The organism is uncultured Halorubrum sp., from assembly GCF_937146585.1.
In the GTDB taxonomy this organism is placed as follows: Archaea; Halobacteriota; Halobacteria; order Halobacteriales; family Haloferacaceae; genus Halorubrum; species Halorubrum miltondacostae.
Map to the genome: position 1 here is coordinate 1 of NZ_CAKZRO010000052.1, position 56,090 is coordinate 56,090.

54 protein-coding genes and 1 tRNA gene (1 of these 55 running past the window's edge) are annotated in these 56,090 nt (G+C 71.7%); 28 read left to right on the forward strand and 27 right to left on the reverse strand.

Going from position 1 to position 56,090, the window contains the following annotated elements; translation table 11 throughout:
* Positions 1–842: ornithine carbamoyltransferase (gene argF, locus Q0116_RS04615; protein WP_297885958.1), on the forward strand; the 842-nt coding region annotated here is incomplete at its 5' end.
* A gap of 88 nt (positions 843–930) precedes the next feature.
* Here the strand turns inward: argF and Q0116_RS04620 are convergent.
* Both Q0116_RS04620 and Q0116_RS04625 read right to left on the reverse strand, forming a co-directional pair.
* Entirely contained in the window at positions 931–1,839 is a 909-nt protein-coding gene (locus Q0116_RS04620) for an EamA family transporter (RefSeq protein WP_297885960.1), read from the reverse strand.
* Between the two features lie 200 nt (positions 1,840–2,039).
* Positions 2,040–3,209 carry a twin-arginine translocase subunit TatC gene (locus Q0116_RS04625; protein ID WP_297885962.1) on the reverse strand — a complete coding sequence of 390 codons (1,170 nt, stop codon included), beginning with the start codon at positions 3,207–3,209 and terminating at the stop codon, positions 2,040–2,042.
* 157 nt (positions 3,210–3,366) lie between these two features.
* Here Q0116_RS04625 and Q0116_RS04630 point away from each other — a divergent pair, with 157 nt between their 5' ends.
* From Q0116_RS04630 to Q0116_RS04645, 4 genes are all read left to right on the forward strand, one after another.
* Positions 3,367–5,580 (forward strand): twin-arginine translocase subunit TatC, encoded by a 2,214-nt coding sequence (locus Q0116_RS04630; RefSeq protein WP_297885964.1) that lies wholly within the window; start codon positions 3,367–3,369, stop codon positions 5,578–5,580.
* 94 nt (positions 5,581–5,674) lie between these two features.
* Positions 5,675–8,626: an excinuclease ABC subunit UvrA gene (uvrA, locus tag Q0116_RS04635; protein WP_297885966.1), complete on the forward strand. Its 2,952-nt coding sequence runs from the start codon at positions 5,675–5,677 to the stop codon at positions 8,624–8,626.
* 75 nt (positions 8,627–8,701) lie between these two features.
* Positions 8,702–9,082 (forward strand): RidA family protein, encoded by a 381-nt coding sequence (locus tag Q0116_RS04640; protein ID WP_297885967.1) that lies wholly within the window; start codon positions 8,702–8,704, stop codon positions 9,080–9,082.
* Between the two features lie 72 nt (positions 9,083–9,154).
* Positions 9,155–10,012, forward strand: coding sequence for a hypothetical protein (locus Q0116_RS04645; RefSeq protein WP_297885969.1), 858 nt, complete (start codon positions 9,155–9,157; stop codon positions 10,010–10,012).
* 24 nt (positions 10,013–10,036) lie between these two features.
* On the opposite strand, the gene Q0116_RS04650 is transcribed toward Q0116_RS04645, so the two are convergent.
* Positions 10,037–12,046, reverse strand: a complete 2,010-nt coding sequence (locus tag Q0116_RS04650) for a helix-hairpin-helix domain-containing protein (protein ID WP_297885971.1) — start codon at positions 12,044–12,046, stop codon at positions 10,037–10,039.
* 131 nt (positions 12,047–12,177) lie between these two features.
* On the opposite strand from Q0116_RS04650, the gene larE reads away from it, so the two are divergent.
* The 7 genes from larE to Q0116_RS04685 all read left to right on the forward strand — a co-directional run bounded on the left by larE (position 12,178) and on the right by Q0116_RS04685 (position 17,286).
* Positions 12,178–13,161, forward strand: a complete 984-nt coding sequence (gene larE / locus Q0116_RS04655) for an ATP-dependent sacrificial sulfur transferase LarE (protein WP_297885972.1) — start codon at positions 12,178–12,180, stop codon at positions 13,159–13,161.
* A 110-nt stretch (positions 13,162–13,271) separates the two neighbouring features.
* Positions 13,272–13,475: a hypothetical protein gene (locus Q0116_RS04660; RefSeq protein WP_297885974.1), complete on the forward strand. Its 204-nt coding sequence runs from the start codon at positions 13,272–13,274 to the stop codon at positions 13,473–13,475.
* Between the two features lie 46 nt (positions 13,476–13,521).
* On the forward strand, positions 13,522–14,172 hold the full coding sequence (serB, locus tag Q0116_RS04665; RefSeq protein ID WP_297885975.1) for a phosphoserine phosphatase SerB: 651 nt from the start codon (positions 13,522–13,524) through the stop codon (positions 14,170–14,172).
* Between the two features lie 136 nt (positions 14,173–14,308).
* On the forward strand, positions 14,309–15,139 hold the full coding sequence (locus tag Q0116_RS04670; protein WP_297885976.1) for a lycopene cyclase domain-containing protein: 831 nt from the start codon (positions 14,309–14,311) through the stop codon (positions 15,137–15,139).
* A complete protein-coding gene (locus Q0116_RS04675; protein WP_297885978.1) occupies positions 15,132–16,295 on the forward strand; it encodes a Brp/Blh family beta-carotene 15,15'-dioxygenase in 1,164 nt (387 codons plus the stop codon). The genes Q0116_RS04670 and Q0116_RS04675 overlap by 8 nt, the downstream gene beginning before the upstream one ends.
* Positions 16,296–16,360: 65 nt before the next feature.
* Positions 16,361–16,999, forward strand: a complete 639-nt coding sequence (locus tag Q0116_RS04680) for a GNAT family N-acetyltransferase (RefSeq protein WP_297885980.1) — start codon at positions 16,361–16,363, stop codon at positions 16,997–16,999.
* Complete coding sequence (locus Q0116_RS04685) at positions 16,996–17,286, forward strand: hypothetical protein (RefSeq protein WP_297885982.1); 291 nt, start codon at positions 16,996–16,998, stop codon at positions 17,284–17,286. Before Q0116_RS04680 ends, Q0116_RS04685 begins: the two co-directional genes overlap by 4 nt.
* Before the next feature lie 52 nt (positions 17,287–17,338).
* On the opposite strand, the gene Q0116_RS04690 is transcribed toward Q0116_RS04685, so the two are convergent.
* The 3 genes from Q0116_RS04690 to hisB form a co-directional block, all read right to left on the reverse strand.
* Positions 17,339–19,126, reverse strand: coding sequence for an L-aspartate oxidase (locus Q0116_RS04690; protein ID WP_297885983.1), 1,788 nt, complete (start codon positions 19,124–19,126; stop codon positions 17,339–17,341).
* Between the two features lie 124 nt (positions 19,127–19,250).
* The gene (locus Q0116_RS04695; protein ID WP_297885985.1) at positions 19,251–20,138 is read right to left on the reverse strand and encodes a YkgJ family cysteine cluster protein; all 888 of its coding nucleotides are present in this window, start codon (positions 20,136–20,138) and stop codon (positions 19,251–19,253) included.
* 89 nt (positions 20,139–20,227) lie between these two features.
* Positions 20,228–20,824, reverse strand: coding sequence for an imidazoleglycerol-phosphate dehydratase HisB (gene hisB / locus Q0116_RS04700; protein WP_297885986.1), 597 nt, complete (start codon positions 20,822–20,824; stop codon positions 20,228–20,230).
* 115 nt (positions 20,825–20,939) lie between these two features.
* Here hisB and Q0116_RS04705 point away from each other — a divergent pair, with 115 nt between their 5' ends.
* The gene (locus tag Q0116_RS04705; protein ID WP_297885987.1) at positions 20,940–22,409 is read left to right on the forward strand and encodes an amino acid permease; all 1,470 of its coding nucleotides are present in this window, start codon (positions 20,940–20,942) and stop codon (positions 22,407–22,409) included.
* Positions 22,410–22,575: 166 nt separating this feature from the next.
* Positions 22,576–23,280 (forward strand): universal stress protein, encoded by a 705-nt coding sequence (locus Q0116_RS04710; RefSeq protein WP_297885988.1) that lies wholly within the window; start codon positions 22,576–22,578, stop codon positions 23,278–23,280.
* A 38-nt stretch (positions 23,281–23,318) separates the two neighbouring features.
* Here the strand turns inward: Q0116_RS04710 and hisA are convergent, their stop codons facing one another.
* The 3 genes from hisA to Q0116_RS04725 form a co-directional block, all read right to left on the reverse strand.
* A complete protein-coding gene (gene hisA, locus Q0116_RS04715; RefSeq protein WP_297885989.1) occupies positions 23,319–24,071 on the reverse strand; it encodes a 1-(5-phosphoribosyl)-5-[(5-phosphoribosylamino)methylideneamino]imidazole-4-carboxamide isomerase in 753 nt (250 codons plus the stop codon).
* A gap of 69 nt (positions 24,072–24,140) precedes the next feature.
* On the reverse strand, positions 24,141–24,419 hold the full coding sequence (locus Q0116_RS04720) for a hypothetical protein (RefSeq protein ID WP_297885991.1): 279 nt from the start codon (positions 24,417–24,419) through the stop codon (positions 24,141–24,143).
* Between the two features lie 56 nt (positions 24,420–24,475).
* Complete coding sequence (locus Q0116_RS04725; protein WP_297885993.1) at positions 24,476–25,294, reverse strand: hypothetical protein; 819 nt, start codon at positions 25,292–25,294, stop codon at positions 24,476–24,478.
* A 135-nt stretch (positions 25,295–25,429) separates the two neighbouring features.
* Here Q0116_RS04725 and Q0116_RS04730 point away from each other — a divergent pair, with 135 nt between their 5' ends.
* The 4 genes from Q0116_RS04730 (at position 25,430) to Q0116_RS04745 (ending at position 30,356) form a co-directional block, all read left to right on the forward strand.
* Positions 25,430–26,677 (forward strand): thiamine ABC transporter substrate binding subunit, encoded by a 1,248-nt coding sequence (locus Q0116_RS04730; protein ID WP_297885994.1) that lies wholly within the window; start codon positions 25,430–25,432, stop codon positions 26,675–26,677.
* 27 nt (positions 26,678–26,704) lie between these two features.
* Complete coding sequence (locus Q0116_RS04735; protein ID WP_297885996.1) at positions 26,705–28,531, forward strand: iron ABC transporter permease; 1,827 nt, start codon at positions 26,705–26,707, stop codon at positions 28,529–28,531.
* Entirely contained in the window at positions 28,521–29,651 is a 1,131-nt protein-coding gene (locus Q0116_RS04740) for an ABC transporter ATP-binding protein (RefSeq protein WP_297885998.1), read from the forward strand. The genes Q0116_RS04735 and Q0116_RS04740 overlap by 11 nt, the downstream gene beginning before the upstream one ends.
* A 447-nt stretch (positions 29,652–30,098) precedes the next feature.
* Positions 30,099–30,356, forward strand: coding sequence for a hypothetical protein (locus tag Q0116_RS04745; protein ID WP_121597133.1), 258 nt, complete (start codon positions 30,099–30,101; stop codon positions 30,354–30,356).
* 47 nt (positions 30,357–30,403) lie between these two features.
* Here the strand turns inward: Q0116_RS04745 and Q0116_RS04750 are convergent, their stop codons facing one another.
* Positions 30,404–32,800 (reverse strand): amino acid permease, encoded by a 2,397-nt coding sequence (locus tag Q0116_RS04750; RefSeq protein ID WP_297886002.1) that lies wholly within the window; start codon positions 32,798–32,800, stop codon positions 30,404–30,406.
* Between the two features lie 213 nt (positions 32,801–33,013).
* Between Q0116_RS04750 and Q0116_RS04755 the strand changes: the two genes are divergently transcribed.
* On the forward strand, positions 33,014–34,123 hold the full coding sequence (locus Q0116_RS04755; protein ID WP_297886004.1) for an alanine--glyoxylate aminotransferase family protein: 1,110 nt from the start codon (positions 33,014–33,016) through the stop codon (positions 34,121–34,123).
* Positions 34,124–34,162: 39 nt separating this feature from the next.
* Here Q0116_RS04755 and Q0116_RS04760 read toward each other — a convergent pair whose 3' ends face one another.
* The 3 genes from Q0116_RS04760 to Q0116_RS04770 form a co-directional block, all read right to left on the reverse strand.
* A complete protein-coding gene (locus tag Q0116_RS04760) occupies positions 34,163–34,450 on the reverse strand; it encodes a hypothetical protein (protein ID WP_297886005.1) in 288 nt (95 codons plus the stop codon).
* A gap of 68 nt (positions 34,451–34,518) precedes the next feature.
* Positions 34,519–34,818: a DUF424 domain-containing protein gene (locus Q0116_RS04765; protein WP_006114638.1), complete on the reverse strand. Its 300-nt coding sequence runs from the start codon at positions 34,816–34,818 to the stop codon at positions 34,519–34,521.
* The gene (locus tag Q0116_RS04770; protein WP_297886008.1) at positions 34,819–35,691 is read right to left on the reverse strand and encodes a tetratricopeptide repeat protein; all 873 of its coding nucleotides are present in this window, start codon (positions 35,689–35,691) and stop codon (positions 34,819–34,821) included.
* 159 nt (positions 35,692–35,850) lie between these two features.
* Between Q0116_RS04770 and Q0116_RS04775 the strand changes: the two genes are divergently transcribed.
* Both Q0116_RS04775 and Q0116_RS04780 read left to right on the forward strand, forming a co-directional pair.
* Positions 35,851–36,546 carry an SdpI family protein gene (locus tag Q0116_RS04775; protein WP_297886010.1) on the forward strand — a complete coding sequence of 232 codons (696 nt, stop codon included), beginning with the start codon at positions 35,851–35,853 and terminating at the stop codon, positions 36,544–36,546.
* 146 nt (positions 36,547–36,692) lie between these two features.
* Positions 36,693–37,355 carry a hypothetical protein gene (locus tag Q0116_RS04780; protein ID WP_297886012.1) on the forward strand — a complete coding sequence of 221 codons (663 nt, stop codon included), beginning with the start codon at positions 36,693–36,695 and terminating at the stop codon, positions 37,353–37,355.
* 55 nt (positions 37,356–37,410) lie between these two features.
* Here the strand turns inward: Q0116_RS04780 and Q0116_RS04785 are convergent, their stop codons facing one another.
* The gene (locus Q0116_RS04785; protein WP_297886014.1) at positions 37,411–38,793 is read right to left on the reverse strand and encodes a M20/M25/M40 family metallo-hydrolase; all 1,383 of its coding nucleotides are present in this window, start codon (positions 38,791–38,793) and stop codon (positions 37,411–37,413) included.
* A gap of 105 nt (positions 38,794–38,898) precedes the next feature.
* On the opposite strand from Q0116_RS04785, the gene Q0116_RS04790 reads away from it, so the two are divergent.
* Positions 38,899–38,972 (forward strand) — tRNA-Lys (locus Q0116_RS04790).
* A gap of 250 nt (positions 38,973–39,222) precedes the next feature.
* Here the strand turns inward: Q0116_RS04790 and Q0116_RS04795 are convergent.
* The 7 genes from Q0116_RS04795 to Q0116_RS04825 all read right to left on the reverse strand — a co-directional run bounded on the left by Q0116_RS04795 (position 39,223) and on the right by Q0116_RS04825 (position 45,734).
* Entirely contained in the window at positions 39,223–39,879 is a 657-nt protein-coding gene (locus Q0116_RS04795; RefSeq protein WP_297886016.1) for a lactate utilization protein, read from the reverse strand.
* Between the two features lie 354 nt (positions 39,880–40,233).
* Complete coding sequence (thsA, locus tag Q0116_RS04800; protein ID WP_297886091.1) at positions 40,234–41,886, reverse strand: thermosome subunit alpha; 1,653 nt, start codon at positions 41,884–41,886, stop codon at positions 40,234–40,236.
* 587 nt (positions 41,887–42,473) lie between these two features.
* Positions 42,474–43,016, reverse strand: a complete 543-nt coding sequence (locus Q0116_RS04805) for a KH domain-containing protein (RefSeq protein ID WP_006114650.1) — start codon at positions 43,014–43,016, stop codon at positions 42,474–42,476.
* Positions 43,017–43,110: 94 nt separating this feature from the next.
* On the reverse strand, positions 43,111–44,079 hold the full coding sequence (gene rio1 / locus Q0116_RS04810; RefSeq protein ID WP_297886022.1) for a serine/threonine-protein kinase Rio1: 969 nt from the start codon (positions 44,077–44,079) through the stop codon (positions 43,111–43,113).
* An 86-nt stretch (positions 44,080–44,165) separates the two neighbouring features.
* Complete coding sequence (hjc, locus tag Q0116_RS04815) at positions 44,166–44,711, reverse strand: Holliday junction resolvase Hjc (RefSeq protein ID WP_308214392.1); 546 nt, start codon at positions 44,709–44,711, stop codon at positions 44,166–44,168.
* An 88-nt stretch (positions 44,712–44,799) separates the two neighbouring features.
* On the reverse strand, positions 44,800–45,171 hold the full coding sequence (locus Q0116_RS04820; protein ID WP_297886025.1) for a rhodanese-like domain-containing protein: 372 nt from the start codon (positions 45,169–45,171) through the stop codon (positions 44,800–44,802).
* On the reverse strand, positions 45,168–45,734 hold the full coding sequence (locus tag Q0116_RS04825) for an NADPH-dependent FMN reductase (protein ID WP_297886027.1): 567 nt from the start codon (positions 45,732–45,734) through the stop codon (positions 45,168–45,170). Before Q0116_RS04825 ends, Q0116_RS04820 begins: the two co-directional genes overlap by 4 nt.
* Positions 45,735–45,869: 135 nt before the next feature.
* Between Q0116_RS04825 and Q0116_RS04830 the strand changes: the two genes are divergently transcribed.
* From Q0116_RS04830 to Q0116_RS04840, 3 genes are all read left to right on the forward strand, one after another.
* Positions 45,870–47,276 carry a phosphoglucomutase/phosphomannomutase family protein gene (locus Q0116_RS04830; RefSeq protein WP_297886029.1) on the forward strand — a complete coding sequence of 469 codons (1,407 nt, stop codon included), beginning with the start codon at positions 45,870–45,872 and terminating at the stop codon, positions 47,274–47,276.
* Between the two features lie 136 nt (positions 47,277–47,412).
* Positions 47,413–47,793 carry a hypothetical protein gene (locus Q0116_RS04835; RefSeq protein WP_297886031.1) on the forward strand — a complete coding sequence of 127 codons (381 nt, stop codon included), beginning with the start codon at positions 47,413–47,415 and terminating at the stop codon, positions 47,791–47,793.
* 61 nt (positions 47,794–47,854) lie between these two features.
* Positions 47,855–48,598, forward strand: a complete 744-nt coding sequence (locus Q0116_RS04840) for a DNA polymerase sliding clamp (protein ID WP_006114658.1) — start codon at positions 47,855–47,857, stop codon at positions 48,596–48,598.
* Positions 48,599–48,648: 50 nt separating this feature from the next.
* On the opposite strand, the gene Q0116_RS04845 is transcribed toward Q0116_RS04840, so the two are convergent.
* The 3 genes from Q0116_RS04845 to Q0116_RS04855 form a co-directional block, all read right to left on the reverse strand.
* On the reverse strand, positions 48,649–50,571 hold the full coding sequence (locus Q0116_RS04845) for a histidine kinase N-terminal 7TM domain-containing protein (RefSeq protein ID WP_297886034.1): 1,923 nt from the start codon (positions 50,569–50,571) through the stop codon (positions 48,649–48,651).
* Between the two features lie 79 nt (positions 50,572–50,650).
* The gene (locus Q0116_RS04850; protein WP_297886036.1) at positions 50,651–52,039 is read right to left on the reverse strand and encodes an MFS transporter; all 1,389 of its coding nucleotides are present in this window, start codon (positions 52,037–52,039) and stop codon (positions 50,651–50,653) included.
* 100 nt (positions 52,040–52,139) lie between these two features.
* Entirely contained in the window at positions 52,140–52,733 is a 594-nt protein-coding gene (locus Q0116_RS04855; protein WP_297886038.1) for a hypothetical protein, read from the reverse strand.
* Positions 52,734–52,840: 107 nt separating this feature from the next.
* On the opposite strand from Q0116_RS04855, the gene mdh reads away from it, so the two are divergent.
* The 3 genes from mdh to Q0116_RS04870 are packed head-to-tail and all read left to right on the forward strand — an operon-like array spanning position 52,841 to position 54,617.
* Complete coding sequence (gene mdh / locus Q0116_RS04860) at positions 52,841–53,755, forward strand: malate dehydrogenase (RefSeq protein WP_297886040.1); 915 nt, start codon at positions 52,841–52,843, stop codon at positions 53,753–53,755.
* 54 nt (positions 53,756–53,809) lie between these two features.
* Complete coding sequence (locus tag Q0116_RS04865; RefSeq protein WP_297886041.1) at positions 53,810–53,998, forward strand: hypothetical protein; 189 nt, start codon at positions 53,810–53,812, stop codon at positions 53,996–53,998.
* 13 nt (positions 53,999–54,011) lie between these two features.
* Complete coding sequence (locus Q0116_RS04870) at positions 54,012–54,617, forward strand: 2'-5' RNA ligase family protein (protein WP_297886042.1); 606 nt, start codon at positions 54,012–54,014, stop codon at positions 54,615–54,617.
* Between the two features lie 45 nt (positions 54,618–54,662).
* Here the strand turns inward: Q0116_RS04870 and Q0116_RS04875 are convergent, their stop codons facing one another.
* The 3 genes from Q0116_RS04875 to Q0116_RS04885 all read right to left on the reverse strand — a co-directional run.
* The gene (locus Q0116_RS04875) at positions 54,663–55,370 is read right to left on the reverse strand and encodes a bifunctional 2-polyprenyl-6-hydroxyphenol methylase/3-demethylubiquinol 3-O-methyltransferase UbiG (protein WP_297886044.1); all 708 of its coding nucleotides are present in this window, start codon (positions 55,368–55,370) and stop codon (positions 54,663–54,665) included.
* Between the two features lie 103 nt (positions 55,371–55,473).
* Positions 55,474–55,653 carry a hypothetical protein gene (locus tag Q0116_RS04880; protein WP_297886046.1) on the reverse strand — a complete coding sequence of 60 codons (180 nt, stop codon included), beginning with the start codon at positions 55,651–55,653 and terminating at the stop codon, positions 55,474–55,476.
* Between the two features lie 3 nt (positions 55,654–55,656).
* On the reverse strand, positions 55,657–56,090 hold the end of the coding sequence (locus Q0116_RS04885; RefSeq protein WP_297886048.1) for a cytochrome P450. Its footprint extends 961 nt past the window's final position; the window shows 434 of its 1,395 coding nt (coding positions 962–1,395); its start codon lies beyond the right edge, outside the window; the stop codon is at positions 55,657–55,659.

Here is a 56,090-nt window from a genome sequence, read left to right on the forward strand (position 1 = left end):
ACGCCCTGCTCGACCGCGCCGCCGCGATGAAGGCGGGCGAGACCGACCCCCGACTCGGGGACGCGACGCTGGGGATGATCTTCGAGAAGCCCTCGACGCGCACCCGGGTCTCGTTCGAGACGGGCATGACGCGGCTGGGCGGCCACGCGATGTTCCTCGGTCCCGACGACATCCAGTTGGGCCACGGCGAGCCCCTGAAGGACACCGCGCGCGTCCTCGGCCGGTACGTCGACGGCGTGATGGCGCGCCTGTTCGACCACGCGGACGTCGAGGTGCTCGCCGAGTACGCCGACTGCCCCGTGATCAACGGGCTCACCGACGAGGCGCACCCGTGCCAGACGCTCGCCGACCTCCTCACCATCCGCGAGACGGTCGGCGAGGACGCCGCGGTCGCGTGGGTCGGCGACGGCAACAACGTCGGGCAGTCGTTCGTCGTCGGCGCGGCGATGGCCGGCGTCGACGTGGAGGTGGCCACGCCCGCCGGCTACGGGATGGACCCCGACGTGTTCGAGCGCGCCGCCGAGTTCGGCGCGGACGTGGCGCCGACGACGGACCCGGCGACCGCTATCGAGGGCGCCGACGTCGTCTACACCGACGTGTGGATCTCGATGGGGCAGGAGGACGAGCGCGACGAGAAGCTCGCCGCCTTCGACGGGTTCCAGGTGAACGCCGACCTGCTCGCGGACACCGGCGCGAAGGTGATGCACTGCCTGCCCGCGCACCGCGGCGAGGAGATCACGGACGACGTGCTCGAATCCGACCGGGCCCTCGTCTGGGACCAGGCGGAGAACCGGATGCACGCGCAGAACGCGCTGCTGGTCGAACTGCTCGGCGGGGAGTGAGACGAAAACGGCGGTCGGCTGGGCCCCGATCGCGACCGAGAGATCGGTCGCGGCGCGATCGCGGACGCCCGAAACTCGGCACGGACGCTCACCCGGAGAGCGTGACGAGCGACGCACCCACGACCACGACGAACGCGGCGGCAACCAGCGGCCAGGTGACTCGCTCGAGGTGGTTAGGTAGGAATAGGGCCGACAGGGCGATAACGATCAGCGGTGCGGTGTGCGTGATCGGGACCACGATCACCACCGGGGCGGACGCGAGGGCGCCGAAGTACGCGAGCAGTCCGACCGTGCTCGCTACCCCCGCACCGACGTACCACCGCGCGTGCGGGTTCCTGACGAGCGTGGGAAAAGGGATTCTGCGAAGCCGACGGTATCCCGTGTAACCGGCGAACGCCGTGGTCATCATCACCGCGAGGCCGGCGAGGATCGGCGTTCCGGCGTCGAGCCCGATCCGGACGAGGATCGGTTCGATACCGGTGAACGCCGCGGCGGCGATCGGGAACAGCAGCGACACGCCGACGCTCCGCGGCGAGGCGGTCGACCGGGAGTCGGCAGCGGTCACCCACGAGATAACGGCGATCCCCGCGACGATGAGCGCGATCCCGACGACGTGAGGCGGCGTGAGCGATTCGCTGAACAGCAGCACGGCCAAGACCGCGGCGACCAGCGTCGAGGCCGAGAGTATCGGCGTCGTTCGGCTCGCGCCGATCGTCTCGATCCCGGCGAACAGGCAGAGGCGCCCGAGGACGAGGCCGGTGATCCCCGCCGCGGCGAACGCTCCAACGGCGACCGGCGACAGGCCGTACGCCGGATGGTGGCGGACGACGGCCACCGGAACGACGAGCAGGAGGTTGACACCCATCATGACGACGACGGCGTCACCGACATCACCGCCGTCGGTGGCCACCCGAATCAGGAGGTTTTGGACGGCCAAGAGGACGGCGGCGAGTACCGCGAGGCTCAGTCCCACCAGCGAAACGAGCTCGAATATCACGTCCGGAATGCGTTCTCGCCGTGACTGCGTATTTTCTCGCGTGAAGGTCCAAATTCCCAATCAAACGGACACAATTTTGCTCTCCTTCTGATCGCCATACTTTGGGTGAGCGTTCGCAAGAATATAAAATATTGACGACATGTGACGCCACACAACATGGAACATGGCAATCGACGGAACGTTCGATCGCGGAGGAGAGCCTAGTTTCCGGTCCAGCGCAGTATCGCCAGCGTCCCCTCGAAGAGGGCGATCATGGTGAGCGTCACGATGATCGGCGCCATCCCGGTCGGGTCGGGGCTGAACAGGAAGGCGATCCCGAGGAACGACCCCCAGAAGATCAGCCGCTTCGCCTCCAGCCACTGCCGGGTGACGAGGTTCATCATGATCGCGAGCATGATGAAAAGCGGGATCTGGAAGACGATCGCCATGAACGCGAGCATGATGACGATCAGGTTGAACGTCTCCGCGAGCCCGAAGGCGATCGTCGCGGCGTCGGAGGTGTAGGTGGTGAAATACGAGAAGATCGCGGGCAGCACGAGGAAGTGCGCGAACGCGATGCCGATCCCGCCGAGGATCAGGCTGGTCGGGACCGCCGCGAGGTAGTAGCGCCGCTCGGTCTGGTAGAGCCCCGGGCGCATGAACCGGTACGTCTCGTAGACGAACGCCGGGAGCCCGACCACGACGCCCGCGAGCCCGGCCACCTTCAGCTGGGTGAGCGGGAGTTCGAGGGGGCCGTACAGCCGCGGTCGGTTCTCCAGCGGCGCGGGGATGTGGTAGCTCCAGAAGTAGTTGATCAGCTCCGTCGACTCGGTGACGACGACGAGGGTAGCGAGCCCGCCGATGAGGAAGACGACCGCGAGCCGGCGCATCATCTCCTCGATGTGCGCGGCCAGCGGCATTTCCTCGTCCGTCTCCGGCCCCTCGACGCCCTCGAAGGGCTCGTCGTCGACCGCCGTCGCGGCGTCCGCGGGCGGCGTCTCCGCGGCCGTCGCCGGCGTGCCGCCGTCGCCGGCGGTCTCGGTGTCGTATCTCAGCGACGCGGCCGTGGCGTCGTCTGCGCCGGCGGCGGCCGCGTCGTCGTCCGCATCCTCACCGTCCGCGTCGTCGCCGACCGCCTCGGCGCGCGCGGCGTCCTCGGCGGCCACGACCTCGTCCGGTTCGAGCCCCTCGTCGGGGTCCGGATCCGGGTCCGCAGCCGCGTCCGGCTCGTCGGCGTCCGAGTCCGTATCGGCCGGCTCGGGGGCTCCGTCGGCGGACGCGTCGGTCTCGGACCCGCCTTCGACGGCGCCGTCGCTCTCGGGTTCGCCCTCGTCGGTCGACCCGTCAGCGGCGGCGGAGTCGTCGTCGCGCGACCGGTCCGAGTCGTCCATTCAGTTTCCCTTCGCGACCGGGCGGTTATCAACCTTTTCGGATAGCGCCGCCGCGCGGCTCCGTTCGACCCCGCTCGCCGAATCGGCCGGCGGGCGGGGCGCGCGTGAGCGCCCGCGGTCGAAAAGGTTGATAACGGCGACGGCCCTCGCCCTCCGTATGGCGAGCGCCCTCGACGAAGACACTCAGCAGTCGATCGCGGAGGGCCGCGAGACGGCGAAGGCGTTCCTTCGGTCGGTCCAGAAGGACCTCCAGAAGGTGTTCGTCGTCTTCCTCATCGGCTTCCTCGCGACGTTCTGGGCGCTCCGGACGTACATCTGGGACCGGCTCCGGGAGGTGACCGAGTCCAACATGAGCGCGGCGGTCGCGGAGGAGGCGGACATCATCGCGACGACGCCGTTCGAGGTGATCCTCCTCCAGGCGAAGATCGGGCTGATCGTGGGCGCGATCACCGCGATCCCGCCGCTGATCTACGTCACCCGCGACGAGCTGCGGCGGCGGGGGATGTGGCCGCAGTCGCCGATCGCGCGCTGGAAGATCGCGCTCCTCGGGCTGCTCTCGGCCGGCCTCTTCACGGCGGGCGTCTCCTACGGCGTGTTCGCCTTCTTCCCGCTGATGTTCGGCTTCCTCGCCGAGTTCGGCCTCGAGGCCGACATCCAGCCGACGTACGGGATCGTGATGTGGACGGAGTTCATCGTCTTCCTCTCGCTGTCGTTCGGCCTCGCCGGACAGATGCCGATGATCATCACCGGGCTCTCGTACGCCGAGATCGTCCCGTACGAGACGTTCCGCGACAAGTGGCGCTACGCGGTCGTCGCCATCTTCGTCTTCGGGGCCGTCTTCTCGCCGCCGGACCCGTTCACCCAGTTGCTGTGGGCGTTCCCGCTGGTGGCGCTGTACGGCTTCAGCCTCTACCTCGCGAAGCTCGTCGTCACGGCCAAGCGGAGCTCCGACCGGATCGACGTGCTCGGCGCGGTCCGCGACCACTGGAACGTCGTCGGGGGCGCGGTCGTCCTCGGCGGCGGGCTCGTGTACGCCTTCTACGAGTACGGCGGCCGGACCGCGGTCAACGACCTCCTGCGGCTCGCGGGCAGCACCCGACGCTTCCTCGAACCCGGTGCCGGGCTCGGCGTCGACCCGACGACCGCGCTCGGCGTCTACGCCGTCCTGTGGGCGCTCGCGTTCGCCGCCGTCGCGACGCTGTGGGCGGTGTACACCGACCTCGACACCACGAGCGCGGGCTACCAGTACGGCGACCCGACCGCGATCGACGTGGGCGAGCTCGACGCCGCGGGTGTCCGGGCGGCCCCCGCGGACGCGTTCGCCGAGATGGAGGAGGACGAGTCGCTCGCGCTGGCACAGGCCGCGATGGACGACGACGACCCGGAGAAGGCGCAGGCGATCCTCGACCGCTTCGACGAGGCGACGGCGGAGAACGACGGTGACGGAGGCGGTGACGGCGACGCCGACGGTTCGGACGACGGCGACGCCGGCGACGGCGGGCTCGTCGAAAACGTCCAGAACCGGGGATCGCGGGCGAGCTCGACGTTCCTGGCCGAGCTCACCGACGGCAACGAGGAGGAGGCCGAAGACGACATCGGCGGCTACTACAAGGACCTCAAGTTCATCTTCGACTCGCTGCGCTCGCGGTCGTTCCGGATCGTCGCCGTCTTCGGGGCCGTGATGGCGGCCGCGTTCACGTGGCTGTACCTCGGCGGCCTCGGCACCGTCCGCGGCGACCTCGAGCGGCGCGTGCCCGCGGAGATCGAGGGCGGGATCAACATCATCACCCTCCACCCGGTCGAGGCGCTGATCTTCATGGTGAAGTTCTCGGTGATGCTCGGGATCTTCGCCGCGTTCCCCGTCGCCCTCTACTACGCGTGGCCCGCGCTCCGCGAGCGCGGCTTCGTCGCCGGCCGGATCTACCAGGTGTACCTGTGGGCGGGCGCGCTCGGCGCCGGCATGATCGGCGGCTTCGCGCTCGGCTACGCGTACATCGCGCCCGGCCTCATCGGGTGGCTCGTCACCGACGCGCGCCTCGCCGACATGATCATCACCTACCAGGTGAGCGACTTCCTCTGGCTCGTCATCTACACGACGATCGGGATCGGGTTCCTCGCGGACATCCCCATCGCCATGGTCCTGTTGAACAACGCCGGCGTCCCGTACCACGTGTTCCGGGCCCGCTGGCGGGAGGTGACGATCGGGATCATGCTCGTCGCGGCCGTGTTCACCCCCGCGGACGTGATCACGATGTTCCTCGCGACGGTGCCGCTGATGTTAGCGTACGGCGTGGGGGTCGGCGTCCTCTTCCTCGTCACCTTCGGGGGTCGGCGGGACCTCTCGCCGCCAGCGGAGTTCATCGGGGAGTGAGTCCCGCGCTCGACGCGGCCGACGGCGGGAACGGCCCCTCGCGGCCCCCGCGACCGACGACTATTCCCGCGCGCGCCCGCAACGGAGGAGTGAAATGAGTAAGGAGTACATCGAGGTCCGCGGCGCCGAGGAACACAACCTCGCGGACCTCGACGTCCGGATCCCGCGGGAGGAGTTCACCGTCGTCACCGGGCTCTCCGGGTCGGGGAAGTCGTCGCTGGCGTTCGACACCGTCTACGCCGAGGGGCAGCGCCGCTACATCGAGTCGCTGTCGGCGTACGCGCGCAACTTCCTCGGACAGATGGACAAACCGCAGGTGGAGTCCGTGGAGGGGCTCTCGCCGGCCATCTCCATCGACCAGAAGAACGCCGCGAACAACCCCCGGTCGACGGTGGGGACCGTCACCGAGCTCCACGACTACCTCCGGCTGCTGTACGCCCGGATCGGCACGCAGTACGACCCCGTCACGGGCGAGGAGGTCGGCGAGCAGTCCGCCCAGGACATGGTGAACCAGATCCTCGACCTCCCGGAAGACACCCGCGCGAAGGTGGCGGCCCCCGTCGTCCGCGACCAGAAGGGCGCCTTCGAGGACCTGTTCGAGGAGCTGGTGAGCGACGGGTACAGTCGCGTCGAGGTCGACGGCGAGCCGGTCGACCTCACCCTCGACGACCCCGACCTCGACGAGAACTACGACCACACGATCGACGTGATCGTCGACCGGGTCCGCGTGTCGCCGGACGCGCGGTCGCGGATCACGGACTCCGTCGAGACCGCCCTCGAGGAGGCCGACGGCGTCCTCAAGCTGATCGTCCCAGACCCGCCGGAGGACGTGCCGTTCGCCTCGAACGCGCGCTCGACGGGGTCGCTCGCGGCCGACGCCGACGGCGACGACCGCCTCGTCTTAGAGTTCTCCGAGGAGCTCGGCAACCCCAACTCCGACGTCCAGTTCTCCGCGATCGAGACGCGCTCGTTCTCGTTCAACAGCCCGTACGGCGCCTGCCCCGAGTGCGAGGGGATCGGCTCGACGAAGGAGGTCGACGAGGACCTCGTCGTCGAGGACCCCTCGAAACCCCTGAAACACGTGTTCGAGCCGTGGAGCTACGACCGCACCTACTACTCCCGCCAGCTCGACAACGTCGCGGACCACTTCGGCGTCGACCTCGACACCCCCTTCGAGGAGTTAGACGAGGAGATCCGGCGACAGTTCCTCTACGGCACCGACCGGATGGTCCACTTCGAGTGGACGACGAAGAACGGCACGCGCGAGAAGACGGAGCGCTTCGAGGGCGTGATCCCGAACCTGGAGCGCCGCCACGTCGAGACCGACTCCGAGCGCGCCCGCGACCACATCGAGGAGTACATGGCCGTCACCACCTGCCCCGAGTGCGAGGGGACGCGCCTCAAGGAGCAGTCGCGGCACGTCCTCGTCGCCGGCACGTCGATCACCGAGGTGAACGAGCTGTCGATCGCCGACGCCCGCGAGCACTTCGAGGGGATGGAATCGGAGCTGAACGAGCGCGAGACGACCATCGCCGAGGAGATCTTAAAGGAGATCCGCGCGCGGCTCGGCTTCATGGAGGAGGTCGGCTTAGAGTACCTCACGCTCGACCGCGAGGCGTCGACCCTCTCCGGCGGCGAGAGCCAGCGCATCCGGCTCGCGACGCAGGTCGGCTCCGGGCTCGTCGGCGTGCTTTACGTCTTGGACGAGCCCTCCATCGGCCTCCACCAGCGCGACAACGACCGCCTGCTCAACACGCTGGAGGGCCTGCGCGACCTCGGCAACACCCTGCTCGTCGTCGAGCACGACGAGGAGACGATGCGGCGCGCCGACGAGATCATCGACATGGGGCCCGGGCCGGGCAAGCGCGGCGGCGAGATCGTCGCGCAGGGCGACTTCGACGACGTGGTCGACGCCGAGGAGTCGGTGACCGCCGACTACCTCGCCGGGCGGAAGGCGATCCCGGTGCCCGACGAGCGCCGCGACGCCGACGGCGAGCTCGTGGTGACGGGCGCCCGCCAGCACAACCTGAAGGACCTCGACGTGCCGATCCCGCTCGGCACGCTGACGACGGTGACGGGCGTCTCCGGCTCCGGCAAGTCGACGCTCGTCAACGACATCCTCTACAAGGGGCTCGCCCGAGAGATGAACGACAACACCTCGGTCGACCCCGGCGAGCACGACGCGATCGAGGGCCTCGACGGGGTCGAGACGGTGCGGCTCATCGACCAGTCGCCGATCGGCCGGACGCCGCGCTCGAACCCCGCGACGTACACGGACGTGTTCGACCACGTCCGCGAGCTGTTCGCGGAGACGAAGCTCTCGAAGCGCCGCGGCTACGAGAAGGGGCGCTTCTCGTTCAACGTGAAGGGCGGCCGCTGCGAGGAGTGCGGCGGGCAGGGGACGGTCAAGATCGAGATGAACTTCCTCTCCGACGTGTACGTCCCCTGCGAGGAGTGCGGCGGCGCGCGCTACAACGACGAGACGCTCGACGTGGAGTACAAGGGGAAGACCATCGCCGACGTGCTCGACATGAGCGTCGCGGAGGCCCACGAGTTCTTCGAGAGCCACCGCGGGCTCGAGCGCCGCCTGAAGCTGCTGAAGGACGTCGGGCTCGGCTACATGGAACTCGGCCAGCCCTCCACCACGCTCTCGGGCGGCGAGGCGCAGCGCGTCAAGCTCGCCGAGGAGCTCGGGAAGCGCGCGACCGGCGACACGCTATACCTCTTCGACGAGCCGACGACGGGGCTCCACAAGGAGGACGAGCGCAAGCTGATCGACGTGCTCCATCGGCTCGTCGACGCCGGCAACACCGTGGTCGTCATCGAGCACGAGCTCGACCTCGTGAAGAACGCCGACCACGTGATCGACCTCGGCCCCGAGGGCGGCGACGGCGGCGGCGAGCTCGTCGCCAGCGGGACGCCCGAGGCGATCGCCCGCGAGGAGGCGTCCCACACCGGGCGCTACCTCCGAGACATGCTCCCGGACGTGGACCTGGAGGGGCCGCGCGACGACCGCCGGAAGCCCGCGGTCGCCGACGACGACTGAGGCGAAGCGAGGATCGAGACGGGGCCGACCCCCGCGACCCGCATTTTGATGCCGCGGCGCGTCGTCGCTCCGACCATGCGAGAGATCACGACCGACGACGTACCCGAGGCGCTCGGCCCGTACTCACAGGGGATCGTCTCCGGCGACACGGTCCACGTCTCCGGGAAGACGGGCGTGGACCCCGACACCGGCGAGGCCCCCGAGTCGGTGGCCGAGCAGACGACGCAGACGCTCGAGAACGTCGCCGCGATCCTAGAGGCGGCCGGGACGACCCCGGACGCGATCGTGTCGGCGACCGTCTACCTCACCGACATGGACGACTACGGCGCGGTAAACGAGGCGTACCGGTCGTTCCTCTCGGAGCCGTATCCGGCCAGGACCTGCGTCGAGGTGTCTCGGCTCCCCGCGCCGCTCGACGTCGAGATCACGGTCACGGCGGAGCTCGACAACGACTGAGCGGCGTCTTTGGGCCGTTTCGGGAGGAAATTGGGAAAACGCTTTTTATTCAACGATGCTCGTTGAACGCCCATGGAACGACGGTCGTTCCTCTCTGCGGGCGGCGCAACGGTCCTCGCGCTCGCGGCCGGACGCTCCTCCATCGCCGACGACTCGGGCGACCCCGCGGCGGTCGTCGAGGAGTACTACCGACGGGCGAGCGCGAGCGAGGACAGCGAGGCGTTCGCGGACGACGTGACTGCGCTCGCGCACCCCGCCTCGCCGCTGTTACGGGTCGCCGAAGACGTCCCGATGGCGTTCGACGCGGCCGTCAGGCAGGAGCTCTCGGACGCCGCGGTCGTCGCCGAGGACCTCTCCGCCGACGAGATCCGGTCGATTTCGGGGTTCCTCGCGGCCTCGCTGACGGACGAGGAAGTCGAGTCGATCGCGTCGGAGAACGCGGTCGTCTCGGCGACCGTCGTCGACGGCGAGGGCGGGGAGGCCGAGTTCCGCTGGCTCGTCGCGACCGCCGACGGCGAGTGGCGGCTCGTGTGGCCCGGAGCGCCGGAGGGGCCGATGGCGGTCGTCAGGGAGTACTACCGGCGGGCGGGCGAGGCCGACGACGCCGAGGCGTTCGCGGCCGACGTCGAGGCGCTCGCGCACCCCGCCTCCCCGCTGGGCGAGATCGCGGCGGACGTGCCGGGGCTCTTCGACGGGGCGCGGCGCCAGCGGCTCGTCGAGGCGGAGGTCGTCGCCGAGGACGTGGACGCCGAGCGCGTCCGGGGCGTCTCGGACTTCTTCGGCGGGGCGGCGAGCGACGAGGCGATCGAAGCGATCGCCGCGGAGAACGCGGTCGTCTCGGTGACGGTCGCCGACGACGACGGCGACGAGTTCGAACTGGAGTGGCTCGTCGCGACCGCTGACGGCGAGTGGCGGCTCGTGTGGCTCTGAGACGCGCCGTCGACGAACCGCCGCTCAGAACTTCTCCAACAGGTCGCCGTAGAACTCGCCGCCGCGGTCGTCCGCGAGCTTCTCGACGATGAGCTCCGGCGTCGACCGCGCGAGGTGCCCCTTCTTCGGCGAGCGGTTCACCCGGAGTTCGCCGTCGACGAGCCCCGCGGCCTCGATGCCGTCGACGGCGACCGCGAAGTCGGCGGCGGCGCGGATCTCGCGGGCGAGGTGCGAGACGAAGACGGCGGTCGCGTCCTGGTCGTCGAGCGCCTCCAAGATGCCCGCGATGATCTTCGCGGAGGCGCCCGGCTCGGTGATGGATTCGAGTTCGTCGACGAGGACGAGCCGGCCGTCGGCGCCGTCGACGAGATCGCCGAAGTCGCGGAGCGTCGCCTCGAACGCGCCCGCGTCGAGGGTCCCCTGCGACTTCGCGTAGTAGTGGATCTCCTCGAACCGCTCGACCGTGGCCGACTCGGCGGGCACGGGGAGCCCCATCTGCGCGAGGACGACGACGAGGGCGACCAGGTCGAGCGTGGAGGTCTTCCCGCCGGAGTTGACCCCCGACAGGAGCGTCGCGCCGGAGACGGCGTAGTCGACCGACTCGACCGCCGCGAAGTCGACGTCGAGCAGCGGAGAGCGGCCTCCCTCGATGCGGAACCCCGACGACGCGTCTCCCGGGCCGACGACCTCGGGCAGCGTACAGTCGAAGTCGCGCGCGAACCGCGCGACCGCGAGCTCGACGTCGAGCTCTAAGGCGTCGCGGACCAGTTCCTCGACCGGCTCGCGGAGGTCCCCGAGGTCGCTCGCGAGGTCGGCCTTCAACGTCGCCGCGCGGCGGTCGCGGGCCGCGGAGAGTTCGGTCCGGAGCCGCGAGACGGCGCTCTCGTCGTGGTCGACCGGGAAGGAGGGGTCGCCGCCGAAGACGCGCTCGGCGAGCTCCGCCTCCTCGGGCTCCAAGCGGAGCGCGTCGGCGAGGTGCTCGCGGGCGGCGTCGACCGCCGCGTCGTACTCGTCGGCAAGTTCGCGGTCCAGCAGCGAGTCCACGCGCGCGCCCTGCTCGACGAGGGAGAGGAAGTCGGTCCCCTCGATGGTGACGTCGCGCTCGCGGATCGCCTCGCGCAGCCGGTCGTCGGCGACGGACGCGGCCGTCGACACCGCGGCGTCGAGGTCGGCGACGGCGGCGGTCAGCCGGTCGAGCTCCGCGTCGCCGGCGATGGTACCGTCGTCGTCGAGCCGCGAGAGGGCGTCGCGGAGGCGGTCCAAGTCGACGGGCGGCCCGTCCTCGGAGACCGGGTCGCCGGCCGCCGCGGCCGCCTCGTGGACCGCCGCGGCCGCCTCCAGGCGCTCGCGGTTCTCGGCGAAGAACGCGAGCAGCCGCTCCGGGACGGTCTCGGCCGGGTTTTCGAGCGCGTCCGGGCGGACGCTCACGTCTCCCTCCACGTCGAGGCCGGCGAACGACTCGTCTAAGACGATCACGGACGCGTACGAGCGGCCCAGCTCGGAGACGTCGCGGGCGTCCTCGACGGTCTCGACGGAGAGCTCGGGGACCGCGGCCTCGGCGCGGGCGAGCGTCTCCGCGTCGGCGGTGGCGAGGCAGCGGTCGCGGACGCGGACGGTCGGGGGGTCGGCGAGGGGCGCGCAGTCCGCGAGCGCCTCGCGGACCGCCGGGTCGGGGTCGCGCGCCGTCGCGGCGGCGGCGAACGACTGCGCCTCCTCGATCCGCGAGGCGGACGCGCTGGGGTAGAACGTCTCCAGGCGCTTCGCCGCGTAGTCGGTGACGGTGCGCTCGCGCAGCAGGTCGATCGCTTCGCGGTACAGCTCGCGGGCGCGGTCGGTGGCGAGCACGCGCCCGTCGTCGCCGTGGCGGCGGCGGATCGCCCCGCGGGCGATGCGGGCCGCGCGGGCCTCGTTGACGCCCGGCGCGCGGGCGATGGCGGCCACGTCGCCGGACTCGACGGTCGCGGCCGGGTCGTCGAGCTCGCGCAGCGCCGCGGCCGTCTTGGCACCGACGCCGGGGATCGCCTCCAGCTCCATCTACTCGCGGGTATCGCGGCGACGGTCTAAAGCGTGCGGGTCGCTCCCGCGGTCCGGCGCCGCGCGTCTCCGGGCGAGGGGAGGCGTGTCGGGTGCGACGCCCTTTTTCGCGCCCGCCGCGAACGCCGGCCATGAGCCAGGACGCGCGTGCCGTCGGAGACGGGTCGCTCGCCCCCGAGACGGCGGCGAAGGCGGCGAGCGCCCGCGAGGCGCTCGGCGAGCGCGACGGGGTCGTGATCGCGTTCTCGGGCGGCGTCGACTCCGCGGTGGTGGCGGCGCTGGCGGCGGACGCGCTCGGCGACGACGCCGTGGCGTGTACCGCCCGCAGCGAGACGCTGCCGGCGGCGGAGCTCGACGACGCGAAACGGGTCGCCGCGGAGATCGGGGTCCGCCACGAGACGGTGACGTTCTCCGAGCTCGACGACCCGAACTTCGTCGCCAACGACGGCGACCGGTGTTACCACTGCCGCACGATGCGGCTCGGCCGGATGTACGAGACGGCCAAGGAGCTGGGGATCGGCACCGTCTGCGACGGGACGAACGCCGACGACCCCGGCGAGGGGCACCGACCCGGGCTCCGCGCGGTCGAGGAGCTCGACGTCTTCTCCCCGCTGCTCGACGCCGGAATAACGAAGGAGGAGGTCCGCGCGATCGCCGAGTCGTACGGCCTCTCCGTGGCCGACAAGCCGTCGATGGCGTGTCTCTCCTCGCGGATCCCGACCGGGCTGGAGGTGACCGAGGAGCGCCTGACCCGCGTCGAGAAGGCCGAGCGGGTCCTCCGCGAGTGGGGGTTCGAGGGGTTCCGCGTGCGCGACCACGACGGCCTCGCGCGCGTCGAGATCGCGCCCGACGAGCTGGAGCGCGCGCTCGACCCCGCCTTCGCCGACGCCGTCCACGAGCACCTCACCGACCTCGGCTTCGAGTACGTCACGCTCGACATGGCGGGGTACCGGACGGGCAGCGTGAGCCCGGGAGGAGACGGAGAGGAGAGCGCGGACGGCGAAGGGAACGCGGACGGCGACGACGGGGGCGGCGCGGACGGAGCGAACGACGACGACGGAGCGAGCCGGTCGCTGGACGACGAGGTCGACATCGGGCGACAGTACCCGCGCTGAGTCGCGGCGCTCGCCCGCTCGACGCCGGGACGCCGACGGTCGCTCACCGCGTTATCACCGGAGAGAACCCGGCGGGAACGCTTATAACCCGTGTTATTCAACCGACACCTATGCGCGAGGCGCAGACGCTGGCGGTGATCGCGGGCGGCGTCGGCGGAGCCGTCGGGGCCTTCGTCGGCGTCGCCGTCGGCGACTCCGTCATGTCGGTGACGCTGACGACCCTCGGAGTGGCGACCGTGGTCGGCGTCGGAGTCATCGCGAGCGCGGTCATCGCCGGGGACGTCCAGTTCCTCGCCGACGCCGACGGCGAGTGAGCCGGCGACCGCGCGCTTCAAGGCCCCGCCGCGACGAACGAGTCCCATGAGTCTCATCGCGTTCGACTTCGACGGGACGCTCTCCGACTCCGAGATGACGGTCCTGCTCGCCGAGCGGGCGGGCGTCGCCGACGAGGTGGCCGAGATCACCGAGCGGGCGATGAACGACGAACTCAGCTACGCCGAGAGCCTCTACCGGCGCGCGGCGCTGCTGGAGGGGCTCCCCGCGGCCGACGTCGAGGACGCGTTCGACGCGGTCCGGATCCGCCCCGGGGCCGCGCGCCTCATCGAACGGTTGCGCGACGAGGGACACCACGTCGCCGTGCTCACGGGCGGGTTCGAGCGCGGCGTCGAGGCGGCGCTGGCCCGCGAGGGCGTCTCCGTCGACACGATCGTCGCGAACCGGCTCCCGACCGACGCCGAGGGTGCGCTCGCCGGCGAGGCCGAGGGGCCGCTCATCGAGGGGACGAAGGACGACGCGCTCGCCGACCTCGCGGCGGAGGTCGGGGTCCCGACGGCCGAGACCGTGGCGGTCGGCGACGGCGCGAACGACCTCCCGATGCTGGAGGTCGCGGGGCTCGCCGTTGGCTTCGTCCCCAAGTCCGCGGTGCGACCGGTCTGCGACTCGGTCGTCGCCTCGATGTACCGGCTCGGGAAGGTGTTGGAGTCCCACGGCGTGCTCGCGGACGCGGCGTGAGGACGCGCCGAGACGCCCGACCGCGGCGGCGGGCCGGCCCCGCCCACAGCGTTCGATACCTGACCATGTTTGGCTCAAGGGTTAATGAACGACGCACCGAACGTATTGGCATGAGCGTCCTCGCCGGGGTGATCCGATGCTACCGACGCTGACGTATCTCCAGTTCCACCTCGTCTTCAGTCTCCCCGTGTTGGCCCTGCTGTGGTACCTCGCGCCGCGGTACGACGCCGTCCGGCGGCGACGCGCGACGGTCGGGATCGCGATCCTCGTCGCCATCGCGTACGTCTACACGACGCCGTGGATCAGCTACATGATCCGGCGGGGGGCGTGGTGGTACGCCGACGGCGCGGTGCTCGTCCGCGCGCTGTCGATCCCCCTCGGCGAGTACCTCTTCTTCGCCATCCAGACCGTCGTCACCGCGTTCGCGCTCCACCTGATCGGGTTCGACCCGACGTTCCGCGAGGGAGACTTCGACCGGAGGCCCCGGATCGCCGGGGTCGTCGCGGGGATCGCGATGGTCGTCGTGGGGCTCTGGCTCACGACCGTCGACCCCTCGTACCTCTACCTCGGCGGACTGATCGCGTGGGTCGGCCCCGTGTTCGCGCTCCAGTGGTCCGTCGGCGGCGGGTACCTCGTCCGCACGCCGCGGATGTGGCTCGCGGCGACGCTGATCCCGGCCGCGTACTTCTGGGTCGCGGACCGGATCGCGATCGCGATGGGGACCTGGCAGCTCTCGACCGAGTTCACCACCGGGATCGCGGTCCTCGGGCTGCCGATCGAGGAGATGCTCTTCTTCGCCTCGGCCGGCGTGATGACGGTCAACGGGCTCGTCCTCTTCGAGTGGGTACTCGACTGGAACGACGGCCGGGGCGAGGTCGCGGAGCCCACCCCGTCCGGCGACGCCGAGCGGGACGTGCCCGGCCCGGAGCCGCCGGCCGACCCGGACCCCGACGTGGTCGATGACTGAGACGTCGTCGACGGGCGCGACCGAGTCCCGCCGCGGAGCGGCCCGCGAGCGCGGCGCCGACGAGGAGACGGGCACGCGAGGGGGGCCCGGAACCGCGGAGCCGGGGGTCGGGTCCGCGGCCGCCGCAAAGCGCGTCGACCGTTGGTTCGCGCGCCGCCCGGCGGTGGCGCTGGCCGCGCTGTTGCCGATCGGGGCCGTGACCCCCCTGTTTCCGGTCGAAGTCGGCGTCGCGACGTTCGCGCTCGGCACCCTCGTCGTCGGGATGGCGCACGGCGCGGTCGACCACCTAGTCCCGCTCCGGGGCGCGCCGGACGTGTCGCTCCGGCGGTCGATCGTCGTCGTCTCCCTCGTCTACGCGGTGCTCGGCGGCGCGGTCGTCGCCGCGTTCTTCGCCGCGCCCGTCGCCGCGTTCGTCGGCTTCATCGCGCTCACGTGGCTCCACTGGGGGCAGGGCGACGTGGCGACGCTCGCCATCGCCGGCGTCGACCACCTCCCGTCGTCGGCGGAGCGGTGGCTGGCGCTCGCGGTCCGAGGCGGCCTGCCGATGGGCGTCCCCCTGCTCGCGCACCCGGAGGAGTACCGGCTGGTGGCCGAGTGGATCGTCGGGCTGTTCCTCGTCGACGCGGGCGCGGCCGCGACCGCGGTGGATCCGCTGTTCACGCCCGCGGTGCGGGTCGGCGTCGGCGTCGGGATGGCGGCCGCGACGCTGGCGTCCGTCGCCCTCGGCTACCGCCGGGTCCGAGACGGGCGCGACCCCGGCGGCTGGCACCGCGACGTCGGCGAGCTCGCGGTCCTGTGGGCGTGGTTCCTGCTCGCCGCGCCGGTGTTCGCGATCGGGGTGTACTTCGCGCTGTGGCACGCGCTCCGCCACGTCGGGCGGCTCGTGTTAGTCGACCCCGAGGCCGCGGGCGCGGCGTCGGCCGGCGACGCGGTCGGCGCGCTCGCCCGCTTCGGTCGGGACGCCGCGCCGCTGACGCTCGGCGGGTTCCTCGTGGTCGCCGCGGTCGGGGTCTCGGTGCCCGCCGGCGTGGCGGCGCCCGGCGACCTGCTGGCGGTGTCGCTGGTCGCCATCGCCGCGATGACGCTGCCCCACGTGGTCGTCGTGGCGTGGCTCGACCGGCGGCAGGGCGTCTGGCGGCCGGGCGCCGGCGCGTGAGGCGAGCGGAACGCGCGGTGCCGACACCGCACCGTTCTTTGTCGGCGGCGGCGTCTCTCCGATAGATGGACGATATCGCGATCCGCGACCCCCGGCCGGCGGACGCCGAGCCGCTGGAGGAGCTCATCACCTCGCACTTCAGCGAGGGGAGCTCCTACGGCGTCGACCTCGGGATCGGCGACCCGACGTACCACGTGCTGGTCGCGGTCGAGGCGGACGCGGGCGACGGCGCCGAGGGGGCCGAAGTCGAGAGCGACGGGGACGGCGAAGGCGACGACGCGATCCTCGGCGTCATGGCGCTCCGCGAGTTCGACGACCCGACCGACGTGGCCGAGGAGATGTACTTCTTCGACGACCCCGACCTGCTCCCCGCCGCGGCGCTGTACGGGCACCTGGAGATGGGGTACGTCCGGGACGGCGCGACCGGTCGCGGGCTCGGGAGCCGGCTGCTCGGGCGGCTCCACGAGACCGGCGCGGAACGGGGCGTCGACCTGTTCCTCGCGGACTCGTGGTACCACGGCGGCGACGACTCGCCGGAGCGGCTGTTCGACGCGCACGGCTACGAGACGGTCCACCGCGAGCCGATCGAGCGCCCCGCGGCGGAGTGTCCGAAGTGCGAGGAGACGTGTACCTGCGAGGGCGCGCTCGCCGTGCGGCGCGTCGACGGGGGAGGAAGTGCGGGCGCAGCCGAGGCGGGCAAATGAACCACGACCGCGTCCACGCCCGGGAGCCGTCGCACCACGTCGACCGGTGGACGGTCGGCGTCGTCGAGTCGATGGGCGAGCGCGACGGCCACTGCGTCGTGACGGTCCGACCGGTCGCGCCGGAGGGTGAAGCGGGAGACGAGCCAGCGGAGGACGCGGACCGCGGAGAGCCGGTCGAGCTGACGCTCACGCTCGCCGTGCGGGACCTGTTCGTGAGCCGGCTCCCGATCGACGACGGCGAGTCGCCGGTCGGCGAGCGCGTCTGGTATCGGAAGCGGGGCGGGTGAACGGGCTGGGTAGGTGAGCGGATAGAGCGAGTCCCCGCCGGCGTCGACGCCGCTACTCCAGCTGGTGGTAGTCCAGCTCGTGGCCTTCGTCGAGGGCGGCCTGAACGGCCTCGCTCGGCTCGTCGACCGGTTCGGTGCGGAGCGTCATGCCGCCGACGTCGGCCGCGTCGAAGTAGACGTTGCGCCGCCAGTCGGGGTCGACGTCGGGGAAGTCGGTGCGGTAGTGGGCGCCGCGCGACTCCTCGCGTTCGAGCGCGCCGCGGAGCACCGCCTCGGCGGCGACGAGCATGAAGCCGACGTCGACCGCGAGTTCGAACGACTCGCTGGTGACGGGGCCGACGCGCATGTCCGCCGCGCGGTCGCGCACGTCGGCGAGGCGGTCGAGCCCCTCGCGCAGCGACGCCTCGTCGCGGAGGATGCCCGCGTGCTCCCACATCAGCTCGCGCAGGTCGGCGAGCACCGCGTCCACGTCGTGGGCGCCGTCGTTGTCCGCCATCGCGCGCAGGTCGCGGAGGTGCGGTTCGACGAGCCCCTCGCGGAGGGCGTCGGGCACCGCGCCCGGGCCGTCAGCGCGGTCGGCGATCCGCTCGCCGGCGACGACGCCGTACGCGACGGTCTCGGCCAGCGAGTTGCCGCCGAGGCGGTTCGCGCCGTGGACGCCCGCCATCGTCTCGCCGATGGCGAAGAGGCCGTCCACGTCGGTTTCACCGTGATCGTCGACGGCGACGCCGCCCATCCCGTAGTGGGAGGTCGGCGCGACCTCGACGGGCTCTTCCGCCATGTCCACCCCGAGGTCGTCGAACCGCTCGTACATCCGGGGGAGCCGCTCCTCGATGAACTCGGCGTCGCGGTGGGAGATGTCGAGGTAGACGCCGCCGTTCTCCGTGCCGCGCCCCTCGGCGACCTCCCGCGCGATCGATCGCGCGACCACGTCGCGGGCGTCCAGCTCCATCTGGTCGGGCGAGTAGCGCTCCATGAAACGCTCGCCCTCGGCGTTGAACAGGCGGCCGCCCTCGCCGCGGACCGCCTCGGTCACGAGGCGGCCGCTCCACGGCTCCCACTCGGGGTCGTCCTCGTCGACGGCCATCCCGGTCGGGTGGAACTGCATGAACTCCATGTCCATCAGCGACGCCCCGGCGTCGGACGCCAGCGCCGCGCCGTCGCCGTTGTTCTCGTCGTCGCGGGAGGTGTGGCGGTCGTAGACGGCGGCGTGGCCGCCGGCGGCGAGGACGACCGTCCCCGCGTTGAACAGGACGAACTCGCCGTCGTCCATGTCGAAGCCGACCGCGCCGTGGACCGCCTCGCCGTCGGAGACCAGCTTCGTTATCATCACGTTCTCGCGGTAGGGGACCGACAGCTCCTGTGCGCGGTCGACGAGCGTGTCCAACAGCGACTCGCCGGTGTGGTCGCCCGCGAAGGCGGTCCGGCGGAACGACTGCGCGCCGAAGAAGCGCTGGTCGATCTCGCCGTCGTCGGTCCGGGAGTACTCCATCCCCCAGTCGTCGAGCTCGCGGAGCCGCTCGGGCATCTGTTCGGTCACGGTCTCGACCTTCGCGGGGTCGTTGACCATGTGGCCCTCGTTGAGGGTGTCCGCCGCGTGGATCGCGGGCGAGTCCTCGGGGTCGTGGGTCCCGAGCGCGCCGTTGATCCCGCCGCGGGCCCACGTGGTGTGAGCGTCGCCGTGCCCGCGCTTCCCGAGGACGAGCACGTCGTCGACGCCGCGCTCGGCGAGTTCGATCGCGGTGCGCGCGCCCGCCGCGCCGGCACCGACGACGAGGACGGACACGTCCTCGCGTGCGTACTCGACCGGCTCGTCGTCGACCGGTGTGCGTTCGGCCATGACGATAGATACGATCCACACACGGGTAAGCCTCACGCGTGTGCGCACGCTCGCGCACGCGAGGGCGAAACGCGTCGGTTCGAGCGCCGCTCCGCGGAAGGGGACCGCCGGCGTCTCGCTCCCGTCAGTCCCACCCGGGCGTGCCGGGCGCGCCGGCGTCGTCTTCGACCTCGCGGACGAGTCGGTCGCGCTCGTCGCCGTCGCGGTCGACGCGGTCCCCGTCGTCGCCGGCCCGGTCGGTCCACTCGCGGATCGCCGCCCCGACCCACGAGTCGGCGTCGCGGGCGCGAGCTCGGGCCTCGGCCATCCGGTCGCGGTTCACCGACAGCGATCCCGGACGGGAGCCGACCGCGGCACCGAGGAACCGAGCGCGGTCGTCCGCGTCGGCCGCGTCGTCGCGGAGCCGCGCGACGACGCCGTCGAGGGCCTCGGGGTCGGGGTACGCGAACACGGACGCCCCGAGCGCCTGCGGCCCGAACGCCGGCGCGGGGAGGTCCGCGGGCGGATCGTCGTCGAGCAGCCGGTCGCCGCCGCCGGCGGCCTCGACGCGCTCGCACTCGGTCTCGGCGCCGAGTTCGAGGTTGTGGCCGGGGTACGTCGCGCAGGTCCGGGGATACCGGTCCGAGCCGTGGATCCGGCACTGGAGCGTCGTCGGGTCGAGGAAGGCGCAGGCGTCGAGCCAGCGCGGCTCGTCGGTCCCGATCGGCGCGACGGGCTTCGGCGGCTTCCGGAGGCCGACGACGAAGACGGGGCGACCGTCGGCGGCGGCGAGGTCGACCCCGTCGACCCGGACGCTGTCGTCGCGCTCGGCCGGCTCGAACAGCCGCGGGACGAGGGCGTCGGCCAGCCCGTCGTCGACGAAGCGAGCGACCTCGTCGCGGGTGAGCGGCGCGAGGCCGTACACGTCGTCGAGCGGGGGGCGCGGTCCGGCGCGGTCGCCGTCGGCCGCCGCCGGGTCGAGCGGCCGCCAGTCGACGCAGCAGCCGGCACAGCCCTCACAACGGAGTTCCATACGACCGTGCTAGCGACTTCCACGGTGATAAGTGGTCGGCGGGAGCGCGCGAGCGCGGCCGGCGGCCGAGAGGCGCGACCGACGCGCGCTCAGAGTTCGCCCTTCGTGCTGGGCGTGTCGCTGCGGCGCTCGTCGAGGCGGGTGGCGTCGTCGAGCGCGCGCGCCAGCGCCTTGAACAGCGCCTCGACCTCGTGGTGGGCGTTGTCGCCGCGTTCGACCGCCGCGTGGAGCGTGAGGCCGGCGTTGTGGGCCAGCGACAGGGCGAAGTGGTCGGCCATGACGCTCGTGAACTCCCCGACCGACTCCTGGGAGAACGCGCCGTCGAACTCGTAGTAGGGCCGCCCGGCCACGTCGACGACGACGCTCGCGACCGCCTCGTCGAGGGGAACTCGGCGGTCGGCGTAGCGCCGGATGCCGCGCTTGTCGCCGAGCGCCTCGTCGAACGCCTCGCCGAGGCAGATCGCCACGTCCTCGACCGTGTGGTGGTCGTCGATGTCCAAGTCGCCGTCACAGCGCACGGTCAGGTCGAAGAGGCCGTGCTTCGCGAACGATTCGAGCATGTGGTCGTAGAAGCCGATCCCCGTCGAGACCTCGCTGTCGCCGTCGCCGTCGACCGCGAGCGTGAGTTCGATGGTCGTCTCGCTCGTCTCGCGGGTGACGGCCGCGGTCCGGTCGTGGTCGCTCATACCGGCCCGTCGCGGGGGATTCGTAAGTCGGTTGCGGGTGGTCGACCGCCGAGGTCGTCCGAGCCGACAGCCGACGACGAATATTTGTCGCTACTCTGTGACGTGTTAGCACGAGATGGACGACTCCGAACCACCCGACGCCGATCCGTCGCTCCCTCCGGCGGCCGACGACGGCCCGTCACCGGCCGGTACCGGTCCGTCGCCGGCCGGCGTCGGAGAGCCGGAGGCCGTCAACGCGGCCGTCGACGCCGACACCGGGGAGGGAGAGCTCGAACGCACGATTGGTCTCGTGGGCGGCCTCGCCATCGGCGTCGGAACGATGATCGGCGCTGGGATCTTCGTCTTCCCGGGGTTGGCGGCCGAAAACGCCGGCCCGGCGGCGTCGCTCTCGTTCGCGATCGGGGCGGTCGTCGCACTCCTCGTCGCGCTGCCGGCGTCGGAGCTCGCCACCGCGATGCCGCGCAGCGGTGGCGGCTACTTTTTCATCTCTCGGGGGCTCGGAACCGGCCCGGGCGCGATCGTCGGGATCGGGCTCTGGCTCGGCCTCGTGTTCGCCGCCGCGTTCTACCTGGTCGGCCTCGGCAGCTACGCCGGACAGGTGTTCCTCGAAGCGGGGATCACGCCTCCAGTCGACCCCGCGGTCCCCCTCGGGGTCGCCTTCGGTATCGGGCTGACCGTCCTCAGCCTCTTCGGGACGGAGAACACGGCGTCGCTACAAAACGGGATCGTCATCACGCTCCTCGTCATCCTCACCCTCTTTTTGAGCTACGGGACCCTCGACGCGCTCGGCGTGTTCGGCGTCGAGAGCGCGCCGGAGCGCTTCTTCCCGCCCGGCGGGGCCCTCCCGGTGCTCCAGACCGCCGCGCTCGTGTTCACCTCCTACCTCGGCTTCGCGCAGGTCGCGACCGTCGCCGGCGACATCAGGGAGCCGTCTCGGAACCTGCCGCTGGCGATGGTGGGCTCCGTGCTCCTCGTCGGCGTCTTCTACGTCGTCACGATCTTCGTCGCGACGAGCGCGTTCGGCAGCGCCCGCCTCGGCGAGTTCGGGGAGACCGCGATGGTCGAGGTCGCGCGGTCGTTCGTCGGACTCCCGGGAGCGCTCGCCATCGTCGTCGCCGGGCTGCTGGCGACGTTCTCCAGCGCGAACGCCTCCATCCTCAGCGCCTCCCGCGCGGTGTACGCCGTGAGCCGGGACGAACTCATCCCCGAGCGCGCGAGCCGGCTCAACCTCGCGTACGGGACTCCCCACGTCGCCCTCGGACTGGCCGGGGGCCCGATCGTCGTCCTGACCGCGACGGGGCAGGTCGCGCTGCTCGCGGAGGTCGCCTCCTTCCTCCACCTCGTGATGTACGGGCTGATCTGCGTCGCGTTGATCCGGCTCCGGCGGGAGCGCCCCGACTGGTACGCGCCCGCCTTCCGCTGTCCGGCCGGCTTCGCGGTCGCCGGCGTCGGCGGGCTCGCGAGCTTCGCGCTCATCGCGTTCATGCGGCCGGCGTCGATCGGCGTCGGCGCCGCGGTCATGGCCGCCGCGTACGGCTGGTATCGCTACTACGCGACCGACGTCGAACTCAGAGGTGACTTCTGAGATGACCGACACACCGACCGAAGACGACGGAGCATCGACCGACTCTGACCCCTCGACCGACTCCGATCCCCCGATTGACTCCGACCCCTCGGCCGGACCCCGAGACTCGGCGGCGGCCGCGGACCCACCGGAACCCGACGCGTCTCTCGGGCCCGGTCGCCCCACGGTGCTGGTTCCGCTGGCGGTGCTGGAGGGTGAATCGCTGCCCAACGGCACGGCGGAGCTACTCGCGAACGCCCGCGTCGTGCTGCTCGGCTATCACGTCATCCCCGAGCAGACGGCGACCGAGCAGGCGCGCGAGCAGTTCGGCGAGACGGCGATGTCGAAGCTCGAGGAGTTCGCGGCCGCGCTCGCCGCGGCGGGGGCCGACGTGGAGACGCGGCTCGTGTTCACCCACGACGAGGCGACCACGATCGACCGGCTCATCTACGAGCACGACTGCCTCGCGGTGTTGGTTCCGAACAGCGCGCCGCAGGTGGACTCGGTGCTCGTCGCGCTCCGCGGCACGGTCGGGATCGGGCGGAACACCCGTCTCGTCGCCGGGCTGTTCGCCGACGCGGGCGTCGCGGTGACGCTGTACCACGTGTCCGGCGAGGGCGAGTCCCCCGAGGACGGGGAGTCGTTCCTAGGCGGAGTGCGGTCCGACCTCGTCGAGCGGGGGATCGCGTCCGACCGGATCGAGACGCTCGTCGAGGACTCGGACGCCCCGCTCGACGCCATCGCTGACCGGGCCGAGTCACACGACGCGGTCGTGATGGGCGAGACGGACCCGTCGGTCACGACGTTCGTCTTCGGGATGCCGTCGGAGCAGATCGCCGAGCGCTTCCTCGGCCCGGTGTTGGTCGTCCAGCGGGCTCGCCCCGAGGAGTAGTCGGAGCCGGAGTCGACGGCGACTCGCGGAGACCTCGATTAAACGTCGTCAGCGGCCGCCTGCGCCTCCCGCAGCGTGAACTCGCCCTCGTACAGCGCCGTGCCGACCACGACCGCTGCCGCGCCCGCCGCCTTCAGCGCGACCACGTCGTCGACGCTCGCGACGCCCCCGGAGGCGATCACCGGGACCTCGACCGCGTCGACCACGCTCGCGACCGCCTCGCGGTCGATCCCCTCCAGCTGCCCCTCCACGTCGACGTTCGTGAAGAGGATCGCGCCGGCCCCCAGTTCCTCGTAGCGCGCCGCGGCCTCGGCGGGGTCCAGTCCGGTCCCCTCGGTCCAGCCCGAGACGACGACCTCGCCGTCCTTCGCGTCGAGGCTGACGACGACGCTCCCCGGGTGCGTCTCGTCGATCTCGGCGACGATTTCCGGCGTCTCGACCGCCGCGGTCCCGAGGATGACGCGGTCGAGTCCCAGGTCGAGGAGCTCGCGCGCGCCCTCGGCGGCCCGGATGCCGCCGCCCAGTTGGAGGCCCACACCGTCCTCGTCGTCGCCGCCGACCGCCTCGACGACCGCCTCGATCGCGGCGGCGTTGACGCGCTCGCCCTCGAACGCGCCGTCGAGGTCGACGAGGTGGAGCGTCTCGGCACCCGCGTCGACCCACCGCTCGGCGGCCGCGACGGGGTCGCCGTAGCGTTTGCCCGTCCCGCGCTCGCCGCCGACCAGCTGGACGACCTCGCCGTCCTGGACGTCGACGGCGGGGATCACTTCGAACTCCGAAAAGTGGCTCATACGCCACGAGAGCCGGCGGCGGCGATTAAACCGGTCGGTTCGAGACGGAACGCGCGGAATCGACTCCGGCTACGTCAATGCGATCCCCGCGCCGACGGCGACGCACGTCAGCGCGAGCCCGGCGAGCGCGACGGTCGTCCGGCCGCGACGCCCGGCGTCGCCGTCGGAATCGAACCCGCGGAAGCCGGTCAGCACGCCGAGGCCGACCGCGACCGCGGAGAGGCCGCCGGCGAGCGCCAGCGTCGTCCAGGGTTCGAGTCCGTGCTGTACCGCGTCTCGCGCGGCCGTTCCGGCGAGCAGTACGCCGGTCGCTATCGGGGCCGCGGCCGTCGACGTGTCGGAGGGCACGGTTCGCGGTTGTAGTGTGAACGGCAAAAGCGGTGGGGTCTTCCGAACTCACGCGCTCACACCACCGAGATGAGCAGCTGCGAGACGTCCTCGTCGTAGGCCGCGGGGTCGGCGGCGAGCGTCTCGGCGGTCTCCGCGTCCGCGAGCTCCGTCACCGCGCGCTCGGCGTCGACCGAGTCGGGCAGCGACTCCTCGAAGACCGCGAGGAGCGGTTCGGTCGGGTACGCGCCGCCGGCGACGATCACGTCGGTCCCGTCGTGCCACACGCCGAGCCGGGCCCCGACCTGGAGGGGGCCCCCCACGTCGGCGGTGGAGCCGGTCGGGAGCGAGACCGCGCCGTCGACCGCGTACTCCGCGGTCAACCGCCACACGGTCGCCGTGTGGCCGGAGCGGACGGTGGAGATCCCCTCGTCGGCGATCTCGACGTCCTCGATCCCGGCGCTCCGGAGCTGCCCGTGGAAGGCGTCGGTCGCCGCCGTCTCCACCCGGCTCAGTATCCTGTCCCGGCCGATCTCGGCCGGGAGTTGGTCGACGGCGGGGCGGAGGTCGATCCGCGTCGCGAAGAAGACGACGGGCGACCCGTCGGCGTCGACCGTGGCGGCGAGCGCGTCCGCGACGGGCGCGTACTCGAAGACACGCGTGTGTTCGAGCGCCTGGACGGTGACGGGCCCGTACGACTCCGCGAACACGGCGCGTTCGGACTCGTCGGTCCGCCGCCACTCCTCGATCCGGTCGCTCGTCACCTCGGGGGCCGGCACGGGGCCGTCGCGGCCGCCGAGACAGCCGGCGAGCCCGGCGACGCCGACCGCCGCGCCGCCGGCGAGCAGGCGGCGTCGGGTGGTCCGCGTCGGCCGGGACCCGGTGTTCTCGTCCATGGACCGGGGTGGTCCGCGCGGAGTAAATGGATGTCGGCGGGCGAGCCGGGCGAGGCGGTCGACGCGCCCGCTGGGAGACGGCGCGGCGGACGAGGACGGATCCCTTATGTAACCACCGAGTACAACAACCGAGTGATGACCACCGACGAGAGCGAGACGCGGCGGCGACGCGCCCGACCACACACCCGACGGCGGTTCCTGACGGCGGCCGGGGCGGCGGGGGCCGTCGCGCTCGCCGGCTGTAGCGCGGAGCAGGTCGACGACGGGGGCGACGGCGGCGGCGGATCCGGAGACGGCGGAGACGGGTCCGGCGGCGGCGGAAACGAGACGGACGACGGCGACGACGGCACCGACGAGACCCCGACGCTGACCGTGGCGACGTACTCGAGCTTCATCGACGCGCCCTCCGTGAGCCCCGGCGAGTGGCTCAAAGAGGAGTTCGAGAGCCGGTACGACGCCACGCTGGAGTGGGCGACGCCCGACAACGAGGTGAACTACTACGTCGAGCGCGCGGCCTCCGGGGCCGGCATCGACGCCGACGTCTACGTCGGGCTCACCACCGAGGACCTCGTGCGCGTCGACGAACAGCTCGACGACGACCTCTTCGCCGAGGCGGGCGACGTCGACGGCCGCGACGCCGTCAAGGGGGGACTCCGGTTCGACCCGTTCGACCGGGCGGTCCCGTTCGACACCGGGTACGTGAGCCTCGTGTACGACAGCACGACCGCGGAGGCGCCCGAGACGTTCGACGGGCTCCTCGACGACGAACACGCGGGCGCGCTCATCGCGCAGAATCCCGGCGCCTCCTCCACCGGGCGCGCGTTCCTCCTCCACACGATCAACCGCTTCGGCGACGGCGGCGTCGCGAGCGACGGCGACGGGGAGGCGGTCGCGGGCGAGGACGGCGACCCCGACTACGACTACCTCGACTACTGGGCGGACCTCCAGGAGAACGAGGTGCGCGTGCTGGGGTCGTGGGACGACGCGTACGCGGCCTGGAGCGAGGGCGAGGCCCCGATGGTCGTCTCCTACTCCACCGACCAGGTGTTCGCGAACATGGAGGGCGCGGACCTCGACGAACACCAGATCCGCTTCCTGAACGACCAGGCGTACGCGAACCCCGAGGGGATGGCCGCGTTCGCCGACGCCGACGAGCCGGAGCTCGCCCGGCAGTTCATGTCGTTCATGCTGGAGCCGGACGTCCAGGGCGAGATCGCCCAGCGCAACGTGGCGTTCCCCGCGGTCGACGGCGCGGACCTGCCGAGCGACTACGCCGAGCTGGCCCAGGAGCCGGCCGACCCGGTGACGTTCACCTACGACGAGCTCCAGGGCTCGGTCGACGCGTGGGTCGAGGCCTGGGAGCGGCAGTTCGCCGGGAACTAAGCGCGTGGCAGACGAGGCGTCGAGCGCGTGACGGGAGCCGACGGCGAGCGGGCGACGGACGGTGACCGCGGGAGCCGCGCGGCCCGCCTGCGGGAGCGCGTCGAGTCGAACGCGCTGACCGCGCTCGCGGTCCTCACCAGCGCCGCGCTCGTCGTCGCCTTCTACTACCCGACCGCGACGGTCCTGGTCGAGGCGGTCGTCGTCGACGGCGTCGTCACCCTCGCCGTCTTCGCCGAGGTGCTCACCGACCCGTTCTACTTCGGCGAGCTGGCGCGGCTGCTCTCCGGCGAGTCGCCGGTCGCGGTCGCGCGCGCGCTGCTCTCGCCGGACCGCCGGCTGGGGATCGTCGGCTTCACCGCGTACCAGGCGGTCCTCTCGACGATCGCGAGCGTCGCCCTGGGGCTCCCGGCCGCCTACCTCCTCGCGCGGTTCGAGTTCCCCGGGCGGCGGACGCTGCGCTCGCTCACCATCGTCCCGTTCGTCCTGCCGTCGATCATGGTCGCGGTCGGGTTCGTCGCCACGTTCGGCGACAACGGCACGCTGAACGCCGCGCTGACGGCGCTCGGACTCCCGCCGGTCGACCTGCTGTTCACGCTCGAAGCGGTCGTGATCGCCCACGCGTTCTACAACGCGCCGCTCGTGGCGCGCGTGACGACCGCGGCGTGGGAGTCGGTGGACGCGAGCGCGGTCGAAACGGCTCGGAGCCTCGGGGCGGGCCCGGTCCGCGCGTTCGTCGACGTGGTCGCGCCGCAGGTGTACCCGGCCGTACTGACGGGCGCGGCGCTCACCTTCGTGTTCACCTTCGGCACCTTCCCCATCGTCCTCGCGCTCGGCGGGTTCCAGCTGGCGACCGTCGAGGTGTTCGTCTACCGGCTCGTGCGGGACCTGAGCTACGCCGAGGCGGCCGCGCTGGCGATCGTCGAGCTCGTCGTCTCGCTCGGCGTCCTCCTCGCGTACCTCCGGTACGAGGCCCGGAACAGGACGAGAACCCGCGGCGCGCGACCCCTGCCGCGGCGCTCGCTGGTCCCGCCCGCGCCGACGCTCCGGGAGCTGCTGCCGCGGGCGGGACTGGCGGCCTACGTCCTCGTCGCCGGCGTGATCTTCCTCGCGCCGATCGCGTCGATGATCCTCGCGTCGGCGACCGGCGGCGACGGGGCGCTCACGCTCGAGCACTACCGGTTCCTGATCGAGCGCCAGCAGACGGGGGCGGCGTTCCAGGTGCGGCCGTGGCCCGCGATCCGGAACTCGCTGGCGTTCGCGGCGGCCGCGACGCTGCTCGCGCTCCCGATGGGCGTCGTGGTCGCGGTGCTGACGACGCGACGCTACCGCGGGCGGACGCTGGTCGACGCGGCCGCGATGGCGCCGCTCGCGGTGTCGGGGATCATCGTCGGCCTCGGGCTCCTGCGGGGGCTCGTCTTCGGCGTCGAGGTCGCCGGGTGGCGGATCGCCGCGAGCGGTGCGGTCGCCATCGTGGTCGCGCACGCGGTCTCCGGGTACCCGTTCGTCGTGCGCACCGTCTCGCCCGGGCTCTCCGGGCTGGACCGCTCGCTCGTCGAGTCCGCGCGGGCGCTCGGGGCCTCGCGGGCGCGGGTGATCCGGGACGTGGAGCTCCCCTTGGTCTGGCCCGCGGTCGTCGCGGGCGCAGCGTTCGCGTTCGCCATCTCGATCGGCGAGTTCACCTCGACGGTGGTGCTGGCGACGGGCGCGGACGCGTACACGATGCCCGTCGCGATCGAACGGTTCATCGGCCGGCGGCTCGGACCGGCGACCGCCATGGGCGTCGTCCTGCTGGTCGTCACCGGGCTGAGCTTCGTCGTCATCGAGCGGCTCGGAGGTGAGACGCGTGGGCTCTGAGCGCGGAGCGGAGGTCGCGAGCGACGGCCCGGTCGCGGTCGAACTCGACGGCGTGAGCAAGCGCTACGGCGAGACGACCGCCGTCGACGACGTGAGCCTCCGGGTGCGCGAGGGGGAGTTCTTCACGCTCGTCGGGCCGTCGGGCTGCGGGAAGACGACCACACTCCGGCTGATCGCCGGGTTCGAGGAGCCGACGAGCGGGACCGTCCGGTTCGCCGGCGAGTCGGTCGCGGGCGTGCCCCCGGAGGACCGCGACGTGGGCGTCGTCTTCCAGAGCTACGCGCTGTTCCCGCACATGACCGTCGGCGAGAACGTCGCCTACGGGCTCAACTTCGCCGACCCGCCCGACGGCGTCACGCGCGACGAGCGCGTCGCCGAGCTGCTCGAGTTAGTCGACCTCCCCGACGCCGCCGACCGCGACCCGGAGAGCCTCTCGGGCGGGCAACAGCAGCGGATCGCGATGGCGCGGGCGCTCGCGCCCGGCCCCGACGTGCTCCTCTTGGACGAGCCGATGAGCGCGCTCGACGCGCGGCTCCGCGAGCGGCTCCGCGCGCAGGTGAAGCGGATCCAGTCCGAGCTGGGGATCACCACGATATACGTCACCCACGACCAGGAGGAGGCGCTGGCCGTCTCCGACCGCGTGGCGGTGATGAACGGCGGGACGCCCGAGCAGGTGGCGCCGCCGCGGACGGTGTACCGCGAGCCCGCGACGCGGTTCGTCGCGGAGTTCGTCGGCGACAACAACGTGTTCGCGGGCCGCGTCGCGGAGTCGCTCGGCGGAGGCGAACTCGCGGTCGACGTCGACGGCGGCGACGAGACCCTCCGCGTCGCCACGGACGGCGAGCAGGAAGCCGGCGAGCGGATCGCGTTCTGCGTCCGCCCGGAACACCTGCGCGTCGCGAGCGCCGCGGACGGCACGAGCGCCGGAGACGCTCCGGTCGGCGAGAACGCGCTGCGCGCGACGGTCGCCAGCGCGGAGTTCCTCGGCGAGACGACGCGCGTCACGCTCGACTGGGGCGACCGCGAGCTGCTCGTCCGGACCGTGGACCCCCTCGACGGCGCGGTCGCGGTCGGGTTCGACCCGAGCGACGCGCACGTGATCGAGGTCGAATCGCGGTGAACAGCGACGTTTATTTATAAATAGATGCGGTGGCGCGTGCCTCCGAGTGGCCGCCGAAGGCGGCCGCGAGGAGCACGCGCGAGGGAGTCGCTGGCTCCCGGAGCGAAGCGGAGGGTGCCAGCGACGAGGCTGGGGAGGCGTGAGGCGCCGTGCGGTCGCGGTCGGGCGGGACTCAAAGGGGCAGCCGGCGAGGCGGGCGCAGGCGACATAAGCACCGAACGAGGGAGCAACAGCGACAGAGTGAGGCGCGCAGCGAGCGTGCGCCCGCCTCGCCGGCTGGGGCTTTGGGAGTGTACGCCATCGATCTGCTGACAGCCGTTTATAACCGAGCGGCTGGTGATTGAGCGGCGTTCACCGCAGAGCAGTCAATCGCGGTTCTCCAAGCAACGACGATACATAATTATCGAGGCGACACGCCTTACCCCGCGGGCCCAGTAAGGCATGTATATGGCCTCCGAGGCGTGCGACGTCTGCGAGCGGTCCGTGCGGATCGCCGGCGGGATCGGCGACCTGTGGAACTTCGCGTTCGAGTCGACGCAGGGGCTGACGCTCGAACTCACCGACGGCTCGGAGTTCTTCCTCTGTTTCGACTGCATGGAGAAACTGCCCGACGACCACGAGCCGACCGCCGAGGACGTCGCCGCCCTCCGGGAGCGCACCGACCCGGTCGAGGACGACGGCAACCACTTCTGGCACTGGGGCTGACGGGGATCGTTCGGACGCCACCCGCTATGTAACAGAAATTCGCCGCGTCAGTCCGCCTTCGACTCGTCGCCCGCGCTCGACCCCTGGTCCGCGCCCTCGTCGATCTCGGGCGTCGACGGCTCCGGTCCGACGCCAACCTCCGCTGGCGTCTCCGTCGCGTCCGTCACGTCGTTCGACCGCGCGCCGCTCCCGAACAGCCGGCCGAGGATGCCGCGCTCGCTGCGGTTCTCCGCGAGCAGCACGGAGCACTCCACCTCGTTGAGCACGTCCAGGACGAGCGAGCCGCTGACCAGCCGCGAGAGTAGCCCCTTCTGGGTCGCGCCGATGATGAGCATCGTCGCGTCGCGGGCGGCGCGCTCGATGCTCGTCTCGACGTCGCCCGTCTCGATCCGTAGCGTCGCGTCGGCGAGGTCGTGGGCGTCGGCCCACTCGGAGAGGAACGCCCGGCCCTCCGCCTCCTCGCCCCGCTCCGCGACGTGGAGCAGCGTGACCTCGCCGTCGAACTCCGTCTGGAGCATCTTCGCGACGGCGCCGGAGAGGTCGGATGCCGGACCGCCGGCGGTCGGGACGAGGATCCGCGAGGCGTCGAAGCCGCGGTCGCGGAACACGAGGAAGTCCGAGGGGAGCGAGTACGCCAGCTCGTCGACGGCGGACTCGGCGCGTCCCGGCGCGCCGTGGGAGTCCTTCCCCCAGCCCATTACGGTCATGTCCGCGCCGTAGGTGCGCGCGGCGTCGAACACCTCCTCGAACACGCGGTGAGACAAGACGACGTGGGTCTCCACGTCGACGCCGAACGTCTCGGCGTCCTCGCGGGCCTGATCGAGGAGCCCGTGCGCCGCCTCGTGCGCGCCGCGGTCGCGCGCCGCCTCCAAGGAGGTCTGGTCGGGGACGTTCGCGATGTTGACCGCGACGACCGTCCCGTCGCGCTGTTTGGCGATGGCGGACGCGAGCGTGATCAGGTGCTCCTCGGTCGCGGGGTTCGCGAGCGGCACCATCACGCGGTAGTCGTCGCCGCTCGGCTGGACCGAGGTCGCCGCCGAGACGGCCTGCTCGGGCAGGTCCTCGGAGCGGTCGAGGATCCACGAACCGAGCACGCCACGCGCCTCCACCTTCCCGCGGGCGTACAGCAGGTACCAGAGCAGCGCGAAGACGACGAGCCCGGCGGACAACAGAATGATCGTCGGGTCGATGTAGATTATCAGCGCGAACGACGATATCGTACCGATGATCGGAACGATCGGGTAGAACGGGACCTCGAAGTCGGGATCGTACCCCTCGACCTCCGACTCGCGCATTACGATGAGCGCGAGATTGAGCAGCCCGTAGACGACGAGGTGGAGGACGGAGCCCATTGTCGACAGCGACTCGACGCTCCCGGCGACGAGGAAGACGAGGATGAGCGCGCCGGTGAGCGCGATCGACTTGTAGGGCGTTCCGAACCGCTCGTGGATCTCGTTGAGCGACGGCGTGACGATCTTCTCGCGGCCCATCGCGAAGTTGATCCGCGACGAGGAGAGGATCGACGCGTTCGCGGACGAGGCGGTCGCGAGGAGCCCGCCGATCAGGAGCATGCTGGCACCGAGCGCGCCCAGCGAGAAGCCGAACACCTCGTACTGCCCGAAGAGGAGTCTAGCGGCGTCGACGACCGCGGTCTCGTTGTCCGCGACGAGGTCGGTCGGCACCGCCGCGAGCAGCACGACGAGGAACAGCGCGTACACGACCGTGACGATGACGACCGAGCCGAGGACGGCGAGCGGGAGGTTCCGCCCGGGATCTTTGATCTCCTCTGCGACCGAGGTGATCTGGACGAAGCCGAGGTACGAGACGAAGATGATCCCCGTCACCGGCAGCACCTGACTCGTCGTTCCCGGCGGGGCGAGCGGCCGGAGCGATTCCATGTCGGCGTTCAGGATGCCGACGACGGTGAAGACGGCGAGGATCCCGAGGAGCGAGAGGACGATGACGATCTGGAGTCCGCCGGTCTCCTTCGCGCCGAAGTAGTTGACCGCGATGAAGAGGAGCGCGCCCGCGAGCCCGATCACCTGCGCCGCCTCCAGCGTCACGAAGCCGATCCCGACCGGACCGAGGCCGATGAGGGCGTTGACGTACTCGCCGAAGCCGTACATGTAGAAGGCGGACGCGAACGCGAGCCCGAGCCAGTTCGCCCACCCCGCGACGGAGCCGAACATCGGCCCGAGCGCGCGGTTAACGTAAAAGTACGCCCCACCGGACTTCGGCATCGCGGTGCCCAGTTCGGAGGCCGAAAGCGCCGTGAACAGGGCGATCACGCCGCCGAGGACGAAGGTGAACGCCGCGAGCGGCCCGGCGCGGGCGACCGCAGTGCCGGGCAGGACGAAGATCCCGGCGCCGATCATCGTCCCGATCCCGATGGTGAGCGCCGCGAGCGGGCCGAGGTCCTTCGCGAGCTCCTCGTCGCCGCTCACGGCGGGCCACCCCGGGCGGTTGCGACTCTCGGTGTGTATATCATACCAAGATTCTCTGCTCTGTGCCTATAAAGACGGTTGATCCGCACAACACCACCGTGGTGCCGCCTCGGCCCGCCGCCGGTCGCGCCCGGCGCCGGCGTTCCCGGTTTTTGAACGGAACACAAGGACCATACCCGCACGCGTCCCGGTACGAACTAACAGGTGGATCCCGTGACGAAGAAACGCGAATACCGCGACGACTACGACGAGAAGACGCTGTACATCCCGGGCCCGACGGAGGTCCGCGACGACGTCATCGAGGCGATGGCCGAGCCGATGTTCGGCCACCGGATGGACCGGATGACCGACCTCTACACCACCATCGTCGAGGACACGAAGGAGTTCCTCGGCACCGACCACGAGGTCGTGATCCTCACCGGGTCCGGCACGGAGTTCTGGGAGGCGACGACCCTCAACCTCGTCGACGAGCACGTCCTCGTGCCGACCTGCGGCGCGTTCAGCGAGCGCTACGCCAACGTCGCCGAGCGGCTCGGCAAGGACGTCGACCGGCTGGAGTACGAGTGGGGCGAGGCGGTCAAACCCGAGGACGTCCGCGAGGCGATCGAGTCCGCCGACGCGAAGTACGACATGGTGGCGGGCGTGCTGAACGAGTCGTCGACCGGCGTGCGGAACCCGGTCGAGGAGATCGGCGACGTGATCGCGGAGTACCCGGACACGTACTTCGCGGTCGACGCCGTCTCGTCGCTCGGCGGCGACTACGTCGACATCGACGGGCACGGCATCGACGTCATCTTCGCGTCCAGCCAGAAGGCGTTCGCGATGCCGCCCGGGCTGGCGATCTGCGTCGTGAGCGACGACGCCTACGACCGCGAGGTCGAGAAGGGCGACTCATCGTGGTACGGCGGCTTCCGCCGCACGATCGACTACTACGACCGGAAGGGCCAGACCCACTCGACGCCCGCCATTCCGATCATGCTGGCGTACCGGAAGCAAATGAAACGCATGCTGGCGGAGGGCCACCGCGCCCGCGACGAGCGCCACCGCGAGATGATGGAGTACGTCCACGACTGGGCGGGCGAGCACTTCGCGATGTTCCCCGAAGAGGGGTACGAGTCGCAGACGGTCGCCTGTATCGAGAACACGCGAGGGATCGACGTGGCTGCGACCATCGAAGAAGTGAGCGAGGAGTACGACATGGCCTTCTCGAACGGCTACGGCGACATCGGCGAGGAGACGTTCCGGATCGGTCACATGGGCGAGCACACCGTCGAGAGCGTGACGGAGCTCACCGACGCCATCGAGGACGTCGCCGGCCTCTGACCGGGGGCGCGCCGCTCCGAGTCCGCCTTTCGAGACGTCTCAGTCCCCGTCGCGGTCGGCGACGAGTTCGATCCGGTAGACTCGGCCGCCGCCGTCGGTGCGCTCGGCGTCGACGACCACGAAGGCGCGGTCGTCCACGTCGACGATGTCGCCGGTGTCGAGCGGCTCCGTCGGTCCGTCGTCCCCGTCGCGTTCGCCGTCGCCGATGGCCGCCGCGCCGACCCCGAGCGCGGCCTCTCCCCGGTCGATCGCGCGCCGCCAGAAGGCGTCGGACGGCGGTCGCGGCCCCACCCGCGACGCCAGTTCGCTCCGCGTGAGTCGTCTCATCGGATTCGCCTCGTCGCCCGCGCCCTTAGCCGGTTCGGATCCCGGCGAGACGCGGGGGCGTCGAACCGCTACAGCCAGAGGAGCTGCGCGTGGCGCGTCTCGTCGAACTCTAAGACCGCCTCCTCGTCGACGAGCCCCGCCTCGACCGCGACGCCGACCGCCTCGGTGCCGACGATGTTCGCGACCTGCGCGCGCTGGAGCCCCGCGACCACCTCGTCGGCGGTCGCCTCGACGGCGTCGTCGCCGCCGTAGAACTCCTCGCTCACCGTGATCGTCGCGCGGCCGTTGTCGTACGTCTCGCCGAGGCAGTCCGCGTCGCAGACGGAGACGAGCCGTCCCTCGGCGGTCTCGCGCTCGCGGAGGAGCATTCAGAAGCCCTCGGGCCCCTCGCCCTGAAGCTCGCGCTCCGGACCGTCCGCCTCGCCGCCCCGCCCGCCGCGACCGCCCGCACCGGGGTCGCCCTGGCGGCGCTGGCCGCCGGGCCCGGGCGCCTGCCCCGTCTGCTCTTCGACCATCTGCTCTTCGGCCTCGCGCCGGAGCTCCTCGGCGCGGTCGGCGACCTCCTCGGCCTGCTCGTGGTCGCCGGCCTCTTCGAGGGCCCGCGCCTTCTCCTCTAAGACGCCCGCGTCGCGGTAGCCGAGGCGGATCGCGTTGTCGAAGCACTTGACCGCGTCCTCGGCGAGCCCGCGCTCGACCAGCAGGAACCCGCGGTTGTACCACGCCTCGGCGAAGCGCGGGTCGGTCTCGACGGCGCGCTCGGCGTGTTCGAGCGCCTGTTCGCCCCGCCCGGACTCCCAGAGGGAGTACGCGAGGTTCGTCTCGGCGGTCGCGGCGTGTTCGGACTCCTCGTCGATCCGGAGCGCCTCCTGGTACGCGCCGATCGCCTGGTCGAACTCCTCCAGCTGGGCGTGGGCCGCCCCCTTGTTCACCCACGCCTCCTGGGCCTCGAGCGAGTCCTCCTCGGCGAAGTTGGCGGCGCGCTCGAACGTCTCCGTCGCCTCCTCGAAGCGGTTGATCCCCATGTACGAGAGGCCGACGTCGATCAGCTGCTCGACGTCGACGTCCTCGCTGCCGATGTTCCGGCGGTCCAGCTCGTCGGTCAGCACGCGGGAGTCGACGGGGTCGACGCGGCTCGGGTCCTCGCCCAGCTCGGGCGGGTCGAGCGTGAACGCGTCGTAGTCGGCGTCGACGCCCTGCCCCGAGGAGAACTCGTGGCCGTCGTCGTCGCGTTCGTCGGTCATATGGCCCGAGTTGGCGGTCACGACCGGTAAGGGTTGCGTCGCGCCGGGCGCATCGGGGACGGTTCGCACGGACGCGTTCGGCGGCGACCGGCGTCTCAGCCGCCGAGCGCAGGGATCGCGGACGTAATTTTATTGCGTCGACCCGCGAACGTCGACCCGATGACTGGTCCCCGACTCTCCACGCGGCTCCGGTTCGGCGTCGCGACCCTCCTCGTCGCCGCCGCCGGGGCCGCCAGCCTCGCGGTCGCACCGGACCTCCCCGAACAGATGGTGACGCGGTGGAACGCCGCCGGCGAGCCGACCGGGACGCTCTCCCGCACGGCCGGGATGTGGCTCGTGCCGGGGATCGCGGCCGGCCTCGTCGGCCTGTTCGCGCTGCTCCCGCGGATCGACCCCCTCGGCGAGAACGTCGCCGGGTTCCGGGTCCACTACGACCGGTTCGTCGTCGTGGTCACCGCGTTCCTCGCCGCGCTCCACCTCGCCGTCCTCGCCGTCAACCTCGGCTACGCGGTCGACGTGACGACGATCGCGGTGGCCGGCGCGGCCGCGCTGTTCTACTACCTCGGAACGCTGCTGCCGCACGTCGAGCCCAACTGGTTCCTCGGGATCCGGACGCCGTGGACGCTCAGCGACGAGACCGTCTGGGACCGCACCCACGCGCTCGGCGGCCGGCTGTTCAAGCTCTCCGCGCTGCTCGCGGTCGCCGGCCTCTTCGCCGGCGAGTACGCGGTCTACTTCCTCGTCGGCCCGGCGGTCGCGACCGCCGCGATCACCGCGGCGTACTCGTACGTCCTGTACGCGAGGCGGCCGGCCGAGGGGGACGACGGTGACGGGGCGGCCCCGACCGCGAAGTGAGGGGGCGACCACGAAGTGGGGACTGGCCGCGAGGCGAGGCCCCGACCGCGAAGTGGGGCCCCGAGCGTCCGAGTCGCCCGTCAGTCGCTCGGGCGAATTCCGCCCCGGTGCCCGGCGTTTATATCCGCGGCCCCGAAGGTGTGTGTATGACCGAGGAGTCACGCGCGGACCGGCAGTCGCCCGTCGGCGAGCCGGTGGTGCGGTCGGACCCGGCGGTGACGGGCGACCGGGCCGCGGACGCGGTGGGGTTCGACCCGACCGACCCCGACAGCGTCGCCGAGGCCGCGGAGACGGTGGGCCGCTTCGCCGGCGGCGGCGTCGGAGACGACGACAACGTCCTGATGCTGCGCGGGGCGGCCGCCTGCGCGGCGCTCGTCCGCGGCGTCGGCTCGTACAAGGAGGCGGCCGAGCGGGCCGGCGATCGCGTCTCCGTCGCGTTCATCCGCAAGTGGGCGCGGGTCCACGACCTCCCGCAGGCGATCCGCCGCCAGGTCGCGAACGGCCGGATCGCGCCGAGCGCCGCGAAGCACGTCGCGCGGCTGGGCGGGCGGGACCGCTACCTGCTCGCGTGGGCGACGATAGACGGCGGACTCACGGTCCGCGAGGTGCGCGCGATCGCGTCCGCGGTCAACGACGGGGCCGACATCGGGGCCGCCGTCCGCGACGCGGGCGTCGAACTCGGCCGCCTCCAGGTGAGCCTCCCGCCGGAGACGTACGTCGAACTGCGTCGCCGCGCCTCGATGGAGACCGTCGAGCCGAGCGCCATCGTCGCCGACGCGGTCGACGAGTACCTCGCGGACGACCGGTGACCGCGTCCGAAGCCGGACCCGCGGTCGCCGCGGTGCGGGACGACTCTCCCGACGGCTACGCCGCGTAGTCGCGCGCGAACTGCTCCGCGGCGGCGGCGATGGCGGCCCGCGCGCGCTCGACCCGCTCCCACGCGATCGTCTCGTCCGGGTAGTGCGCCTCGTCGATGGTGCCCGGCCCGAACAGCACCGCCGGGATCCCCGCCGCGACGAAGTGCCGCGAGTCGGCGCCGTACGTCGCGCCCCGCGGCTCGGCGTCCGGGAGGCCGGTCGCGGCGAGGCCGGCTCGGACCGCCTCGACGACCGGCTCGTCGGCGGCGATCGCCGCCGGCTCGAACTGGACGGAGAACCGCTCGAACCGCGGCGGGTGGTCGCGCAGCCAGGGGTCGGCGGCGGCGACCTCGCCCAGCCGCTCGCGGAACGCCGCCTCCACCTCCGCGACGGTCTCGCCCGGCGCGACGCCGATCCGGAACTCCGCCTCGAGCGTCGCCGGGACCGTCGACGCCCACGAGCCAGCCTCGACCCGGCCGCAGACGACCGGCCACGGCACCGCGAACGACTCGTACAGGGGGTGCGAGACCGACTCGCCGCGCTCCGACTCCAGGTCCGCGAACCCCTCGCGCACGGCCTCGAACCGCGGGAGCACGTCCTCGCCGCGCCAGCGCGTGGCCGCGTGGGCGCTCCGCCCGTCGATCTCCAGCCGGGCCATGAGCGAGCCCTCGCAGGCGACGACCGGGCGCAGCTCGGTCGGCTCCGCGACGATGGCCGCGTCGCGCTCGAAGGGATACGGGTTCGCGAACGCGGCGGTCGCCGCGCCGTAGCCGCCGTCCTCCTCGCCGGCGACCGCCTCGACGACGAGTCGAAGTCCGGACGGCGGCAGGTCGACGGCGCCGTCGGCGACTCCCTTGCGCAGGTCCACGGCGGCGGCGACGCAGGCCGCCAGTCCCGACTTCATGTCGGCCGCCCCCCGGGCGGTGAGCGTCTCGCCGCCCTCGCCGCGCTCGCCGCCGGCGTCCGCGGACCGGTCCGCGTCGTCGCGCCAGACCGGCTCGAAGGGATCGCTCGACCACTCGGTCGGCTCGGCGGGGACGACGTCGAGGTGGCCGTTCAACACGAGCGTGGGGGTCGGATCGCCGGCGGCAGAGCCGGGGGCGGATTCGGGGCCCGCGTCGCCACTGTCGCTCGCGGCGACGGCGTCGCCCGCGCCGCCCAGTTCGAGGACGCCGGCGACGCTGCGCCGCCCCTCGACGGCCGCCGCGTCGAGGTCGTCCGGGAAAGAGGGGTGGTCGGCGAGGACCGTCGGGTCCGCGTCCCAGGCGTACGTCTCGAAGCCCAGGTCGCCGAGTTGCTCCGCGACGAACGTGGCCACGGCCGCTTCCTCGCCGGCGGTCGAGCGGTGCCGGCAGAGGTCGGCGGCGAACGCCCGCATGTCGAACTCCATGTTCGCCGCGACGGCGGGACTCCGGAAACCGTTTCGGGTGGCGACGGCGGCGCCTCTCGCGGTTCTAAACGTTTATCCGTCGGCTACCCTTACAGCGATTCGTCTGGGCCGGTAGCTCAGTTAGGGAGAGCGTCCGGCTTTTAACCGGACGGTCGGGGGTTCGAATCCCTCCCGGCCCGCTGTACTGTCGCGAGCAATATCGCGAGCGGTAGTGCTGTGCTGGGGAGGGATTCGAAGAGACCGGTCGCGCGCAGTGAGCGAAGCGAACGAGCACGTCCGGGCGTGGTTCGAATCGCGTCGCACCCGACGGGTGCGACTGACCCACGCTCGCGTCGCTCGCGTGGATCCCTCCCGGCCGCGGCGCTCGCGGTCGCCGAAATGGGGAAAATCGTGTGCCGCGTCAGCCCGTTTCGCGCTTCGGCAAGTCGTTCAGTAGCCGAGCTGCTCGCGGACGAGGACGACCGTCGTCCGGCCCTCCTCGGTCTCGCGCCGGTAGACGAGCTGCTTCGCGATCGCGGACTCGGCGCCGTACGCCTCCTGCGCGCGCTCGTTCTCCAGCGGGTACGCGACCGACTCCAGCCGGTCGAAGGCGTCCGAGAGCGTCGGGACGACCTTGTTGGCCCCCGTGACGATGACGACGTTGCCCGCGGCGAACGGGTACGCGCCGATCCGGCTGCCGGAGAGGTCGGCGGCGACCAGCTCGCCGGTCTGCGCGACCGCGTTGATGCCGCCGAGGAAGTAGTCGGCCGTCTGCGACTCGCGGCGCGCGGTCTGCCGCTCCGCGTCGTCGTCGATGCTCCAGATCTGGTCCGGCAGGCTCTCCCAGTCGTGGTCGCCCTCGCTCAGGAACTCGTCGAACCCGATCTCTTCGAGCGTCGTCGAGTGCCCGTTCATCACCGAGACCCCGTCGGGGATCTGGGACTTCACGGCCGTCAGCGCCTCGTCGGCGTCGTCGACGACGATCACGTCGAAGCCGCGCTCCTCCAAGTTCGCGACCGTCTCCTCGACGGTCTCGTCGTCGGGGAGCCGGTCCAGTTCGGCGTCGATCTCGGCGTCGTCTGCGTAGTCGGCTTTCTGCTGTGGCATGGTGAACGTGAGAACCTCGTCGTTTATCTGAGGGTCGAGAGCCACTTAACCGCTCGCGGACACCGCCGTCCGGTGGTTACGCGGGTGTTACCGTCGTGTCGCGCGAGCCGAATGTGTGGCTCGATACCGTTGATCGCGGCCGCTCAGCGAGCGCGTCGCTCTCCGGTCGAGTCCGTGAATAAAAATCGCGTGTCGTCGTGGCCCGAAGGGGCGCGCGACGGTCGATCGGGAGACGGTTCCGGGGTCGGGGAGCGTGGAGGTGTGAAGGCGTTAGCCGAACTTCACACTTCGCGGGTCGCGTGCGCTCACGGGGCGACGCGCCCCGTTCGCTTCGAGGTTCTTTCAGAACCTCGCTTACATCGCGCCGCCCATGCCGCCCATGCCGCCCATGCCGCCGCCCATGCCGCCGGGCGCGCCGCCGGGGCCGCCCTCGTCGCCGCCGTCGTCGGTGCCGCCGCCCTTGAGGTCGCCGGCCGCGATGACGTCGTCGATGCGGAGGATCATGACGGCCGCCTCGGTGGCGGACTCGATGGCCTGGGTCTTGACGCGGAGCGGCTCCACGACGCCCTCGGCCTCCATGTCGATCACGTCGCCCGTGTAGGCGTCGAGACCGGCGCCGAACTCGCCGCCGTCGTGGCGGGAGCGGAGGTCGACCAGCGAGTCGATGGGGTCGAGACCCGCGTTCTCGGCGAGGGTGCGCGGGACGACTTCCAGCGCGTCGGCGAACGCCTCGACGGCGAGCTGCTCGCGGCCGCCGACGGAGTCGGCGAAGTCGCGGAGCTGTAGCGCGAGCTCGGCCTCGGGCGCGCCGCCGCCGGGCAGGACCTGCCCGTCGAGCAGCGTCGTGCGGACGACGCCGAGCGAGTCGTCGATGGCGCGCTCGACCTCGTCGACGACGTGCTCGGTGCCGCCGCGGAGGATGAGCGTGACGGACTTCGCCTCTTCGACGTCCTCGACGAAGATGCGCTCGTCGCCGCCGATGTCCTTCTGGGCGACGGAGCCGGCGAAGCCGAGGTCGTCCGACTCGATGTCGTCGAGGTTGGAGACGACGCGGCCGCCGGTCGCGCGGGCGAGGCGATTCAGGTCACCGGACTTCGCGCGGCGGACGGCGAGGATGCCCTCCTGCGCGAGGTAGTGCTGGGCCATGTCGTCGATGCCGTCACCGACGAAGACGACGTCGGCGCCGATGTCGACGAGGTGGTCGACCATCTCGCGGAGCTGCTCCTCCTCCTGGTCGAGGAACTGCTGGAGCTGGTCGGGGTCGGTGACGTTGACCTCGGCGTCGATCTCCGTCTCCTTCACTTCGATGGCGCCGTCGAACAGCGCGACGTCGGCGTCCTCGACCGCGAAGGGCATGTTCTCGTCGACGCGCTCCTTGTCGACGATGACGCCCTCGACGAGCTCGGACTCGTCGATGGAGCTGCCGACGACCTTCTCGACGGAGACGTTCTCCGTGTCGATGCCGTCGTCGTCCTGGACCGCGAGGACGGCGTCGACGACGAGCTCGGCGAGGAGGTCCTTGGAGTTCTCCGCGCCCTTGCCCGTCATCGCCGTCTCGGCGATCTCGACGAGCGTGTCGCGGTCGTCCGCGGAGACCTCGATGGCCTCCTCGTCGAGGATCTCCTTGGCCTTCTCGGCGGCCTGACGGTACCCCTGCGCGAGGGTCGTCGCGTGGATGTCCTGGTCGAGGAGCTCCTCGGCCTGATCGAGGAGCTCACCGGCGACCACGACCGCGGAGGTGGTGCCGTCGCCGACCTCCTCCTCCTGCGTCTCGGAGACCTCGACGATCATGTTGGCCGCCGGGTGATCGATGTCCATCTCCTTCAGGATGGTGACGCCGTCGTTCGTGACGACGACGGACCCGCCGGAGTCGACGAGCATCTTGTCCATCCCTTTCGGGCCGAGCGTGGTGCGGACGGACTCCGCGACCGCCTTGCCGGCCGTGATGTTCATGTTCTGCGCGTCCTTTCCGGAGGTACGCTGCGACTCTTCAGAAAGTACGATCATGGGCTGATTGCCCATCCGCTGACGCTGTGACATTACAGCCATTGATTGATTGTGATTCTATATAAACCCTTCGCTCGTATCGTGCGGAACCGCAACACGGTGGGGGAGTATCGGCCGGTATGCGGTGCGTTCACACGGGTCTTTATATAGAACACCAGATCAACTGCTGGACGCGCATTGTTTATAAACGGACCGCGGTGGCGCGTGCCGACGAACGCCCGGAGGGCGTGAGTCGCACGCGCGAGGGAGTCGCTGGCTCCCGGAGCGAAGCGGAGGGTGCCAGCGACGAGGCTGGGGAGGTGTGAGGCTGCGGTTGCTGTGCGGTCGGGGTGGGGCTCAAAGGGGCAGCCGCGAGGACGCCGTAGGCGACGCAAGCACCACAGCGAAGGAGCGGTAGCGACTGAGCGAGGAGCGCAGCGAGCGTACGGCGTCCTCGCGGCTGGGGCTTTGCAGGTAGTCACCGTCGATCTGTGGTCAGCTGTTTATAAGCCAGCGGCTGAGGCTTTGACAGTACTCACGACACCGCTGGTAACAACACTTCATAAACAAACAGCGACGGCGACGCCGAAAGTGATAACGGATCCTGCTTACTGCGGCGCGTTGAAGCTCACGTCGTCGTCGAGCTCGTTCGACATGCGCTCCAGGTACGAGTACACCGCGCCGTGCGGGGCGCCGTCGAGCAGCATCCCGACGGCCCGGCGAACGACCTCAAGCTCCTCGGGCTGGCCCACCGCGCCCACGGTGGACCCGTAGACGACGACGTTCGCGCCCGACAGCTCCTCGATGAGCTCGCGCGTGCGACCGTTTTCGCCGATGATCCGGCCCTTCTTGCGCTGGAGGTCGTTGTCGTTGCGGGTGTGTTCCGACAGGTCGACTAAGTCGAGCGTCCGGAGGTCGTGGTCGAGGATCGACAGCGCCGTCTCCGGCTTGAAGCCGCGGCCGATCGCCTTGATCACGTCCGGGGCCACCATCGCCGCCACGGGGTCGTCGCGCTCCTCGATGGCGACGCTCCCCGACTCCGAGTCGATGTCCAGCCGCACGTTCGCCCGCTCTTCGATCTCCCGCATCGTCTCGCCGCCGGCGCCGATGACGACGCCGATCCGGTCCTGCGGAACCGTCACGTGTTGCATATCACGGAGTACCCGGCGGAGCCTTTTAAGCGTGTTCCGCGGCGGTCGCCGCGTGACGGGTTCTCGGACCGCCTGCGGACGAAATCGGCGCCACTCACTCGTCCGACTCGGGGCTCGACGGGGATCCCGGACCCGTCTCCGGCTCCCCGCTCGGGTCGGCCTCGGGCTCCGTCACGTACGTGCGGAGGTCGTCGGGGTCGACGTCGATCCCCTGTCGGGTGAAGAAGGTCGCCACGTTCTCGCAGTCGCGGTCGAGGAACTCGCCGGCGTTCGGGTGGTGGATCGTCACCGCCTGCCCCATGTCGATGATCACCAGTTCGCCGTCGTGGATGATCATGTTGTACTCGGAGAGGTCGCCGTGGATCAGGCCGGCCCCGTAGAGCCGGCGCATGTACTCGCGGACGACCTCGTAGGCGGTCTCGGGGTTCTCGACGTCGACCTCGCTCAGCCGCCGGGCGCGCTCCTCGGCGTGGCCGACGAGCTCCATCACGAGGACGTTCCGCTGGACCGCGATCGGTTCGGGGACGCGCACGCCGGCCGTCCGCGCGCGTTCGAGGTTCGCGAACTCCTTGCGGGTCCACGCCAGCACGACCGCCTTCTTGTCGCTCGCGATGCCGTCGAATCGCGGGTCCCCCTCCAGGTACTCGCGCATCTGCCGGAAGTTCGAGGAGTTGATCCGGTACACCTTCACCGCGACCTCGCGCTCGGGCGTGACCCCCTCGGGACCGCCGCCCGCCGCCTTCGAGCCCGGTTCCGGTCGCTCGCCGGCCTGCCCCCCGAGCGCCTCGAAGACGCTCGCCTCCTTCCCGGTCGACACCGGCCCGCCGAAGGCGTCGACGTAGCCGTCCTGGACCAGCTTGTACACCGCGGCGAGCGTGGCGTCGTCGAACACCGACTCCTGGAGTTTGAACTGCTCGGTGTCTTTGATCCGCTTGCGGAACTCGTCGAACTCGCGGTCCTGCCGCCGGGCGATCCGGTCGGCCTCGGTGTCGGAGACGTCGAGTTTCTCCCACTCGTCGCCGGGCTGGTCCGCCGGTTCGAGCAGGCCGAAGTCCTCGCTCATTCGTCCCGGGGTTCGACGCCGCGAGGGATAAGCGAGGGGGTCCGCGGGCCGTCCGGGCGACCCGGGAGCGCGGCCGCGACCGGCCGTCACAGCACGTCGAGCGCGTCCGCGACCGGCATGTGACCGTCGCGGACGGCCTCGAGGATCGTCCGCCGCTCCTCGGTCTCGGGGTCGGTCGCGTCCGCGTCGTCGTCGTCACCGACCTCAGAGAGCGTCACCTTCTCCGTCTCGCCGACGAACTCGGGGAAGTCGGTGCCGTCGGCGAGCGCTTTCTCCTTCTTCACGCGGTACGACCCGGCGTCGGTGGTGTAGAGGTCGCCGGGGTGGAAGAAGTACCAGTCCTCGCGGTCGAACCGCACCGCGATGCGCGCCTTCGCGCCGAAGTTCCGCGCGAAGAACAGCAGCGCCTCCACCTCCTCGCCGGTGAGGTAGATGGGGTCGCCCGCGCTGGACTTCGCCTCGATGGCGTAGAACGTCTCGCCGTCGCCGGCGAGCACGTCGGGGAGCTCGCGCTCGGTCGCGGAGCCGCTGGCCGGCGCGCGCATCACGGCGAACCCCGCCTCGTCCAAGGCGTTCACCAGCTCGCGCTCGCGGCGGTCTCCCTTCCGGTTAGCGGACACGGTCGTCGTCACCCGGTTCGGTCATGGCCGTCGTAGACGGGAGCCGGGCAAAAGCCCGGCGGGTCGCGGGGCGCGTGCGCCGCTCCGGTCCGAGCGCTCGTCACCCGCGCAGCCGCCACCACAGCGACCGGATCTTGTACCCGAGCGACCCGCGCTCGTACCCGTTCCAGCCGCTCATCCCGCCGGCGAGCGTCGACGCCTCGTAACCCGCCTCGTCGAGCACCCGGGTCGCGCGCTTGGCGACGATCCCCATCTTACAGACGGTGACGACCTCGCGGTCGTCGGGGATCTCGTCGAGGCGTCGCCGCAGCGCGGCCTCGTCGCCGCCGCGGAGGTCGTCGTACACCGGCACGTTCCGGCTCCCCTCGATCGCGCCGCCGTCGTAGTTCGACTCGGGGCGGATGTCCAGCAGGAGCGGCTCGTCGTCGGTTCCGAGGCGCTCGTCGAGTTCGGCCGGGAGAATGCGACTCATCGACGGAGGCGCTCCGCGTGCTCGACGACGACGCGGCCCAGCCGCTCGGTGCGGTCGCGGAGGTCCGCGTCGGTGATCCGCGGTCCGCCGTCCGGTCCGGTGCCGCCCGCGGTCCCGCCCGTCTCGACGACCGACGCGGCGCCCCGGATCCCGACCTCGTGGGGGACCGTCCACGCGTGGACGTTCCGGAACGTCGAGCGGAGGTGTTCGAGCGTCCCGCCGTAGGAGCCGCCGCCGGCGGTCGCGAGCAGCCCGACGGCGGTGTCCGCGTACTCGTCGGAGCCGCAGAAGTCGTGGAAGTTCTTGAACGTCGACGAGTAGGAGCCGCGGTAGACGGGCGTGCCGGCGAGGACGCCGTCGGCCTCGCGGACGCGGCGCTTCAGCGCCTCGCTGTCGCCCTGCGCGCCCTCGTCCGGGTGGTAGAGGGGGAGGTCGACGGTGGCCAAGTCGATCAGGTCGGTCTCCGCGCCGGCGTCGGCCGCGGCGTCGAGCGCGACGCGGAGCGCGGCCCGCGTGGTGCTGTCCGCGCTCCGACTGCCGGAGACGGCGGCGATTCGGGTCATACGTCGGGTTCGACTGCCGGCCACTAAAACGCGGGCGGTCCGCGGCGACCGCCGCCGGTCTCCCGGTCGCACGCACGCTCGCAACCGTCGCGGCCGACACGGGGCATTATTGTCCCCGCCGCCGACGTGGCTCCCATGGACCAGATTGCCTTCGGCACGGACGGGTGGCGCGCGACTCTGGACACGTTCACCGACGAGCGCGTGCGGATCGTGGGGCAGGCGGTCGCCGACCACCTGAAGGCGGCGGGCCGCGACGGCCCGGTCGCGGTGGGGTACGACGCCCGCGAGACATCGGAGGGGTTCGCCGAGAGCCTCGCCGAGGTGTTCGCCGGCAACGGCTTCGACGTGCTCCTCCCCGAGCGCGACGCGCCGACCCCGGTGATCGCCCACGCCATCGTCGACCGCGACCTCGCGGGCGCGTGTATGGTCACCGCCTCGCACAACCCGCCCGAGTACAACGGCGTGAAGTTCATCCCCCACGACGGCGCGCCCGCGCTGCCCGACGTCACCGAGGACGTCGTCGACCGGCTCGCGGAGCCGGACCTGCTCCCCGGGGGCGAGCGCGGCGACGTCTCCCGGGTCGACCTCGTGAGCGACCACGCCGACGCCGCCCGCCGGGTCGTCGGCGAGGTCGTCGGGGGCGGGGACGGCGGACCGGACCTCTCCGGGCTCACCGTGGCGTACGACGCGATGCACGGGAGCGGGCGCGGCGTCACGGACGCGCTCCTCGAGTCGGCCGGCGCGGAGGTCGTCCGGCTGCGCTGCGAGCGCGACGTGACCTTCGGCGGCGACTCCCCGGAGCCGTCGGCCGAGCACCTCGGCGCGCTGGCCGACCGCGTCACCGACCCCGACAGCGACGTCGACCTCGGGGTCGCGAACGACGGCGACGCCGACCGGATCGCGGTCGTCACGCCCGAGCGCGGCGTCCTCGACGCCAACCTCTTCTACGCCGCCTGCTACGACCGGCTCCTCGAGGCCGACTCGGGCCCGGCGGTCCGCACCGTCTCCACGACGTTCCTCGTCGACCGCATCGCGGAGGCGCACGGCGAGGCGGTGTACGAGACCCCGGTCGGGTTCAAGTGGGTCGCCGAGGCGATGGGCGAGCACGACGCGCTGTTCGGCGGCGAGGAGTCCGGCGGGTTCACGCTCCGCGGCCACGTCCGGGAGAAGGACGGCGTGTTGATGGCGCTGCTCGCGGCCGCGACCAACGCCGCCGAGCCGTTCGACGCGCGCGTCGACCGCCTGCTCGACGAGCACGGCCGCATCGCGGCCGGGAAGGTGTCGCTCGACTGCCCCGACGACCGGAAAGAAGGGGTCCTCGACGAGCTGGAGGACCACATCCCGGGGTCGGTCGACGGGCACGAGGTGGCGAAGGTCGTCACGCTCGACGGGTTCAAACTCCTCTTGGAGAACGGCTCGTGGCTGCTCGTCCGCCCCTCGGGCACCGAGCCGAAGCTGCGAGTGTACGCCGAGGCCGACTCCGAGGACGCCGTCGACGACCTGCTCGCGGCGGGCCGCGACCTCGTCGAGCCGCTGGTCTGAGGGCGGTCGCCGAGCTCGACGGTCCGCAGGCCCGCGCCCCGGCCGCGCGACTTTCAGTTCCGCCTTGCGTTCGGCTCGTCTATTTATGAATTAACTCCGTATCGTCGTGTACCGCCTGACGCGGCCGAGGACACAGATGATCGACGAGCCACTGCCAGCGCCGGAGCACAGCGACGCCGAACCGACGCCGCCCGCGGAGACTGTCGGCGGCGACGCGCCGGACCCGATGAACGCGTCGAGCCGGGCCGCCGAACCGCCGCCCGATCCCGACGACGGGCGGGCCCGCGACCGCGACGACGGAGACCGCGGTCCCGACGGCGACGGTGACCACTGCCCCGACGACGGGGAGACCCGTGACCGCGAGCGCGAGCCGGCGGACGACGGCGCGGATCCGGACGCGAGCGACCGCGACGCCGACGAGCCGGAGACCCTCGAATACCGGCTCGAACGGCTCCGACTGCTGCGAGCCGTGGTGACGCTCGCGGTCGTCGTCGCCCGCCTCATCCGGTCGCTTTGAGCGTTTCCGTGCCGACCCGATCGGGTGTCTTTTTAGGGGATACCGCCCTAGCCGAACGTATATGTTCAAGGCCATCGTGGGCGCGTCGACGTTTCAGGACGCGCTCGATTCGGTGAGCGTGTTGGTCGACGAGTGTAAGATCCGCCTGAACGAGGAGGAGCTCTCCATCCGCGCCGTCGACCCCGCCAACGTCGGCATGGTCGACCTCACCCTGGAGGCCGCCGCGTTCGAGTCCTACGAGGCCGACGGCGGCGTCATCGGCGTCAACCTCGCCCGGCTCGAGGACATCGCCGGCATGGCCAACTCCGGCGACCTGATCCACCTCGAACTCGACGAGGAGACCCGCAAGCTCCACATCGAGATCGACGGGCTCTCGTACACGCTCGCGCTCATCGACCCCGACTCGATCCGGCAGGAGCCGGACATCCCGGACCTCGATCTCGCCTCCGAGATCGTCGTCGAGGGCGCGCAGCTCGACCGCGGGATCAAGGCCGCGGACATGGTCTCCGACCACATCCGCCTCCGCGTCGACGAGACCGACGAGGCGTTCTTCATCGAGGCCGAGGGCGACACCGACGACGTCAACCTCAAGCTCGACCGCGAGGACCTCATCGCGCTCACCGCCGGCCCCGCCGACTCGCTGTTCAGCCTCGACTACCTGAAGGACATGAACAAGGCGATCCCCTCCGACGCCGAGGTCACCGTCGAGCTCGGCGAGGAGTTCCCGGTCAAGCTCCACTACGGCTTCGCCGAGGGGCTCGGGAACGTGACGTTCATGCTCGCACCCCGTATTCAGAGCGACTGAGGGCCTGAAGCGGCGGTTTTCGAGATCGAACCGAGCTCGTTTTCGCCCCCTTACTCCGCCGCGACGACCGGGATCGACACCGTCACGCGCGTCCCGCGCGGCGCCCGCTCGGCGTACGTCACGTCGGCGCCGACCGCGGCGGCACCCCACGCGACGACCCACAGCCCCAGCCCCGAGCCGTGTTCGAGGGCGGTCTCGCGACCCGACTCGACCGCCTCGACCTCGTGTTCCGGGATCCCGGGACCGTCGTCCGCGACGGTGAGGACGAACCGCGCGTCGCGGCCGGAGTCGCTCTCGTCGCTCCCGTCACCGCCGTCGCGATCCCCCTCCAGCCGGAGCGCGGCTCGCACCCACGCGCCGCCGTCGTCGCGCTCGGTCCCCTCGCCGTCGTGGTGGTCGAGCGCGTTCTCCACGGTGTTCTCGACGACCGCGCGGAGCGCGTCCGCCCGGACCCGCGTGACCCACGCGTCGGCGTCCCGGGCCCCGTCGGTCGTCCCCTCGTCGGCGGCGGTCGCCGCCCCGCCGTCGGCGGTCGTCGGCTCGGTGGCCGTCGTCTCGGCGTCGGCGGTCGTCGGCTCGCCCCCGATCGCGAGTTCGATCGTCGCGTCCCCGTCGCGCTCGCGGGCGTCCGCGACGACCGAGTCGAGGAGTTCGCGGACGTCCGTCGCCGCCGGCTCGCGGTCGGTGAGGAGCCGCTCGACGGTCCCGGCCTTCTCGCCGAGCGCGGCCAGCGCGCCGGCGCGGCGCTCGACCGCGTCGGCCATCTGGACGAACTCCGGGTCGTCGAGCCGGTCGCGGAGGATCTCGCCGTACCCGTGGACGACGCCCGCGTCGTTGCGGAGGTTGTGCCGCAGGATGCGGTTGAGCACCTCGAGCTGCTGCCGCCGCCGCTCGCGCTCGGTGACGTCGGAGAGGACGAGCGTGTACCCGACGTGGGTCCCGTTGGGGTCGGTGAGCCGGGAGACCGACACCGCGTACGTGCGGGGCCGGGCCGCGTCGGCGACGTCGATCTCGACCGTCTCGCGGGAAACGCTCTCGTCAGGGCCGGCGTCGCCGTCCGACGCCCGCGTCTCCCCCTCGTCGACTCCGACCGGCAGGTCGAGGAAGTCGGCGAGCGGCCGGTCGCGAGCGGTCTCTGCGCCGACGCCCAACACCGCCTCGGCCGCGGGGTTGAGCCGGACGACGCGGTGGTCCAGCCCGAGCGCGACGATGGGGTCCCGCAGGTCGTCGATGGCGGTGCGCTCGGCGGCGCGGCTGGTCGTCGGGTTCCGTTCGAACATCTCCGCGCGGTTGAACGCGTACGCGTCGAGGAGGACGTGCGGGACGAACATGATCGGCGCGAGCTGGAGCTGCGGGACCGGACCGAGCGACAGCGCCCACGCGACCAGGGCGAACCCCGGCGGAATGGGGCTCAGCGCGACCGCGGCGCTCTCCCGGCGGTAGAGGGGCCCGTAGCTCAGGAGGGTGTCGACGAGGAGGAACACCGCGCTGGCCACGAGGACGGTCTCCGCGGCGACGGTGAGGTACGCCCACGGCCCGAGCGCGTAGGAGACGGTCTCGACGCCGAAGGCCGGGTCGGGTCCGAAGTCGGTCCAGAAGGCGCCGTGGAGAGAGTTCGTGACCAGCAGAGCCGTCGAGAGGAGGCCGAACCCGACGATCGTCGCGAACAGGCGGCTCCGGACGACGTCGCTCCGGCCGGTGTACTCCAAGGCGAAGCCGAGGAAGGTCACGCCGGTCCAGATGATACCGAGCCACGTCGCCGTTTCGAGCAGGGCACGGAGGGCCGGGTCGGCCACGAGCAGCCCGGTCCCGTAGGCGAAACACCACGTCGCCTGCGCGGCGAACACGCCGAGGAACCAGTCGACGCCGGGGCGACCGCGGTGTTCGCGGATCGCCCACGCGAGCACGAGCGCCCCCGCCCCGCCCGCGAGCGAGCCGACGGCGGGCCACGCGGGGACGAGGTCGAGGGCCATTCGTGGAGGTACGACGGCGACGGCGGGGGTAAAACTGTCGTGGGGCGACGGAGCGCCGCTCGGCACCGGCTCCGACCCGTCACTCGTCCCGACGGCGGAACGCGGCGGCCACGGGCACGAGGAGGAGCGCGCCGATCAGGAACGGCGACGCGACGGCGACGGTGTAGAGGACGGCCATCAGCGGGGGCCCGACGGTCCGGCCGAGGCTCGACGCGCCCTGCGTCACGCCGAAGGCCGCGCCCTGTGCCGCGTCGTCGGCGGACGAGGAGACGAGCGTCGCCAGCGAGACGTTGACGAGGGCGTTCCCGAGCGAGAGCGCCGCGAGCGCGGCGAGCAGCGCGACCAGCGAGAGCGTGAGCCACTCCGGGCCGCCGAGGGCGGCGTCGGCGGCGACGCGGTCGACGAGGCCCGTCGCGGGGATGGCGGCGAGCCCCCCGGCGAGGACGACCGACCCGGCGGCGACGAGCGTCCGGGAAGAGACGACCCGGGAGAGCCGCCCGACGAGGACGCCCTGGTTCACCGCGCCGAGGACGCCGACGTAGGTGAGCAGCAGCGCCGCGGCCGTCGCGTCGTAGCCGAACGCGTCCGCGACGTACGGGATGAACATCACCTGAACGCCCGCGAACGCGACGGCGACGACGAAGTACGCGACGGTCAGCGGGCGGAGCGCCGCGGAGGCGAGCGCGTCGCGGAACTGACCGATCGCCGTCGTCCGCCGGCCGCCGCCCTCGGCCGCCGACCGCGTCCGCGTCGGCTCTTGGAGGAAGGCGAACCCGACCGTGACCGCGAGGAAGCTCATCCCCGCCGCCGCGAAGCTCGGCAGGGAGTACGCCGTCGCCGGGACGAACGCCGGGAGGAGCGCGTCGGCGCGGGCGACGACGGCGTCGGCGGCGAGGAGGCCGCCGATCGCCGGCCCGAAGACGAACCCGAGCCCGAACGCGGCGCCGACGAGTCCGAGCGCCCCGGCCCGGCGGTCGACGGGGGTGATGTCCGCGACGTACGCCTGCGCGGCGGCGATGTTCCCGCCCATCGCGCCCGCGAGCGTCCGGGAGGCGAACAGCGTCGCCAGCGCCGCGGCGGAGCCGAAGCGCGCCCCCGCCGCCCCGGCGTAGCCGAACGTCACCCACGCCGCGCCGGCGGCCGCGAGCGACGCGAGGAGGACGGGGCGACGGCCGATCCGGTCGGAGAGTCGGCCGAGCGTGGGCGCGGCGAGGAACTGCGCGAGCGAGTACGACGCCGCGAGCAGGCCGATGTAGGCGTCGCTGACGCCGAATGACCTGACGTAGAAGGGGAGGATCGGGATCACGATCCCGAAGCCGACGAGGTCGATGAACACGACGCCGATCACGACCGCCAGCGCGCGGCGCGGGTTGTCGACGGCCGGGGGGCGCTCGGCGTCGGCCGGTGAGGCGGCGTCCGCGGCCTCGTCGTCGGGCCCCGACGCGGCTCCGGCCTCCGGGTGTGTCACGGTGGAGAGAGACCCCCCAGAGAGTTAAGTTGGCGCTCGGGTGCGTCGCGAGGGGCTACTGTGGCGCGCCGAGCGGGTCGGGGCTCCGAGCGAGCCGGGGCTACAGGTGTCGCTCGATGACGCGCTTCGCGGCCTGCCCCTTCTCCTTCCAGCCGTACCCCTCGTCGTACACGTGGCGCTTGGCGTCGACGAGCTCCCCCGGCGTCGACTCCTCGAAGCCGCCGCGGTCCCACGCGCCCGACTCGTGGAGCCACTCGATCACGTTCTCGCGCGTCTCGGGCCACGAGAGGCCGACCATCTCGTACCACGCCACCATCGCGAACACCGCGTTGTCGTGACAGCCCGGAACGGAGCCGTGCTCGTAGACGGTGCGCATCGGGTCGCGGGTGGGCTCGGAGACGCGCTCCTTGAACTCCGCGGCGGTGAGCAGGCGGAGCCGGTCCCCGTCCTCGACGACGCGCTGGTCGCGGCGGAGCGCGCCGAGCGCGGCCTTGTGGAGCCCGCCCCACTGCGCCGGGACCGCGTCCCGCAGCGCCGCCTCCGGCAGGCCGTCGGGCTCCGCGGACAGCACCGACAGGAGGTCGGTGTACGCCTTCTCGACGGTCGGCCAGCTCACGCCCTCGAAGTCGCAGTCGGCGTCGTGAAGGCTGTTCGTCGTCCGACAGCCGGGACACGGATAACGGAACGTCGGCACGAGGCGACGGTTCGACGCCGCGGGAGTTAGGGGTTTCGCGACGACGGTCACGGACGTTGCTGCGGTTCCGAAACGTTTACTCACCGCCCGGTCGCGGATCCAGACGTATGACAAAGGTCAGCGTTATCGGTGCGGCGGGGACCGTCGGAGCCGCGGCCGGCTACAACCTCGCGCTGCGCGACGTGGTCGACGAGCTCGTCTTCGTCGACATCCCGGACCAGCGCGAGACGACGATCGGACAGGCCGCGGACGCGAACCACGGCGTCGCGTACGACTCGAACACGACCGTCCGGCAGGGCGAGTACGAGGACACCGCCGGCTCGGACGTCGTCGTCATCACGGCCGGCATCCCGCGCAAGGAGGGACAGACGCGGATCGACCTCGCCGGCGACAACGCGCCGATCATGGAGGACATCGGCGCCTCGATCGCCGAGCACAACGACGACTTCGTCACCGTCACCACCTCGAACCCGGTCGACCTGCTCAACCGCCACCTCTACGAGGCGGGCGACCGCGACCGCCACAAGGTGATCGGCTTCGGCGGCCGACTCGACTCCGCGCGCTTCCGCTACGTCCTCTCCGAGCGCTTCGACGCGCCCGTCCGGAACGTCGAGGCGACGATCCTCGGCGAGCACGGCGACGCGCAGGCGCCCGTCTTCTCGAAGGTGCGCGTCGACGGCCGCGACCCGACGTTCGACGCCGACGAGAAAGAGCAGATCCTCGCGGACCTCCAAGAGTCCGCGATGGACGTGATCAGCCGGAAGGGCGCGACGCAGTGGGGGCCGGCGACGGGCGTCGCCCACACCGTCGAGGCGATCCTCGAGGACACCGGCGAGGTGCTCCCCTGCTCCGTCGTGCTCGACGGCGAGTACGGCTACGACGACACCGCGCTCGGCGTGCCGGCGAAGCTCGGCTCGAACGGCGTCGAGGAGGTCGTCGAGTGGGACCTCGACGAGTACGAGGCCGACCTGCTCGACGAGGCCGCCGAGAAGCTCTCCGAGCAGTACGAGAAGATCGCGTAGGACCGCGGCCGCCGTCACCACCGTCTTTTTACCACTTCCCGCGCTCGTCAGGGCATGAATCGCGCCGAGGTCGACACCGACGACCTGCTGAAGGTCGTGTTGCTGCTCGTCGTCGCGTGGCTTCTCCTGGAGATCGTCGAGACGGCCCTCGACATCGCCTCGTGGCTCCTCGACGCCCTCCCGACGCTGATCGGGGTCGCGCTCGTCGTCGTGATCGCCTTACACCTCACCGACCGGATCTGAGGCGGACCGCGACGTGTTCAGCCTCAACGTGCCGCTTCCGCCGACGATCGACCGTCTCGCGAGCGATCTCCACCCGAAACTGTCGGGCTTCGACCGGGTCCGCGACCGCCACACGCTCGTCTGTAAGCGGTTCGGCGTCGACGACGTCCGAAGCGAGGAGCGTGCGGAGGACGGCGAGCACGGAAGAGACGGCGACACCGGGAGAGACGGCGAGCGCGGAGCGTCTCGGGCGGCCCCGTCCCGACAGCGGGCGCTCGACCGCCTGCGCGACCGCCTCCGTCGGCCGCTCGGGCCCGCCGACCCCTTCGAGGTGACCGTGACCGGCGTCGACGTCTTCGACGCGCCGCGGTCGGGGTCGCGCCCGGTCGTGTACCTCGCGGTCGAGAGCGGCGGGCTCGACCGGCTCCACCGGCGGCTCTGCGCGGCGTTCGGTGCGGTCGAGGGCATCGAGGGCGACGACTACGTGCCGCACGTGACGCTGGCGCGCGGCGGCAACCCCGAACCGGGCGCGGTCGCCGACCTCGTCGGCGCCGCGTTCGACCCGATCCGGTGGCGCGTCCACGCGCTCGACGTGTGGGACCCGGAGTACCGCGAAGTGGCGGCGACGGTCGAGCTGTGAGCGGCCGGCGGCCACCGCCGAGACCCGCGCCCGGCGACGGAGCGGTCACGCCTCCGGGCGACGGACGCCGCGCAGACAGAGGAACACCGGTTCGCCGGCGGTCCGGTCGTACTCCTCCGGCGCGGCCTCGCGGAACGCCTCGGTCGGTCGGGGCTCCCGGAGGGCGTCGAGCCGGAATCCGGCGTCGAGCAGGGTGCCGACCATCTCGTCGAGCGGTCGCCTGTACAGCGCGGGGCCGACGTCGAACTCCGCCTCTCGGGGCTCGACGTCGAAGTAGTTCGACGCCGCCTCCCGGTTGACTTCCGAAGCGGGGTGACCGACGGAGGCGACGAGGAAGCCGCCCGGGCGAAGCACGCGGGCGAACTCCTCGAAGGGGTCGCGCCAGTCCTCGACGTAGTCGAGCACGCCCGAGCAGACGACGCCGTCGAAGGCGTCTGCGTCGGCGAACGCCAGGGGTTCGGCGACGTCCGCGCAGTGGACCGACGCGTCGTCGCCGAGGCGGGCGCGCGCCTGCTCGACCATCGCCTCACTGACGTCGCAGCCGACGACCGCGGCCCCCCGATCGCCGAGCCACTCGGCGTACCGACCCGCGCCGCAGCCGGCGTCCAAGACCCGCAGGCCGTCGACGTCGGGGATCAGCGCGGTCGTCGCGGGGAACTCGTGGTGCGCGTTGTGCGGCTGCGTCTCCGCGACGGACTCGTACTCGTCGGCTATCGCGTCGTACGCGTCGGCTATCGCGTCGCGCGACGGCATCGAGCGGTGTCTCGGCGTCGACGGTAAAATGGGTTCGGGCCGAACGGTCGGCGGTCGGCGAGGGCGCATCGCGTCGCCCGCCGCTCGACCGGAGCGGCGCCGGCTACGGATCGTCGGCGAGGCCCGGTTCCGCGACCGCGTGGTGCGGTCCCACCGGTCCGTGCGTCGGACAGACGCCGGCGATGGGCGTCGCGTTGAGACAACAGGCCCGCCGTTCGCTCGCGATGACGCCCCGCGAGAGCGGCTCCCCGCATCGGGCGCAGTACGTCTCGGCGTCGGCCATCCCTCAGCGCTCGCGGATCCGCATCGGCACCGGGTGGTTCGGGTGCATGGTGAGCGAGCCGCGCAGCGAGAGGTCCGGCCCCTCGTAGCCGAGCTCGTACCGCGAGCAGATCTCGGCGAGGATGATCTTCGCCTCCAGCAGTGAGAACGCCTTGCCGATACAGTGGCGCGGGCCGCCGCCGAAGGGGAAGAAGGCGAACCGGGGGCGCTCGCTCCGGCGCTGGGGGGCCCAGCGGTCCGGATCGAACGTGTCGGGATTGTCGTACCACCGCTCGGACCGGTGGACGACCCACTGCGACACCATCAGCGCGGACCCCTCGGGGATCCGGTACCCCCCCAGTTTCACGTCGAGCTTCGGCTCGCGGAACAGGGTGTAGACGGGCGGGTAGAGGCGCATCGACTCGTTGAGCACGCGCTCGGTGTACGCCATGTCGCGGA

Coding starts and splice junctions, on each gene's coding strand:
- Q0116_RS04640 (WP_297885967.1), top strand. CDS start 8,702: ATGCGAGAGATCACGACCGACGACGTACCCGAGGCGCTCGGCCCGTAC.
- Q0116_RS04825 (WP_297886027.1), bottom strand. CDS start 45,734: ATGACCCGAATCGCCGCCGTCTCCGGCAGTCGGAGCGCGGACAGCACC.
- Q0116_RS04695 (WP_297885985.1), bottom strand. CDS start 20,138: ATGGAACTCCGTTGTGAGGGCTGTGCCGGCTGCTGCGTCGACTGGCGG.
- Q0116_RS04725 (WP_297885993.1), bottom strand. CDS start 25,294: ATGGACGAGAACACCGGGTCCCGGCCGACGCGGACCACCCGACGCCGC.
- Q0116_RS04645 (WP_297885969.1), top strand. CDS start 9,155: ATGGAACGACGGTCGTTCCTCTCTGCGGGCGGCGCAACGGTCCTCGCG.
- Q0116_RS04675 (WP_297885978.1), top strand. CDS start 15,132: ATGACTGAGACGTCGTCGACGGGCGCGACCGAGTCCCGCCGCGGAGCG.
- Q0116_RS04705 (WP_297885987.1), top strand. CDS start 20,940: ATGGACGACTCCGAACCACCCGACGCCGATCCGTCGCTCCCTCCGGCG.
- Q0116_RS04845 (WP_297886034.1), bottom strand. CDS start 50,571: ATGGCCCTCGACCTCGTCCCCGCGTGGCCCGCCGTCGGCTCGCTCGCG.
- Q0116_RS04650 (WP_297885971.1), bottom strand. CDS start 12,046: ATGGAGCTGGAGGCGATCCCCGGCGTCGGTGCCAAGACGGCCGCGGCG.
- Q0116_RS04765 (WP_006114638.1), bottom strand. CDS start 34,818: ATGCTCCTCCGCGAGCGCGAGACCGCCGAGGGACGGCTCGTCTCCGTC.
- Q0116_RS04840 (WP_006114658.1), top strand. CDS start 47,855: ATGTTCAAGGCCATCGTGGGCGCGTCGACGTTTCAGGACGCGCTCGAT.
- Q0116_RS04820 (WP_297886025.1), bottom strand. CDS start 45,171: ATGAGTCGCATTCTCCCGGCCGAACTCGACGAGCGCCTCGGAACCGAC.
- larE (WP_297885972.1), top strand. CDS start 12,178: ATGAGCCAGGACGCGCGTGCCGTCGGAGACGGGTCGCTCGCCCCCGAG.
- Q0116_RS04880 (WP_297886046.1), bottom strand. CDS start 55,653: ATGGCCGACGCCGAGACGTACTGCGCCCGATGCGGGGAGCCGCTCTCG.
- uvrA (WP_297885966.1), top strand. CDS start 5,675: ATGAGTAAGGAGTACATCGAGGTCCGCGGCGCCGAGGAACACAACCTC.
- thsA (WP_297886091.1), bottom strand. CDS start 41,886: ATGATCGTACTTTCTGAAGAGTCGCAGCGTACCTCCGGAAAGGACGCG.
- Q0116_RS04770 (WP_297886008.1), bottom strand. CDS start 35,691: ATGACCGACGAACGCGACGACGACGGCCACGAGTTCTCCTCGGGGCAG.
- Q0116_RS04875 (WP_297886044.1), bottom strand. CDS start 55,370: ATGCCGTCGCGCGACGCGATAGCCGACGCGTACGACGCGATAGCCGAC.
- hisA (WP_297885989.1), bottom strand. CDS start 24,071: ATGAGCCACTTTTCGGAGTTCGAAGTGATCCCCGCCGTCGACGTCCAG.
- Q0116_RS04785 (WP_297886014.1), bottom strand. CDS start 38,793: ATGGAGTTCGACATGCGGGCGTTCGCCGCCGACCTCTGCCGGCACCGC.
- Q0116_RS04865 (WP_297886041.1), top strand. CDS start 53,810: ATGAATCGCGCCGAGGTCGACACCGACGACCTGCTGAAGGTCGTGTTG.
- Q0116_RS04670 (WP_297885976.1), top strand. CDS start 14,309: ATGCTACCGACGCTGACGTATCTCCAGTTCCACCTCGTCTTCAGTCTC.
- Q0116_RS04660 (WP_297885974.1), top strand. CDS start 13,272: ATGCGCGAGGCGCAGACGCTGGCGGTGATCGCGGGCGGCGTCGGCGGA.
- Q0116_RS04745 (WP_121597133.1), top strand. CDS start 30,099: ATGGCCTCCGAGGCGTGCGACGTCTGCGAGCGGTCCGTGCGGATCGCC.
- serB (WP_297885975.1), top strand. CDS start 13,522: ATGAGTCTCATCGCGTTCGACTTCGACGGGACGCTCTCCGACTCCGAG.
- Q0116_RS04830 (WP_297886029.1), top strand. CDS start 45,870: ATGGACCAGATTGCCTTCGGCACGGACGGGTGGCGCGCGACTCTGGAC.
- Q0116_RS04680 (WP_297885980.1), top strand. CDS start 16,361: ATGGACGATATCGCGATCCGCGACCCCCGGCCGGCGGACGCCGAGCCG.
- Q0116_RS04775 (WP_297886010.1), top strand. CDS start 35,851: ATGACTGGTCCCCGACTCTCCACGCGGCTCCGGTTCGGCGTCGCGACC.
- hisB (WP_297885986.1), bottom strand. CDS start 20,824: ATGAGCGACCACGACCGGACCGCGGCCGTCACCCGCGAGACGAGCGAG.
- Q0116_RS04780 (WP_297886012.1), top strand. CDS start 36,693: ATGACCGAGGAGTCACGCGCGGACCGGCAGTCGCCCGTCGGCGAGCCG.
- Q0116_RS04625 (WP_297885962.1), bottom strand. CDS start 3,209: ATGGACGACTCGGACCGGTCGCGCGACGACGACTCCGCCGCCGCTGAC.
- Q0116_RS04805 (WP_006114650.1), bottom strand. CDS start 43,016: ATGCAACACGTGACGGTTCCGCAGGACCGGATCGGCGTCGTCATCGGC.
- Q0116_RS04690 (WP_297885983.1), bottom strand. CDS start 19,126: ATGGCCGAACGCACACCGGTCGACGACGAGCCGGTCGAGTACGCACGC.
- Q0116_RS04795 (WP_297886016.1), bottom strand. CDS start 39,879: ATGCCACAGCAGAAAGCCGACTACGCAGACGACGCCGAGATCGACGCC.
- Q0116_RS04835 (WP_297886031.1), top strand. CDS start 47,413: ATGATCGACGAGCCACTGCCAGCGCCGGAGCACAGCGACGCCGAACCG.
- rio1 (WP_297886022.1), bottom strand. CDS start 44,079: ATGAGCGAGGACTTCGGCCTGCTCGAACCGGCGGACCAGCCCGGCGAC.
- Q0116_RS04730 (WP_297885994.1), top strand. CDS start 25,430: ATGACCACCGACGAGAGCGAGACGCGGCGGCGACGCGCCCGACCACAC.
- Q0116_RS04630 (WP_297885964.1), top strand. CDS start 3,367: ATGGCGAGCGCCCTCGACGAAGACACTCAGCAGTCGATCGCGGAGGGC.
- mdh (WP_297886040.1), top strand. CDS start 52,841: ATGACAAAGGTCAGCGTTATCGGTGCGGCGGGGACCGTCGGAGCCGCG.
- Q0116_RS04685 (WP_297885982.1), top strand. CDS start 16,996: ATGAACCACGACCGCGTCCACGCCCGGGAGCCGTCGCACCACGTCGAC.
- Q0116_RS04760 (WP_297886005.1), bottom strand. CDS start 34,450: ATGAGACGACTCACGCGGAGCGAACTGGCGTCGCGGGTGGGGCCGCGA.